This is a genomic window from Streptomonospora salina (assembly GCF_014204715.1).
GTDB classification, from domain to species: domain Bacteria; phylum Actinomycetota; class Actinomycetes; order Streptosporangiales; family Streptosporangiaceae; genus Streptomonospora; species Streptomonospora salina.
Map to the genome: position 1 here is coordinate 4584322 of NZ_JACHLY010000001.1, position 55912 is coordinate 4640233.

Annotated in this window: 55 protein-coding genes and 1 pseudogene (2 of these 56 running past the window's edge); 21 read left to right on the plus strand and 35 right to left on the minus strand. The window is 73.4% G+C overall.

The window, feature by feature from the left end:
- From HNR25_RS20725 to HNR25_RS20750, 6 genes are all read left to right on the plus strand, one after another.
- A protein-coding gene (locus HNR25_RS20725) for a bifunctional acetate--CoA ligase family protein/GNAT family N-acetyltransferase (RefSeq protein WP_184637862.1) crosses the window boundary here: on the plus strand, window positions 1-189 show its 3' portion. The gene continues 2535 nt to the left of window position 1, outside the view; 189 of the gene's 2724 nt are visible here — the last part of the coding sequence; its start codon lies beyond the left edge, outside the window; the stop codon is at window positions 187-189.
- 464 nt (window positions 190-653) lie between these two features.
- Window positions 654-1247, plus strand: a complete 594-nt coding sequence (locus HNR25_RS20730; RefSeq protein ID WP_184637864.1) for a DUF5998 family protein — start codon at window positions 654-656, stop codon at window positions 1245-1247.
- A 145-nt stretch (window positions 1248-1392) separates the two neighbouring features.
- Window positions 1393-2532 carry an alkaline phosphatase family protein gene (locus HNR25_RS20735; protein ID WP_184637866.1) on the plus strand — a complete coding sequence of 380 codons (1140 nt, stop codon included), beginning with the start codon at window positions 1393-1395 and terminating at the stop codon, window positions 2530-2532.
- A gap of 9 nt (window positions 2533-2541) precedes the next feature.
- Window positions 2542-3036, plus strand: a complete 495-nt coding sequence (locus tag HNR25_RS20740; protein ID WP_184637868.1) for a peroxiredoxin — start codon at window positions 2542-2544, stop codon at window positions 3034-3036.
- Window positions 3037-3139: 103 nt separating this feature from the next.
- Window positions 3140-3964 carry an enoyl-CoA hydratase-related protein gene (locus HNR25_RS20745; RefSeq protein WP_184637870.1) on the plus strand — a complete coding sequence of 275 codons (825 nt, stop codon included), beginning with the start codon at window positions 3140-3142 and terminating at the stop codon, window positions 3962-3964.
- Between the two features lie 8 nt (window positions 3965-3972).
- Window positions 3973-4626: an MBL fold metallo-hydrolase gene (locus HNR25_RS20750; protein ID WP_184637872.1), complete on the plus strand. Its 654-nt coding sequence runs from the start codon at window positions 3973-3975 to the stop codon at window positions 4624-4626.
- Between the two features lie 13 nt (window positions 4627-4639).
- Here the strand turns inward: HNR25_RS20750 and HNR25_RS20755 are convergent, their stop codons facing one another.
- The 5 genes from HNR25_RS20755 to HNR25_RS20775 form a co-directional block, all read right to left on the minus strand.
- Window positions 4640-5116: a DUF5709 domain-containing protein gene (locus HNR25_RS20755; protein ID WP_184637874.1), complete on the minus strand. Its 477-nt coding sequence runs from the start codon at window positions 5114-5116 to the stop codon at window positions 4640-4642.
- 127 nt (window positions 5117-5243) lie between these two features.
- The gene (locus HNR25_RS20760; RefSeq protein ID WP_184637876.1) at window positions 5244-5678 is read right to left on the minus strand and encodes a DUF2203 domain-containing protein; all 435 of its coding nucleotides are present in this window, start codon (window positions 5676-5678) and stop codon (window positions 5244-5246) included.
- Between the two features lie 68 nt (window positions 5679-5746).
- Window positions 5747-8359, minus strand: a complete 2613-nt coding sequence (locus HNR25_RS20765; RefSeq protein ID WP_184637878.1) for a CHAT domain-containing protein — start codon at window positions 8357-8359, stop codon at window positions 5747-5749.
- Window positions 8360-8803: 444 nt separating this feature from the next.
- Window positions 8804-9328, minus strand: a complete 525-nt coding sequence (locus HNR25_RS20770) for a hypothetical protein (RefSeq protein ID WP_184637880.1) — start codon at window positions 9326-9328, stop codon at window positions 8804-8806.
- A 17-nt stretch (window positions 9329-9345) separates the two neighbouring features.
- Entirely contained in the window at window positions 9346-10017 is a 672-nt protein-coding gene (locus tag HNR25_RS20775) for an RNA polymerase sigma factor (protein ID WP_184637882.1), read from the minus strand.
- 219 nt (window positions 10018-10236) lie between these two features.
- Between HNR25_RS20775 and HNR25_RS20780 the strand changes: the two genes are divergently transcribed.
- Window positions 10237-10734, plus strand: coding sequence for a DUF3145 domain-containing protein (locus HNR25_RS20780; protein ID WP_312862659.1), 498 nt, complete (start codon window positions 10237-10239; stop codon window positions 10732-10734).
- Between the two features lie 98 nt (window positions 10735-10832).
- Here the strand turns inward: HNR25_RS20780 and HNR25_RS20785 are convergent, their stop codons facing one another.
- From HNR25_RS20785 to HNR25_RS20830, 10 genes and pseudogenes are all read right to left on the minus strand, one after another.
- A complete protein-coding gene (locus tag HNR25_RS20785) occupies window positions 10833-11285 on the minus strand; it encodes a DUF1707 SHOCT-like domain-containing protein (protein WP_184637886.1) in 453 nt (150 codons plus the stop codon).
- A gap of 33 nt (window positions 11286-11318) precedes the next feature.
- Window positions 11319-11747, minus strand: a complete 429-nt coding sequence (locus tag HNR25_RS20790; RefSeq protein ID WP_184639623.1) for a DUF1707 SHOCT-like domain-containing protein — start codon at window positions 11745-11747, stop codon at window positions 11319-11321.
- 155 nt (window positions 11748-11902) lie between these two features.
- Window positions 11903-12346 (minus strand): DUF1707 SHOCT-like domain-containing protein, encoded by a 444-nt coding sequence (locus HNR25_RS20795; RefSeq protein WP_184637889.1) that lies wholly within the window; start codon window positions 12344-12346, stop codon window positions 11903-11905.
- Window positions 12347-12448: 102 nt separating this feature from the next.
- Window positions 12449-13300: an inositol monophosphatase family protein gene (locus tag HNR25_RS20800; RefSeq protein WP_184637891.1), complete on the minus strand. Its 852-nt coding sequence runs from the start codon at window positions 13298-13300 to the stop codon at window positions 12449-12451.
- On the minus strand, window positions 13297-14331 hold the full coding sequence (locus tag HNR25_RS20805; protein ID WP_312862660.1) for an ATP-grasp domain-containing protein: 1035 nt from the start codon (window positions 14329-14331) through the stop codon (window positions 13297-13299). Before HNR25_RS20805 ends, HNR25_RS20800 begins: the two co-directional genes overlap by 4 nt.
- Window positions 14332-14624: 293 nt before the next feature.
- A complete protein-coding gene (locus HNR25_RS20810; RefSeq protein ID WP_184637896.1) occupies window positions 14625-15269 on the minus strand; it encodes an HAD family hydrolase in 645 nt (214 codons plus the stop codon).
- Between the two features lie 137 nt (window positions 15270-15406).
- Entirely contained in the window at window positions 15407-15943 is a 537-nt protein-coding gene (locus tag HNR25_RS20815; RefSeq protein ID WP_184637898.1) for a YbhB/YbcL family Raf kinase inhibitor-like protein, read from the minus strand.
- A gap of 101 nt (window positions 15944-16044) precedes the next feature.
- Entirely contained in the window at window positions 16045-16794 is a 750-nt protein-coding gene (locus HNR25_RS20820; protein WP_184637900.1) for a PIG-L deacetylase family protein, read from the minus strand.
- A gap of 148 nt (window positions 16795-16942) precedes the next feature.
- A pseudogene (locus HNR25_RS20825) lies at window positions 16943-17781 on the minus strand (SAM-dependent methyltransferase).
- 59 nt (window positions 17782-17840) lie between these two features.
- Window positions 17841-18875 carry an NAD(P)-dependent alcohol dehydrogenase gene (locus HNR25_RS20830; protein ID WP_184637902.1) on the minus strand — a complete coding sequence of 345 codons (1035 nt, stop codon included), beginning with the start codon at window positions 18873-18875 and terminating at the stop codon, window positions 17841-17843.
- A 281-nt stretch (window positions 18876-19156) separates the two neighbouring features.
- Between HNR25_RS20830 and HNR25_RS20835 the strand changes: the two genes are divergently transcribed.
- The 3 genes from HNR25_RS20835 (at window position 19157) to HNR25_RS20845 (ending at window position 22904) form a co-directional block, all read left to right on the plus strand.
- The gene (locus HNR25_RS20835; RefSeq protein WP_184637904.1) at window positions 19157-20398 is read left to right on the plus strand and encodes a phospholipase D-like domain-containing protein; all 1242 of its coding nucleotides are present in this window, start codon (window positions 19157-19159) and stop codon (window positions 20396-20398) included.
- 105 nt (window positions 20399-20503) lie between these two features.
- Window positions 20504-22156: a sensor histidine kinase gene (locus HNR25_RS20840; protein ID WP_184637906.1), complete on the plus strand. Its 1653-nt coding sequence runs from the start codon at window positions 20504-20506 to the stop codon at window positions 22154-22156.
- A gap of 82 nt (window positions 22157-22238) precedes the next feature.
- On the plus strand, window positions 22239-22904 hold the full coding sequence (locus HNR25_RS20845) for a response regulator transcription factor (protein ID WP_184637908.1): 666 nt from the start codon (window positions 22239-22241) through the stop codon (window positions 22902-22904).
- A 73-nt stretch (window positions 22905-22977) separates the two neighbouring features.
- Here the strand turns inward: HNR25_RS20845 and HNR25_RS20850 are convergent, their stop codons facing one another.
- Entirely contained in the window at window positions 22978-23769 is a 792-nt protein-coding gene (locus tag HNR25_RS20850) for an ABC transporter permease subunit (protein ID WP_184637910.1), read from the minus strand.
- Window positions 23770-23771: 2 nt separating this feature from the next.
- Window positions 23772-24725 carry an ABC transporter ATP-binding protein gene (locus HNR25_RS20855; RefSeq protein WP_184639625.1) on the minus strand — a complete coding sequence of 318 codons (954 nt, stop codon included), beginning with the start codon at window positions 24723-24725 and terminating at the stop codon, window positions 23772-23774.
- Window positions 24726-24945: 220 nt separating this feature from the next.
- On the opposite strand from HNR25_RS20855, the gene HNR25_RS20860 reads away from it, so the two are divergent.
- Window positions 24946-25209, plus strand: a complete 264-nt coding sequence (locus HNR25_RS20860; RefSeq protein ID WP_184637912.1) for a hypothetical protein — start codon at window positions 24946-24948, stop codon at window positions 25207-25209.
- A gap of 2 nt (window positions 25210-25211) precedes the next feature.
- Here the strand turns inward: HNR25_RS20860 and HNR25_RS20865 are convergent, their stop codons facing one another.
- The 8 genes from HNR25_RS20865 to HNR25_RS20900 form a co-directional block, all read right to left on the minus strand.
- On the minus strand, window positions 25212-25493 hold the full coding sequence (locus tag HNR25_RS20865) for a hypothetical protein (RefSeq protein WP_184637914.1): 282 nt from the start codon (window positions 25491-25493) through the stop codon (window positions 25212-25214).
- 78 nt (window positions 25494-25571) lie between these two features.
- Window positions 25572-26417: a type IV toxin-antitoxin system AbiEi family antitoxin domain-containing protein gene (locus HNR25_RS20870; protein WP_184637916.1), complete on the minus strand. Its 846-nt coding sequence runs from the start codon at window positions 26415-26417 to the stop codon at window positions 25572-25574.
- Between the two features lie 784 nt (window positions 26418-27201).
- Window positions 27202-27795: a dihydrofolate reductase family protein gene (locus tag HNR25_RS20875; RefSeq protein ID WP_184637918.1), complete on the minus strand. Its 594-nt coding sequence runs from the start codon at window positions 27793-27795 to the stop codon at window positions 27202-27204.
- A 116-nt stretch (window positions 27796-27911) separates the two neighbouring features.
- Entirely contained in the window at window positions 27912-28946 is a 1035-nt protein-coding gene (gene nrfD / locus HNR25_RS20880) for an NrfD/PsrC family molybdoenzyme membrane anchor subunit (RefSeq protein WP_184637920.1), read from the minus strand.
- Window positions 28943-29803 (minus strand): 4Fe-4S dicluster domain-containing protein, encoded by an 861-nt coding sequence (locus HNR25_RS20885; RefSeq protein WP_246464662.1) that lies wholly within the window; start codon window positions 29801-29803, stop codon window positions 28943-28945. The genes nrfD and HNR25_RS20885 overlap by 4 nt, the downstream gene beginning before the upstream one ends.
- A gap of 75 nt (window positions 29804-29878) precedes the next feature.
- Entirely contained in the window at window positions 29879-33148 is a 3270-nt protein-coding gene (fdh, locus tag HNR25_RS20890; RefSeq protein ID WP_184637924.1) for a formate dehydrogenase, read from the minus strand.
- Window positions 33149-33310: 162 nt separating this feature from the next.
- A complete protein-coding gene (locus HNR25_RS20895; protein ID WP_184637926.1) occupies window positions 33311-34024 on the minus strand; it encodes a response regulator in 714 nt (237 codons plus the stop codon).
- Window positions 34021-35280, minus strand: coding sequence for a sensor histidine kinase (locus HNR25_RS20900; protein WP_246463794.1), 1260 nt, complete (start codon window positions 35278-35280; stop codon window positions 34021-34023). The genes HNR25_RS20895 and HNR25_RS20900 overlap by 4 nt, the downstream gene beginning before the upstream one ends.
- A gap of 295 nt (window positions 35281-35575) precedes the next feature.
- Here HNR25_RS20900 and HNR25_RS20905 point away from each other — a divergent pair, with 295 nt between their 5' ends.
- From HNR25_RS20905 to HNR25_RS20925, 5 genes are read left to right on the plus strand one after another with little or no spacing between them, the layout of a single operon-like run.
- Window positions 35576-35971 carry a metalloregulator ArsR/SmtB family transcription factor gene (locus HNR25_RS20905; RefSeq protein ID WP_184637928.1) on the plus strand — a complete coding sequence of 132 codons (396 nt, stop codon included), beginning with the start codon at window positions 35576-35578 and terminating at the stop codon, window positions 35969-35971.
- Window positions 35968-36666: a hypothetical protein gene (locus tag HNR25_RS20910; protein ID WP_184637930.1), complete on the plus strand. Its 699-nt coding sequence runs from the start codon at window positions 35968-35970 to the stop codon at window positions 36664-36666. Before HNR25_RS20905 ends, HNR25_RS20910 begins: the two co-directional genes overlap by 4 nt.
- A gap of 28 nt (window positions 36667-36694) precedes the next feature.
- Window positions 36695-36892 carry a PLDc N-terminal domain-containing protein gene (locus HNR25_RS20915; RefSeq protein WP_184637932.1) on the plus strand — a complete coding sequence of 66 codons (198 nt, stop codon included), beginning with the start codon at window positions 36695-36697 and terminating at the stop codon, window positions 36890-36892.
- Window positions 36889-37806, plus strand: coding sequence for an ABC transporter ATP-binding protein (locus HNR25_RS20920; protein ID WP_184637934.1), 918 nt, complete (start codon window positions 36889-36891; stop codon window positions 37804-37806). The genes HNR25_RS20915 and HNR25_RS20920 overlap by 4 nt, the downstream gene beginning before the upstream one ends.
- On the plus strand, window positions 37803-38702 hold the full coding sequence (locus HNR25_RS20925; RefSeq protein ID WP_184637935.1) for a hypothetical protein: 900 nt from the start codon (window positions 37803-37805) through the stop codon (window positions 38700-38702). The genes HNR25_RS20920 and HNR25_RS20925 overlap by 4 nt, the downstream gene beginning before the upstream one ends.
- Before the next feature lie 262 nt (window positions 38703-38964).
- Here HNR25_RS20925 and HNR25_RS20930 read toward each other — a convergent pair whose 3' ends face one another.
- Both HNR25_RS20930 and HNR25_RS20935 read right to left on the minus strand, forming a co-directional pair.
- A complete protein-coding gene (locus tag HNR25_RS20930) occupies window positions 38965-39249 on the minus strand; it encodes a hypothetical protein (RefSeq protein ID WP_184637937.1) in 285 nt (94 codons plus the stop codon).
- Between the two features lie 51 nt (window positions 39250-39300).
- Entirely contained in the window at window positions 39301-40983 is a 1683-nt protein-coding gene (locus tag HNR25_RS20935) for a sodium:solute symporter family protein (protein WP_184637940.1), read from the minus strand.
- Between the two features lie 605 nt (window positions 40984-41588).
- On the opposite strand from HNR25_RS20935, the gene HNR25_RS20940 reads away from it, so the two are divergent.
- A complete protein-coding gene (locus tag HNR25_RS20940; RefSeq protein WP_184637942.1) occupies window positions 41589-42425 on the plus strand; it encodes a DeoR/GlpR family DNA-binding transcription regulator in 837 nt (278 codons plus the stop codon).
- Between the two features lie 32 nt (window positions 42426-42457).
- Here the strand turns inward: HNR25_RS20940 and HNR25_RS20945 are convergent, their stop codons facing one another.
- From HNR25_RS20945 to HNR25_RS20955, 3 genes are all read right to left on the minus strand, one after another.
- Window positions 42458-42835: a RidA family protein gene (locus tag HNR25_RS20945; RefSeq protein ID WP_184637944.1), complete on the minus strand. Its 378-nt coding sequence runs from the start codon at window positions 42833-42835 to the stop codon at window positions 42458-42460.
- Between the two features lie 70 nt (window positions 42836-42905).
- On the minus strand, window positions 42906-44243 hold the full coding sequence (locus tag HNR25_RS20950) for an alanine racemase (RefSeq protein ID WP_184637946.1): 1338 nt from the start codon (window positions 44241-44243) through the stop codon (window positions 42906-42908).
- A 178-nt stretch (window positions 44244-44421) separates the two neighbouring features.
- Window positions 44422-45708, minus strand: a complete 1287-nt coding sequence (locus HNR25_RS20955; RefSeq protein ID WP_184637948.1) for an amidohydrolase/deacetylase family metallohydrolase — start codon at window positions 45706-45708, stop codon at window positions 44422-44424.
- 131 nt (window positions 45709-45839) lie between these two features.
- On the opposite strand from HNR25_RS20955, the gene HNR25_RS20960 reads away from it, so the two are divergent.
- Both HNR25_RS20960 and HNR25_RS20965 read left to right on the plus strand, forming a co-directional pair.
- A complete protein-coding gene (locus tag HNR25_RS20960; protein WP_312862661.1) occupies window positions 45840-46895 on the plus strand; it encodes a sugar kinase in 1056 nt (351 codons plus the stop codon).
- A gap of 11 nt (window positions 46896-46906) precedes the next feature.
- Window positions 46907-47680, plus strand: a complete 774-nt coding sequence (locus tag HNR25_RS20965; RefSeq protein ID WP_184637950.1) for an IclR family transcriptional regulator — start codon at window positions 46907-46909, stop codon at window positions 47678-47680.
- A gap of 100 nt (window positions 47681-47780) precedes the next feature.
- On the opposite strand, the gene HNR25_RS20970 is transcribed toward HNR25_RS20965, so the two are convergent.
- Genes HNR25_RS20970 through HNR25_RS20980 form a run of 3 tightly spaced genes read right to left on the minus strand, consistent with a single transcriptional unit; the run spans window position 47781 to window position 52613 of the window.
- Window positions 47781-48935 carry an aromatic ring-hydroxylating oxygenase subunit alpha gene (locus HNR25_RS20970; RefSeq protein ID WP_184637953.1) on the minus strand — a complete coding sequence of 385 codons (1155 nt, stop codon included), beginning with the start codon at window positions 48933-48935 and terminating at the stop codon, window positions 47781-47783.
- Entirely contained in the window at window positions 48932-50107 is a 1176-nt protein-coding gene (solA, locus tag HNR25_RS20975) for an N-methyl-L-tryptophan oxidase (protein WP_184637955.1), read from the minus strand. The genes HNR25_RS20970 and solA overlap by 4 nt, the downstream gene beginning before the upstream one ends.
- A 25-nt stretch (window positions 50108-50132) precedes the next feature.
- A complete protein-coding gene (locus tag HNR25_RS20980) occupies window positions 50133-52613 on the minus strand; it encodes a GcvT family protein (RefSeq protein WP_221459093.1) in 2481 nt (826 codons plus the stop codon).
- 384 nt (window positions 52614-52997) lie between these two features.
- Here HNR25_RS20980 and HNR25_RS20985 point away from each other — a divergent pair, with 384 nt between their 5' ends.
- Window positions 52998-53330, plus strand: coding sequence for a bifunctional 3-phenylpropionate/cinnamic acid dioxygenase ferredoxin subunit (locus tag HNR25_RS20985; protein ID WP_184637959.1), 333 nt, complete (start codon window positions 52998-53000; stop codon window positions 53328-53330).
- Window positions 53327-54499 carry an NAD(P)/FAD-dependent oxidoreductase gene (locus tag HNR25_RS20990; protein ID WP_184637962.1) on the plus strand — a complete coding sequence of 391 codons (1173 nt, stop codon included), beginning with the start codon at window positions 53327-53329 and terminating at the stop codon, window positions 54497-54499. The genes HNR25_RS20985 and HNR25_RS20990 overlap by 4 nt, the downstream gene beginning before the upstream one ends.
- A gap of 114 nt (window positions 54500-54613) precedes the next feature.
- Here HNR25_RS20990 and xylA read toward each other — a convergent pair whose 3' ends face one another.
- Both xylA and xylB read right to left on the minus strand, forming a co-directional pair.
- On the minus strand, window positions 54614-55771 hold the full coding sequence (gene xylA / locus HNR25_RS20995) for a xylose isomerase (protein WP_184637964.1): 1158 nt from the start codon (window positions 55769-55771) through the stop codon (window positions 54614-54616).
- Window positions 55772-55841: 70 nt separating this feature from the next.
- Window positions 55842-55912, minus strand: the 3' portion of a protein-coding gene (gene xylB, locus HNR25_RS21000) for a xylulokinase (RefSeq protein ID WP_184637966.1). 1321 nt of this gene lie beyond the right edge of the window; 71 of the gene's 1392 nt are visible here — the last part of the coding sequence; the start codon falls outside the window, past its right edge — the gene reads right to left on this strand; it ends in the stop codon at window positions 55842-55844.

Sequence of the window (55912 nt, forward strand, 5' to 3'; positions counted from 1 at the left end):
CTGGAGGAGACCCTGGTGCGGGTGTCGCGGCTCGTGGACGCCTTCCCCGAGGTCGCCCATATCGAGCTCGACCCGGTGATCGTCAACTCCTCGGGCGCCCACGTGCTCGGATCGCGGGTGTGGCTGCGGGAATCGCCCGACCGCCGCATGGACTCCGGGCCGCGGCGCCTGCGCAACGTGACCTTCTAGCCCGCCGGGGCCGGCCCGACCCGCCTGTTCGGCCCGGTCGGGTCCGGCTCGGCGGCTATCGGGTATCGGGCGGCGCGGTCCGCCGCTCCGCGGCGCGCGTCCGCCGCCCCGCCGGGGCGGCCGACACGCGCGTCCCGATCCGCCCACCGTGTGCGGCCGCGATAGCGGCGGCCACGCGGGGCGGACGCTCAGGCCGGGTCGGGCTGAGGCTCGGGATCCGGCGGCAGCGGTCCGGGGCCCGGCTCGGGGCCGGGGTCGGGCGGTAGCGGCCCCGGGTCCGGGTCCGGCAACGGTGGACCGCCGGGATCCGGGGGCGCCGGTACTGGAGGCACGGTTGCGTACATGCCCCGGGTGCTACCCGCCGGCGCCGCGTGTTCCACGTCCGCGCGGGATCGTTCGGATCCGGCGTCGGGATCGGGCGCCGGCATGTGCGATCGGTCGCCAGAAGAAGGCAGGATGGAAGCATGAGGAAAACGCGTGCCGTGTCCACCGACTGGCGCTTGGAGATCGAGCGCAGCGGCTACTATCCGGCCCTGGTGATCGACGCCGTCGCCACAGCCCTCGGCGAGGAGGAGGCCGAGGCTTTCGTCGTCCACCACGAGGCCACCTTCGACCCTGCTCTGGAGATGCGGCGGCACATCACCGTCCTGCTTCTGACTCCCACGCGGCTGCTCGTGTGCCACACCGACGAGCACCCGCCCGCCGAATCGGGGGGCCGCCCGCACGCATCCACCACCACCGACGCCATCCGGCTCGGCAACATCCAGTCGGTGGCGCTGACCCGCGTCGTCTCCGACCCCGCCAACTACGTGCCCGGGACCGCGCCCAGCGAGGCCGTCCTCAGCATCGCCGTGGGGGTGAGCCCCGGCGCGATCGCCAACATCGACCTTGAGCCCGCCTCGTGCAACGACGACTCCTGCGAACTCGACCACGGCTACACCGGCGCCGTCACCGCGGAGCCGCTGACCGTGCGGGTCAGCCAGACCGCTGACGGCACCGACTCCGTGTCCAACCTGATCCACTTCACCGACGTGCTGTGCGAGGCCACCGGAACCTGAGCCGCCGGGCAGGAGCGGCGGCGGACGCCGGGGCGGCCGACGGCGCCCCACGCGGCGCGGGCGCGCCGGGGAACCGGGGGAGGGCGGCGGTCCGGCCCTCGGCAGACGCTCGACGCCAACGCAGACACACGGAAGGAACCCGCTCGTGCCCGCCGACACCGACGACCTCACCGCCCCCCGCTACGGCGCCTCGCTGGCTTCGCTGACCACCTCGGTCCTGGCGTCCCTGGGCGTCGCCGGAGAGGCCGACGCGCTGGGACTGCCGCCGGTGCGGCGCGCCTGCGTGCTGCTCGTCGACGGCATGGGTTGGGAAGCGCTGCGTGCCAACCGCAGGCATGCGCCGTTCCTGGCCGGGCTGCTGGAGACCGGATCGCCCATCTCCGCCGGCTGCCCCACCACCACCGCGACCAGTCTGACGACCGTGGGCACCGGCCGTCCGCCCGGCCGGCACGGCGTCGTGGGCTACCAGGTCGCCGTACCCGGTACCGAGCGCGTGCTGAACCAGCTGCGGTGGGGCGCCCCCGACATCGTGCCGGAGAACTGGCAGCCGCACACCACCGCCTACGAGCGTGCCGAGCGCGCCGGTGTCCGCACCGCCTACATCGCCGCCGGCGCCTACCGCGGCAGCGGACTGAGCCGCGCCAGCGCGCGCGGCGGCCGCTACGTCGGAGCCGACAGCATCACCGACCTCGCCGTACGCGCCGGCGAGGCGCTGGAAGGCGACGACCGCGTGTACGCCTTCGTCTACCACTCCGACCTCGACTCCCTCGGCCACGTCCACGGCGTCGACTCGCCCCACTGGCGGACGCATCTGGGCTACGTCGACCGCCTCGCCGAGCGGATCGCCGACTCCCTGCCGCCCGACGCCGCCCTGTACATCACCGCCGATCACGGCATGGTCGACACCGCGCCCGGCACCCGTATCGACATCGAGTCCGAGCCCGCCTTCAACGCGGGCGTGCGCCTGCGTGCGGGCGAGCCGCGCGCCCGCCACATCTACACCCGCGACGGCGCCGCCGCCGACGTCGCCGCTGCCTGGCGCGAGCTCCTGGACGACCGCGCGCTGGTCCTCACTCGCGCCGAAGCGTCGGACCGGGGTCTGTTCGGCGACGTCGAGGACGCCGTGCGGCCCCGCATCGGCGACGTCCTCGTCCTGGCACGCGCCAACACCGTCCTGGTCGCCCCCGAGGCCGAACGCACCGTCAGCGGACTGATCGGCCACCACGGCTCGCTCACCGCCGACGAGCTGCGGGTGCCTCTGTTGCGGGTCGGCACCGTGGCCTAAGGTGTCCCCGTGAACTCCCCGGACCCCGCTCCCGACTTCGAACTGCTCGACCAGGACGGCACCGCCCGCACCCTCGCCGGGCTACTGGCCGAGGGCGGCCCCGTCGTCCTGTTCTTCTACCCGGCCGCCATGACACCGGGCTGCACCGCCGAGAGCTGCCGCTTCCGCGACCTCGCCGCCGAGTTCGCCGACGTGGGCGCCCAGCGTGTGGGGATCAGCGCCGACGCGGTCGACACCCAGCGCGCCTTCGCCGACAAGAACGGATTCGACTACCCGCTCCTGGCCGACCCCGACGGCGCCGTCGCCCGCAGCTACGGCGTCCGCCGCGGCGGTCCGCTGGGTTCGCTGGCGCCGACTCGCCGCGCCACGTTCGTGATCGACACCGACCGGCGGATCCGGCACACGGTCGCCAGTGAGCTGCGCATGCAGGCCCACGCCGACGGTGCCCTGCGCGCCCTGCGGGAACTGCGCGCAGCCGGAGAGCGGGACGGGCGCGGCGAGTGAGCCGCGCGGCGCACCTGCCGGTGCGGGCCCGCCGGGCCCGCTCGGGCCCGACCCCGGCGCGCGTCGGGCGACCACACGGCACAACGGAAGGGGCCGCCGGGACATGGCCGAGCACGACGAGTCGGTGACGGGCGCGGCGCGGGCGACCGGCCCGCTGGTGCGCAGCGCCACCGAGCGCGGCGTAACCGAGATCACGCTGGACTCACCGGCCAACCGCAACGCGCTGTCGGCGCGGCTGCGCGCCGAGCTGGCCGCCGAGCTCGCCGCCGCGATGGACGACGGCGCCGTACGGGCGGTGGTGCTCACCGGCGCGGGACCGGCCTTCTGCGCCGGCGCCGACCTCGCGGAGGTCGCGGCCGAGCGCGCCGGACAGCCGCCGCCGGTCCCCGCTCCCGGCATGCCCGAACTGTTCTCCGCGATCATGGATGCGCCCAAACCCGTGGTCGCCAAGCTCAACGGCCCGGCCCGCGCCGGCGGTATCGGCCTGGTGGCGGCCGCCGACATCGCCGTGGCTCCCGACGACGCCACGTTCGCCTTCACCGAGGTGCGCATCGGCGTCGTCCCGGCGATCATCTCGGTGCCGGTCGCCGCCCGGATGCACGACCGACAGCTCGCGCGCTACTTCCTGACCGGGGAGCAGTTCAGTGCCGCGGCGGCGGCCGAGGCCGGACTGGTGACGACCGCCGTGGCGCGCGACGAGCTGGATCCGCAGACCGAAGCGGTCCTGGACGGCTTCCGCGCAGCCGCCCCCCGGGCGCTGAGCGCGACCAAGGACCTGCTCGGGCGCGCCGCGGCGGTGCCGCCGCAGGAGCGCGCCGCGGAGATCGCCCGCATGGGCGAGCTGTCCGCAAAGCATTTCGCAAGCGAGGACGCTGCCGAAGGCCGTGCCGCGTTCCGGGAGAAGAGATCCCCGAGTTGGGTGCTGTAATGGACGACGTGACTTACTCAGGAGATACGCGGGTCGGCGGACCCGCCGACGTACGTGAACTGTCCGAGCTCACCATCAGCAAGCTGGCCGTCGGGCCGATGGACAACAACGTCTACCTGCTGCGGTGCCGCCGCACCGGCGAGGCCGTGCTGATCGACGCGGCCGCCGAGGCCGACCGGATCCTGGAGCTCATCGGGCAGGACGGTCTGGCCCGTACCGTCACCACCCACCGCCACCCCGACCACTGGGGTGCGCTGGCCGAAGTGGTCGGGACCACGGGAGCGCGCACCGTCGCGCATCCGGACGACGCCGACGAGCTTCCGGTGTCGGTCGACGAGCCCGTCGAGGACGGTTCCCGCGTGCCCGTGGGGGAGTGCGAACTCCAGGTGATCCACCTGCGCGGCCACACACCCGGGTCGATCGCGCTGCGCTACGACGAGCCCGGCGGCCGCACGCACCTGTTCACCGGCGACAGCCTCTTCCCCGGCGGCGTCGGAAAGACGGGCTCGGCGGCGGAGTTCCGGTCCCTGATCACCGATGTGGAGGAGCGCGTGTTCGGCGTCCTCGGCGACGACACCTGGGTCTACCCCGGCCACGGGAAGGACACCGCGCTCGGCACGGAGCGCCCCAACCTCGGGGAGTGGCACGCCCGCGGCTGGTGAGCGCCCGGCGGCGTCAAGGAAGGTCCGACTCCTCGGCGTCCGCGGGTTCGTCCTCCCGGCGGACGGCGCTCTCCTCGGCGCTGTAAGCCTCGTGGTCGGCCCCCGGGTCGCGGGCGATCAAGGTGTCCTCGTGGTGCTCGCGGACACCCTCGTCCGTCGCGACGACGCGGACCCCGCCGGGCTCCTGCTCGGGGGCCGGCGGCGGGAACTCGTCGGCGGTGCGGGCGGTGCTGCCCACGGCGCCGGGGACGTCGGGCCGGTCACGCGCGAGCGCCTCGTCCAAGGGCTCTCCGGACTCCTCGAACGGTCTACCCGACTCCTTCTCGGTGCCGGCCGCCCCGGACTCACCCGTGCCCTCGGGCACGCGGCCCGGCAGCGACTGGTCCTCGGTGCTGTCCTCCTGCGCCGGCAGCCCCGCTTCCTCCCAGTCGGCGGCGGTGTCGTTGACCGGGTCCTCCGGGTTCCGGCCCTCCGGGCGGTTCTCACTCATGTCCGCCCGCTATCCCGGTCCCGGGGCGCGTAACCGCCCGCCGACCCGGGCCCCGGCAGTGGCCGACGGCCGGCTCGGCGGAGCACGCGCGCCCGCGCCGCTTTCAGAGCGGTTTTCAGAACCGGTTTCAGAACGGCGAGGTGCGGTCGGGCAGGGGGCGCCGGCCGACGAAACCGAGGTCGGTGCGGTGGTACCAGCCGAGTTCGGATTCGCCCTCAAGCCAGCACAACCGCACCGATACCCCGTCGAGCAGAGCGGGGAAGTCGATGAGCAGCGGCGCGATGCCCTTGACCTCGATTCCGGTGTCGGCGAACCAGCTCTGCAGCTCCATCAGCCGGGCCTCGGCGGCCTTCAGTTCGGCACGCCCGCCCAGCGCCGAATCACCGCCGCGCAGATCGGCGGCGAGTTCGGCGAGGTCGGCGCGCAGGGTGACCAGTTCGTCCGCCGTGCGGTGGACGTCGGGCATGAGTTCGCGGGCCTCGGCGAGGGTGAAAACGTGCGGTTCGCTGCTGCGGCCCTCGGCGAACGGGTCGGCGGGAGGCGGTGCGGCGTCGTCGTCCATACCCGAACGCTAGACCATTCCCGGGTTCCGGCGCCGGGGCGGGCGCGGCCGCGCCCGCCCCGGCCGCTTCATCCGGTGCCGTAGCAGACGAAGCCGGCCCCGGCGAGGTGGTCGGCGACGGCGCGGGCGGGCGCGGTCCCTGCGCGCAGCGCCCGGTGGAACCCCAGCATGGCGGATCCGACGGTCCGGTCGCTGACCGGAAGCACGCCGGCGACCACGACCCGGCCGCCCATCGCGAGCAGCGACGCGGCCATTCCCAGGGGAGCCCCCGACGACGCCGGCATCGCGCCGCCCACCCAGCACGACGACAGCACGGTCACCCGCGGTGCGCGGGAGAGGCGTTCGATGTCGTAGGCGAACAGCGGCCCGTCCTCCATCCGCACCGCCGCGAGCATCGGAGTCTGCGCCGACGCCGAACCGTGCGCGGCCAGGTGGGCGACGCCTGCGCCCGCCGCCGCCCGCAGCACCTGCTCGACGCGGGCCTCTGCGCCGCGCAGTACCGCGGCGCCCGGGTACACCGACGCGAGCGCCCCCACCTCGCCGGCGGCGCCCTGGGGAGCGCCACCGGCGGCCAGCACCACCCGCCCGGGCCCGGTCGGCGGGTCCGCGTCGGCGCCGCCGCCTGCCAGCCAGGCCCGGCCCGAGGGCGCCACGCTGACCTCGCGGCCGCGCAGACTCGGCAGCAGGCCCCACGGCAGCGCCTGTACCGGGGGAGACGGGGCGATCACCAGGGGCCGGTCGCCGACCGTTTCGGAGACCGGACCGATCAGCAGGCGATCGACGCGGCGGGCCGCCGCCGCGACGCCGTCGGGAGCAGACGTCTCTTCGTCTCCCGACAGCACCCGCGTGCGGGCGGCGTAGGACAGTTTCGCCACGGCGTCCTCGACGGCGGGCGCGGACGGAAGCGGGTGCAGGCGCGTGCGGCCGTCGACGACGGTGATCGCGGTGTCCGTGCCGTGCACGCGGACATAGCGGACGAAGGCGCGGCCGGCCAGGTTCCGGGACAGCGCCGCGGCCGCCGGCGGTTCGTGCCGGGACGGTGCGCCGCCGCTCTCGGCGGTCATGCAGTCGGCGTGCCACTGGGCCGTGCTCAGGGTTTCGGCGAGCGCGGGGAGTTCGCGCCGGGCGGCGGCGTCTCCGCGGTGCGCGCGGGCGTGCAGGGCGCGGCACCGGTCCAGCAGGTCCAGCCACGGGCCGTTGCGGCACGGACCCGCGGGCAGCGCCGGTGCTGAGGCGAACTCGGTCCAGTCCAGCGCCGCCGGCGCATCGCCCGCGCGCAGTGCGGCGCGTGCGCCCGCCGCGGCGACCTCGCGCCGGTGGGCGCGGGCGTGGACGATCAGTTCCAGGTGGCGGGCCGGCCGGTGCCCGCCGGGCGGGTCCACCAGCCGGCCGCGGGGGGACCGGTGGTCGCCGGCGGCGATGACGCGCAGCGCCGCGGCTTCGGGGCCCGACGGAAGCATCGCCGACACCGGCCCCAGCGGAGCGCTGTGGACGCAGTGCGCCAGGGCCGTGGCGGCTTCGGCGGTGTCGGCGCAGCCGGAGCCGGCGCCTGCGGGCGGCGGGCAGCGGTGCGTGTCGTCGCGGCGCGGGTTCGGCGGCGCCGCGCCCGGCCCGGGGCCGGCGCCCCCGTTCGCCGGTCCCCGGCGGGTCGAAGGCCGGGTGAACCGCGGCGGGGCCGAGCGCTGCGCGGGCACGGCGCTGTGGCGGGCGGACCATTCGATCAGGCGGGCGAGTTCGGCCCAGAGGGAGTCGTCGCTGAAGCCGCGTCGCAGCCGGCGGGCGAGGCCGCGTGCGGCGCGGGTGTCCCCGCGCGCCAGCAGGACTTTGGCCTGCAGCAGTCCCGCCGTCGCCGCCTCCGTGGTCGCCCGGCCGCCGCCGTACCGCCCCGAGGCGGCGCCCAGTTCGCCCAGTCCGCCCAGCATCCGCGCGGCCTCGCGGTGCATACCCGCCGCCAGGAGCGCGTCGGCGTGGTCCATGCGCACCAGCGGCAGCCGCTGCGCCGGGACGAGGCGCTCGGCCTCGCCGAAGCAGGCGACCGCGCGGGCCGGGTCGCCGGTGCGCACCGCGAGGCAGCCGAGGTTCTGCAGCGCGACTCCGCGCAGCGCGGTCTGCCCGCTGTCGGAGGCGCGGCTGAGCGCGCCTTCGAGGTCGGCGGCGGATTCGGCGAGGCTGCCCGCGTACATCAGCGCCAGGCCGCGGTTGCTCAGCACTCCCGGCAGCAGGCTGCGGTCCGTGTCGCCGTCGAGGGCGTCCAGTGCCGCGTCGAACCCGGCGACGGCCGTGTCGAAGCGGCCGTGCTGGGCCGCCGCCAGGCCGTGGTGGGTCAGCAGCATCGCGCGCGCCGAGGCGGTGTCGGCGCTCAGGCGGGCGAGGGTGCGCGCCGCGTATCCGCCGCTTCCGCGCAGGGCGAGCAGGCCCAGCCGGGAGGCGCGGGCCTGGGCCGCGTGCTCGGGGTCGCCCGCCCGCGCCGCGACGGCCGCCGATTGGCGCAGCAGGCGTTCGGCGCCGGCGGGGTCGCCCAGTTCGCGGCGGGCCGCGCCCAGGGTCCGCAGGGCGATCGACCGGGTGGTGGGGGTGCAGTCGTCGCCGAGGACCTGTTCGGCCCGGCGCCGGGCCAGATCGGGGTCGCGCGCGACCAGAGTGATGGGATCGAGGGTGCCGTCGGTCCGCCCAGGGGTCATGGGGCAGTGCCTTTCGCCGCCGGTGCGAGGGGGTCAGTGGAGCGGGGCTGAGCGCACGGCCGGCGCCCGCCGTTTCCGCATACGCAACGTGACCGACGGTACCGACCCGGTTGCGTATCCGTGTAGGGCGAAGGCCCGCCCTGTCCGGATCCCCCCGGTACGTGCCCCGGCAGTGTCCGCATCAACCGGGCATACCGCCCCCTGGCGGCCTGCCCGCAACAGCGGCCGGGGACCGCCCCAATCCCGCGTGCCCGGACCGCGGCCCCGGTGCCGGACACGTTCGGGAATCCGGCCGGGCACGGTGGGCGGACGGGGTGCCGGCGCGTCGGTCGCCTCCCCGGATGCCGGGGACGCGGACGGAGCTGCGGGCCTCGCCGGAGACCGCGGGGCGGGCGTCGCTGGGACGCGGGGCCCGTGACGGACGGGCCGGGCACCGGAAGCCGTTCAGAGGGTGAGCCAGGGGGTGGCGACCGGGCGCTCGGCGGCGGAGCCGTGGAGGACGAGGCTGATCGGGCCGGTGGGTATGGCGGCGGCGACGAATGAGCCGCCGTCGTCGACGGCGGACCAGGCGCTGCCCCGGGCCGTGCGTATCTCGACCTGCGTCGGGCCCGCCGGGTCGATGCGCCCGACCAGGGTGCGCAGGTCGTCGTCGGCGGTGACTTCCACGCCCACGGAGGTGTCGGCGGTATCGAAACGCAGGTAGCGCGGCGCGTCGGCGAGGGCGCCGGAGTCGCGGACGCCGGCGGCCGGAGTGTCGGCGGAGTCGGTGCGCAGCTCGGTCATCACCGCGTCGTCGCGGCGTGCGGCGTAGGCGGCTCGGGCCGCCGCGCGGACCGCGCCGCTGACGGGACCGCCGGGGCCGTGCTCGGCGTGCAGTTCGGCGACGAGGCGGTCGAGGTCGGGCTCGCCGGCGTCCTCGCCCTGCGAAAGCGGGGGCGCCCCCTCGGGCGCCGGGTCGCTGCCGGTCATGAGGGTGCCTTCCTGGGTCATCGCCTGCCCGGGCCCGCCGGTCGGGCCCGGTCCCGTTCCCGGCCGTCGCCCGGGTCAGTGCGGGCGCTCCCCTCCTCCGCGCCGCCGTCGCCGCGGGGAGCGCCGGCCCCGTAGCCCTGCTCGGTGAGCAGGCGCTGCAGCCGGCGGCGGACGCGGCGGCGCACGGCCGGGACCTCGGCCTGCCGCAGTCCCGCGAACTCGGCGACGTCGGGGGCGGGCGAGCGCGGGGCGTGCAGCTCCAGGACGGCCACCGTCCGATCGGGTTCCGCCAGCGCGGCGATCGCGCGGCGCACCAGCGAGTCGCGTTCGGCCGCCACGGTGATCTCCTCGGGGCTGCGGCGGTCGACCGCGTGGAGCCACTCGGGTTCGGCGGGCGGGGCGCGCCGGGCCAGTCGGCGGATTCTGCCGCACTCGCGCTGGGTGGCGGTCGCCAGCCACGGGCCGACGCGGTCCGGCGTCCGGAGCCGGGAGAGGTGCTCGGCCAGATTGGACCATACGGTCTGCTCGGCGTCCTGCGCGTCGTGCGGCGACAGGCCGTAGCTGCGTACGACGGCGTGCACCCGCACGGCGAACCTGTCGATCAGCGCCTCCCACGCCGTCTCGTCGTCGCTCAGGGCCCGTTTCACCAGCTCGCCCGTCGAGGCCTCGGCGTAGGACTGGTCAGCCACTCGCACCCCCCAGTAGACTCGCACCTCCCGCCTCGCGCGCAGGGCAACAATAGCCGCTCGTCTGAGGGGAAGCGGGGGGAACGCCGGATCCGGCCGTGGCGGACCTGGTGCCGATGGGGCCGATGGGGCACAATGGGCGCAGGAAAATCCAGGGACGGACAGCTCCTCTTCGGGTACGAGGGCGTCGGGGAAGCGCACTCGTTCGTATCAGGAGGTTCGGTGTCCGCACGTGGCGTCTTGTACGTCCACTCCGCGCCTGCGGCGCTGTGCCCACACGTCGAGTGGGCGGTCGCGGGTGTGGTTGGCGTGCCTGTGAAACTCGAATGGAGCTCCCAGCCGGCGGCTCCCGGAACTCATCGCGCCGAACTGAACTGGCAGGGGGCCCCGGGCACCTCCGGTGCCCTCGCTTCGGCACTCAACGGTTGGCAGAAGCTGCGCTACGAAGTCACCGAGGAAGCCACTCCCGGTTGCGACGGCGTCCGCTACAGCTACACCCCCACTCTGGGGATCTTCACCGCCGTCACCAGCGCCGCGGGCGAGGTGACGGTGTCGGAGTCGCGGCTGCGCAACGCCGTCGAACGCGCCCAAGCCCATGAGGGCGTCGACCTCGGGGCCGAACTCGACCGGCTCACCGGGCGGATCTGGGACGAGGAGCTCGAACCCTTCCGCTATGCGGGCGACGGCGCACCGGTGCGCTGGCTGCACGCCGCGGGCTGACGGGAGCCGGGAGCGCCCTCCCGGCGGAGGAGGCCCGGGAACCGCCGGGAGTGCGCACGGCGGGAGCCGCGAAGCACGGTGCCCGGTGGAGGCCGTCGTCAGTCTCCGTCGTGATTGCGGTCGCTCGGCGGCCCGGCGATGGCCCCGGCCAGGGTGAACAGGAACATGAACCCGATGGGGATCATCGGCCAGAACAGCACCGGCTCGGCGGCGATGATGCTGGTCACGCCCCAGATTCCGATCAGTACCACGGACACGGAGGCCAGACCGCGCCAGGGCTCCAGGCGCTCCCGCCATTCCGGGCTGACACGCTTGCCGCGGCCGCCGGCCTCCTCCGCCGGCTCGGGGACCGCCGGCGGCTCCGGCAAGTCGCGGGTCAGCGGCGACAGCTCACCGACGGTCGTGGCCCCGATGGCCCTGTTCAAGCGGTCCTGGTACTCGTCGAATCCGAGCCGGCCTTCCCGCAGGGCGACGGCCAGACGCTCGGCGCACGCGTCGCGGTCGGCGTCTCCGGCCCGCATCTGCTCCGGAGGCAACTCCCGGTCATCCATACTCGTCGATCCCTCCAGCCGGAGCGGTGACGCTCATGTGCGCGACCCGGAACTCTCGTCGGGCCAGATGGCTGCGGCGACCAGGATCGCGGCCCAGATCCCCAGCGGCACCAGCGGCCAGTACGGCAGCAGATCACCGTGCATGGCGCTGGTGACGCCCCAGACACCGGTCATGATGACGGCGCCGCCGAGCCACCATCGCCATTCGTCTACCCAGTCCTTCCACGGAGATACCAGGGCGGAGCGGGCGGAGCCGGAGGCCGCGGGTTCGGAGTCCTCGTGTTCGGCCGGAGGCGGAGGCTCCGGCAAGTCCGCGTACAGCGCCCGCAGCTGCCCCACGACCACGGCGCCCATCGCCTCGTCCAGGCGGCGTTCGTATTCGGCGAGGTCGAGACGGCCTTCCGAGAGCGCGGTGGCGAGGCGCTCGGCGCAGGCGTCGCGGTCGGCATCCGAAGCGCGCATCCGGCGTTCCGAGACGCGTTCGTCGTCCAACGCCCACCCCCTGCCGCACGAATGATGGGAATTTCACGATACGCGGCGCGCGGTCAGGAGGAAAGCGGTCGAATGCGGCGCCGCCGACAGCCGCCGGGCGCCTGCCGCCGGCGGGGCGCCGGTCGTCAGCGCCGGCAGCCGCCGCTCGTGGCGATCACCATCGCCCAGATGCCGAGCGGAATCACCGGCCAGAATCCCTGCACGGCGCCCGACGCGATGCTGGAGACCAACCACACGGCCGTCATCACGGCTGCGCCGCCCATCCAGGCGTGCCACGTGCCGGTACGCTCCCGCAGCGACGGCGGCGCGTTCTCCTCGCCGGTACGGGCGAGATCGACGGGGTCGGCACCGGACGGTACGGGATCGGGGGACGCGGGATCGGGGATGTCGGTGGTCAGCGGCGCGAGCTCGCCCAGCGTGCGGGCGCCCATCGCCGAGTCCAGCCGGGACTGGTGCTCGGCCAGGTCCAGGCGCCCGTCCGAGAGGGCGTCGGAAAGCCGGCGCGCGACGGCGTCGCGGTCGGCGTCCGAGGCGCGGAGCTCATCGCGCGGTGTGAGATCGGGGCTCAACTGTCACGCCTCCTCGTGCCGGTTCTCTTGACAGGTTAGACGCGCGGACCGGCGTGTGGGATCCCCCGCCGGTGCGGATTCTCGCTACGACCGAAGTAGTACTCACGCGGCGGCGCCGCCGCCTGGAACCGCGGGCGCACCGCCCCGCCCGCGGTTCCAGGCGGCGACGGCGCCGCAGGCCGCCGCGTCGGCGGCGCCGATCACGCCGATCCCCTCGAAGGGGCCGGTGAAGCCGAACCGGCTGCCGTCCAGACGCAGCAGCCCGCCCCCCGCTTCCTCCAGCACGAGTCCCGGCGCCGCCACATCCCAGTCGCGTACCGCGACGTCCTTGACGAACAGGTGCGCGGAGCCGTCGGCGATGCGGCACAGCTTCAGCGCGATACTGCCCGATTCCAGGTAGCCGCTGCAGCCGAAGTGCGTGTAGGCGGCCCGGGCGATGCCGCGCGGCTCGGGGGTGTTGTCGGTGAGGACCCCCGCGCCGGCCCCCGGTCCCGGATCGCGATCGGCGATCCGCAGGCCGGCGCCGTCGGCCGCCGCCCCTTGGCCGCGCACGGCCGTGTAGCAGCGGTCGGACTCGGGGGCGTAGACCGCCGCGACCACGGGCCGGCGGTGCTCGATCAGCGCCGCCTGGGTGACGTAGCCGGGGAAGCCGTGCACGTAGCTGGCCGTGCCGTCGAGCGGGTCGATCAGCCAGTAGCGGCCGGGCCGCCCGCCGCCGAGCCCCGCGGGATCCTCCTCGCTGAGCACGGGTGCTCCCGGATCGACCCGGGCCAGCCGCGCACACAGCTCCTCGTGGGCCATGGCGTCGGCGCGCGCTTTGAACTGGTCGCCTTCCCACGCGCCGGAGACGGCCGCGGAGCCGGCGCGCCAGCCGCGCAGCAGCGCCCCGACGTCGCGGACCGCCCGCTCGGCCCCGGCCGCCAGCGCGTCGGCCCCGCTCGGACCGGCGCTCACGGCCCCACCCCCAGGGCCGGCTCCGCCGGCGAGGCCGCGGCCGGGTCGAGGCCCGCCCCGGCGAAGTCCGCTTCGTCGACGAACTCGTCGGCCCACCGGCGTACCAGGACCACTCCCTCGCGCCAGTCGTCGGCCAGCTGCGGCCCGCCGGCGGTGGCCTGGCGCAGCAGGCCGCCGACTTCGTCGACCCCGGCGGCCCGGGTCAGCGCGGCCGTGGAGGAGAAGCGCGGGTTGATCTCGAAGATGCGCGGTTCGCCCGCGGCGTCCAGGGCCAGCTGTACGTTGAACGGCCCGTCCGCGCGCAGCTCCCGCTGCACGGCGCGGCACACGTCGGCGATGCGCTCGTGGCGGCGCGTCACCGCGTACTTGGTGACACCGCGCTTGAGCACGACCTGCTTGGGCACGACCGCCTGTACCCCGCCGTCGCGCCAGGCCACCACCGAAACGGTGAACTCGGTACCGGTGACCGCCTCCTGGGCGATGAGGGCGTCGGCGGGCCCCTCGGTCCCGGCCAGCAGCGCCCCCAGCCGGTCGGCCGAGCCCAGCCGCACCACGCCGCGGCTCCCGCGCCCCGAGCGGGGCTTGACGACGAGGGGGTCCGCCGGCGGGCCGGTCCATTCGGCCGCCTTCCGGGTACGCGGAACCGGCAGCCCCGCGTCGGCCAGGCGCCGCATCAGCGCGTACTTGTCCAGGCAGGTCGCCACGAACTCCGGGTGGGGCAGCAGGACCGCGATGCCGTCCTCGGCCAGCCGCGCGACCGTGCCCAGCTCCTCGTCGACCAGCGGAACCAGGGCGGCTGCGCCCTCGCGCAGGCAGATGCCGCGGATCGCGGGAAGGTAGGCCCCGCTCGTTCCCGGCGGGACGAGGTGGCACCGGTCGGCCAGGTACAGGCCGGGTGCGGCGGGATCGACGTCGGTGGCCACCACGCGGTAGCCCTGTCGCTGGAGATTCCGGATGGTGTCGGGGGTCTGGGGTGCGCCTGCGGTGGTGACGACGACGGTGGTCGGGCCGGAACCTTCTACAGCGGACACCGATGGACCTTTCGGTAGGAGCCGGGCTGGGCGGACGGTCGGCTCGGGGCCGCGAGGGCGCGGTGCAGCGGGGCCGCCGCGCACCGTCCCCGGCGGGGCGGCGCCCCCGGTCCGGATCATCCGTCCATCGAGCTTAGACCGCCCGAGCCCGTCCGGCCCGCTGATGACCGCTTCCGGTTCCCGCGACAACCGGAAGCGGGGGGTGAAGCGTAGGGGAGGCGTGTCCGGCCGGGGCGCACACCCCGGGCCTGCACGGGCTTCGCGCGTGCGGCGGCCGCCCGGCGGGTGCCGCGTCAGCCGGCCGCCGCGGTCCGGCCCGGCGTGTCGATCAGGCCGTGCTCGGCCAGGAAGGACACCAGCCCGTCGTCCCCGGTGTAGTGGTGGGTCGTGAGTCCCAGGCGCTTGGCCGCGAGCACGTTCTCCTCGCGGTCGTCGACGAAGGCGGTGCGCCCGGCGGCGGTGCCCATCTCGCCCAGCACGTGCTCGTAGATCGCCGGGTCGGGTTTGCACACGCCCAGCTCGGCGCTGAAGTACAGCGCGTCGAATCCCGCCATCACCGGCGCTGTGCGCAGTGCGCCGGCGATGTCCGTCGGCGCGTTGGACAGCAGCGCCGTGCGCACTCCGCGCCGCCCCAGCGTCCCCAGTACGCGCGCGGTGCCCTCGCGGACGTGCAGCCACGAGCCGACGTCCAGCGCCCACAGCCCGTGGAGCGTGGCGGTGTCCCACTCGGCGCCCGCGCGTGCGGCGACCCGGGTCCAGTACTCCGCCGCGGTGATCCCGCCGTCGTAGGCGCGGCGCTCCTGCCAGTAGGCCGACCACAGGTCGTCGGCCGGCACTCCGGCCAGCCGCTCCATCCTCCTCCGGTCCTCCTGCGGCGGGTTCAGGGAGAGGACGTCGCCGTAGTCGAAGACGACCACGTCGATGCCGTCGGGGTCCATGCCCGTGTACACCTCGCTTATGTCGGGGATCGTGCCGTCGCACCGCCGTCGGATCCGCCCGGGCCCTGCGGGCGGTGCCCCGGGGGCGGCCCCAGCGACTCGCGGGGCGCCCCCGCGAGCCTGCGGGGCCGCGGCGGTCAGGCGATCTCGTAGACGGGTGCGACGATCGCGCGCCCGATCGAGTGGAAGAACAGGTTGAAGCCCAGGAACGCCGGCGACGCGGTCTCGTCGATGCCCAGCGACTCCACGTCCACCGCGTGCACGGCGAACATGTAGCGGTGCGGGCCGTGCCCCGCGGGAGGCGCCGCACCGATGTAGCGCCGCGCGCCGGCGTCGGTACGCAGTGTCAGGGCGCCTGCGGGCAGGCCCGATCCGGATTCGTCGCCGGCCCCGGAGGCCAGCTCGGTGGTGCCCGCGGGGATGTCGCACACCGCCCAGTGCCAGAAACCGCTGGCCGTGGGCGCGTCGGGATCGAAGCAGGTGACCGCGAAGCTGCGGGTGCCCTCGGGGAAACCGCTCCAGGACAGGTGCGGCGAAACGTCCCCGCCTCCGGCTCCCATGATGCCGCTGACCTGGGGCGTGGGCAGGGTCGCGCCGTCGGCGACGTCGTCGCTGGCCACGCTGAACGACGGAACGGAAGGCAGGAATTCGTAGGGAGAAGGCGGCTGTGCCACGTCGGACCTCCTGAGTGGTCGGGTGTCTCGGTCGGGGCGGGTCCGCCCCGTGCCCCTGCTACCAGCGGCCCCCAACACCTATCGCGTGTGCCGCGTCTGCGCTAACGCGTGTCGACGTGTTGGAACGCTTCGGCCAGTCGGCCTCCGTCCAGGCCGGCGCCGGTCGCCTGCTCGGCGAGCCCGCCCCGCAGGGCCTCGGCCAGCTGCTCGATGTCGCCGATCTGGCTGGCGTGGCAGGACAGCGCGGCCAGCTTGCGGTCGAAGACGTCGGTGACGTCGCTGAAGCGGTCCGGCGCGGGCCCGCGGACCAGCCACACCTCGGGAGCCTTCCACGGCTCCAGGCCTTCCTCGGCCAGCAGTTCGGGGTGGGCGTGGGGGTTGCGGGCGTCGGGGTAGACCGCGTTGATCCCGGCCTCGCCCGTGGCCAGGTGATCGGGGTGGCTGGGCGCGATCCGCTTCCAGTCGCGCTCGGGGCTGGGGACGACGACGCGCTGGGGGCGGACCCGGCGGACGACCCGGGCGATGTCGCGGCGCAGATCCAGGGTGGGCAGCACCCGGCCGTCGGAGTAGCCCAGGAAGCGGACGTCGTGCACGCCTACGGCCGCGGCGGCGCTGCGCTGCTCGTCGCGGCGCAGCGCGGCCGTCTCGGCGGCGCCGAGCGCCCGGTCGTCGCCGCCCGCCTCGCCGTCGGTCACCATCAGGTAGGTCACCTCGACCCCCGCGTCGGTCCACAGCGCGACGGTTCCGGCGCAGCCGAAGTCGACGTCGTCGGGGTGGGCCATCACGACGAGCGCGCGGTCGATCCCCTCGGTGTGCGCGGTGCGGCCGCCGGCCCGGTTCCCGTTCGGCATGGGCGCCTTCCTCCTTCGCCTATCGCGGGACCGCTCCCGTCGGCGGTCCCGCACTCGACAGCGTCGCACCCGCCCCGCGGATTCCGCCGCGGCGGCCGGTCCCGAGCGTCGAGCGTCGCCCGGTCCGAGCGCCGCACACGGCCCGGGGTCACGGTTTGCGCGCGATCCCGCACAACTGGGAGACGTCGCGGTCGGCGTAGAGTGTCCCCTCGGCAGGGCGCCACCGGGACGCCGGCACCACGCCCGGTTCGAGCAGCTCCAAGCCCTCGAGCAGCGCGGTCACCTCCGCGCGGCTGCGCGCCCGCATCTCCGCCGGATTCGCCGAATTCCAGATCCGCAGCAGTTCGGCCATGCCCTCGGGGTCGTAGTCGCTCGTGGGGTGGCCGATCACCAGGTAGCTGCCCGAGGGCAGCGCACCCATCAGCCGGTCCACGATCGCGCGGGCCTCGTCGTCGCCGCCGACGTAGTTGAGGATGCCCAGCATCATCAGCGCGACGGGCCGGTCGAAGTCCAGCGTCCGCGCGGCCCCGTCCAGGACGGTGCCGGGGTCGTGGACGTCGGCGCTGATGTAGTCGGTAGCGCCTTCGGGCGAGCCCACCAGCAGCGCCTCGGCGTGCACCAGTACCAGCGGGTCGTTGTCGGCGTAGACGACCCTGCTCTCGGGGCCAGGCGCTGGGCGACCTCGTGGGTGTTGTCGGCGGTGGGCAGGCCGGTGCCCAGGTCCAGGAACTGCCGGACGCCGGCGTCGGAGACCAGGTGGGTCACGACCCGGTGCAGGAACTCCCGGTCGGCGCGGGCGCTGACGATCACGCCGGGCATCATCGTGTGCAGCTGTTCGCCCATCTCGCGGTCGGCGGCGTAGTTGTCCTTGCCGCCCAGCCAGTAGTTCCACACGCGCGCCGAATGCGGAACAGACGTGTCGAGCCGGGGCCGGTCGGCAGAAGACGCGCTGCCGCCGACGGTCGGGGGGTCGGGGGTGTGGCTCATGGATGCGCTTCCTAACGGGATGTGCCGGGCATCCTGGACCTTCCGCCCCCGATGTCGGATCAGGGGACGATCACGGCACGCCCCTTGACGAGTCCGGCTTCCATCCGCTCGTAGACCTCGGGGCCGCTCTCGATGCCGTAGCGTTCCACGTGGACGTCGAGCGCGCCTTCGCGAGCCAGGTCGATCAGCTCGATCAGCTCGGACCTGCTGCCCCAGTAGGTGATGCCGGTCCGCGAACCGAACGGCACCGACTCGAACCCCACCTCGACGGTGCCGCCGCCGATACCGACGAGCGTGAGGTCGCCGTCCCGGCCGACCATGCTCCGGGCCAGTGAGGTGGTGGCCGCTGCGCCGACGAAGTCGAACACGGCCTCGGCGCCGAGGCCGCGGGTGAGGTCCTCCACCGCCTCCAGTGCGGATCCGTCGGAGGGCAGCGCGTGCTGGGCGCCGCTTCGGCGCGCCAGTTCCCGGCTCTCCTCGCGCACGTCCAGCGCCACCACCGTCGCCGCGCTGAGCCGGCGCAGCAGCTGCACCGCGATGTGGCCGAGCCCGCCGACGCCGATCACCACGGCGACACTGCCGGCGACGAGCCGGTCCAGCGACCGCTTGATCGCGTGGTACGGCGTCAGTCCGGCGTCGGTCAGCGGCACCGTCCGCACCGGGTCGAGGTCGCCGATGGGCACGACGTGGCGCTCGGAGTCGACCAGCACGTACTCGGCCAGCGCCCCCGGTGCGCCCAGACCCGGCGGGAAGACGCCCAACCCGGCCGCGTGCGGGCAGTAGTTCTCCCGGCCCCGGGCGCACATCCGGCACACGCCGCAGCCCCACGGCCCGTAGACCACGACCGGCTCGCCCACCGGGATCCGCGAGACGCCCGCGCCCACGGCCTCGACACGGCCGGCGGCTTCGTGGCCCAGCGTCATCGGCAGTTCGTAGGGGAACCCCTCGGCCGGCCAGCCCATCACGGCGAGGTCGGAGTGGCACACCCCCGCCGCGGTCACCTTCAGCAGCAGCTGACCGGGACCGGGCTCGGGGACGTCGACGTCGACCACACGGGGCTTGTCACCCACGCTCATGTACTGGACCGCGCGCACAGCCGGCTCCCTTCATCGGTATTCGTCGGCGTCGCCGCAGGCGGGCGGGCCTGCGGTCATCATCGGGCGGCAGGTGCGCAACGGTCACGCCGCAACGCCGACGCCCGGCCCGGCCCGCCCCCGGTCGGGCCGGGACCGGACCGGGCGCCGAAGGCCGCGCCTCCGCGGCGTCGGGGCAGGTGCACGGTACGGTTGGATGCCTGGAACGCCCCGCCCCGCGCCCCGGTCGCCGTCCGGAGTCGGGAAGTGCCGGGGAGACTCTCCGGACTGGAGACAGCACGATGCCGCGTAAGCGCTCCATGGTGGCCACCGTGCTCCTGCGCACGCTGCTGGGCTTCCTGGGTGCCCAGCTCCTCGTGGTCCTCGGCCTCACCGCCGTCAACCAGTGGCGCAAGCGGGTCCGGCCGCTGCGCGCGGACTTTCCGCGCACCCCTCCCGAGACGCTGCCGGTGGGCGCCAGCGACGTCACCGTCTACACCTACGGCGAGGACCTCTACCAGGCCATGCTCGACGCCGTCCGGGGCGCTCGCCGCCGGATCATGTTCGAGTCCTTCATCATCAAGAACGACGCGACCGGGCGCCGGTTCAAGCGGGAGCTGATCGCCGCGGCCGAGCGCGGCGTCGACGTCTACGTCGTCTACGACTCCTTCGCCAACCTCGTCGTGCCGAGCATGTTCTTCCGGTTCCCGCCCGGGGTGCACGTCCTGGCCTATCCGCTGCTGCGGCCGGGCCTGCTGCTGCTGGACATCAGCAAGGGCGGGCGCGACCACCGCAAGATCCTCACCGTCGACGGCGAGGTCGGCTTCGTCGGCGGCTACAACGTCGGTTCGGTCTATGCCACCCAGTGGCGCGACACGCACCTGCGGGTGTCCGGGCCGTCGGTGTGGGAGCTGGACAACGCGTTCCGCGACTTCTGGAACATGCTCCGCGGCGAGGACCAGCCGGTCATCCCCGACACCGGGACCCCGGAGTGGTCGCCGGCCCTGCGTGCCCACCGCAACGTCCCCGAGCAGCTGATCTACCCGATCCGCGGGATGTACCTGGAGGCCATCGACCGGGCGCGCGAGCACCTCTACATCACCCAGGCCTACTTCATCCCCGACAACGAGATCCTCAGGGCCCTGATCGACGCGGCCCGGCGCGGTGTGGACGTGCGCCTGCTGGTGCCGGAGAACTCCAACCACGTCGTCGCCGACTGGCTCTCCCGCGGCTTCTACGGCGAGCTGCTGCGCGGCGGCGTGAAGCTGTACCTGTACCAGCACGCGATGGTGCACGCCAAGACCGCCACCATCGACCGCCGCTGGACGACGATCGGCACCGCCAACGTCGACCGGCTCAGTCTCACCGGCAACTACGAGATCAACATCGAGGTCTTCGACCCCGACCTGGCCGCCCACCTGGAGCGGATCTTCGCCAACGACTCCACCAACGCCCGGCTGCTCACCCTGGAGGAGTGGTCCGGCCGGCCGCTGGTCGCCAAGCTGTGCGAGGCGCTGCTGCGGCCGCTGCGCCCGCTGCTGTGATCCCGCCCCAGCCTGCGCTCCCGGTCCGGGACCGCCGTTCGGCAGGTCGCGGACACGACTTTCGGCAGTGCCGCAGGCGCCGGCCGCCGGGGTAGCGTCGCTGCAATGGGACTGCGGGGGGTGGCCGCTACGCGTGCGGCACGGGAGCTGCTGCGGCCGCTGAGCGGCCGGCCCACACTGCGCACCGCCGGGGCGGACCTGCTGATCTGGGCCGCGCTGTGCCTGCCGCTGCTACTGGAGTTGGCCGCCGTCGCCGGGGGGTCCTCGGCCGCCGCCCTGGAATCGCCGGCCGCGGCTGCGGCGGCGAGCACGGCGCTGGCCGCAGTGGTGGCTCTCAGCCGTCCCTACCCCCTGGCCGCAGCGGTGCTGGCGATCACGCTTTCGGAAACGTGGACGACGAGCTTCACCTTCGCCGTAGCGGGGCTGTGCTACCTGCTGGGGCGGCGCGACCCCCGCGCATGGCCGGCCGGGGCGGCCGTCCTCGTCGGTATCGCCGCGCTCGCCACGTGGCTGGCCATGGCCCCGCACCTGCTGATCGGGGTTCCGGGGATGGTGATCACCTACGTGTTCACCATCGTGCTGCCGTGGATGGTCGGCAGTTACCGGCGCCTACGCGAGAACCTCGACGAGGCGGGATGGGAGCGGGCCCGCCGGCTCGAACGCGAACAGCGCATCGCCCAGGACGAGGCACGGCTGCGCGAGCGCTCGCGCATCGCCCAGGACATGCACGACTCGCTGGGACACGAGCTGAGCCTGATCGCGCTGCGCGCCGGCGCGCTGGAATTGGCTTCCGACATACCCGAGCGCCACCGCACCTCGGCGGCGGAGCTGCGCGAAAGCGCCACGACGGCCACCGAACGGCTGCGCGAGATCGTCGGCGTCCTGCGCGAGTCCGGGGGCGACGCGCCCACGGAGCCCGCCGGAGAGGGGATCGCCGAACTCGTCGAGCGCGCACGCGGCTCCGGCGTCGACGTGGCCCTGGAGCGCTCCGGAATCTGGGAGGGCGTCGCCCCGATGGTCGACCGGGCCGCCCACCGGGTCGTCCAGGAAGGGCTGACCAACGCCACCAAGCACGCACCGGGCGCGCCGGTGCGGGTCCGGCTGGAGCGTTCCGCCGAGGAGGTCGTGGCCACGGTCGCCAACCGGACGCCGAGGGAACCCGCGGTGCCGCGTTCGGCGGATTCCCCCGGCGGCGGGCGCGGACTCGTCGGCTTGGCCGAACGCGTCCGGCTGGCCGGCGGAACGCTGGAGACCGACGAACGCGACGGCGGGTTCGAGGTCGTCGCGCGCTTCCCCGCCGAGGGCAGGCCCGCCGCCGCGTCCGACGAAACGCCCCCGGACGAGCCCGGGCCCGCCGCGGCCGACGACCATCGCCGCGCGGCCCGGCGCAGCCTGCGCCGGCGCACGGCCGCGATGGTCGCGGCCGGCGCGGTCCTGGTGGCGGTGGGCGTCGCCTTCGCCGTGGGCAGCACGTACCTGCGCATGGCGTCGGCGACGCTCGAACCCGCCGACTATGAGGCGCTGCCCGTGGGCGCGCCTACCGGGCAGGTCGAACAGCGGCTGCCCGTTCAGCAGTACGCTCCGGCCGCCGGCGCCGACTCCAGCGCGGCGGCCGAGCGCTACGACTGCCGCTACTACCGCTCCGACGAGGACTTCCCCAACGGGGAGTACACCGCCTACCGGCTGTGCTTCGGCGGGGGCGAGCTGGTGTCCAAGGACGTGCTGGACGCCCCGGGCGGCACCGGAACCGGCGAGTGAGCGTGCAGGGCGTGCTGCGGCCGGCTGCGGCGCGGCTGGCCGCAGCACCAGACATCCGTGGTGAGAAAGGACGTGGGCACCGATGATCCGGGTGCTGCTGGCCGACGACGAAGCGATGATCCGGGCGGGCGTGCGGGCCATCCTGGACACCGACGGCGGGATCGAGGTCGTCGCCGAAGCCGCCGACGGCCGCGAAGCGATCGAGCTGACCGCCGCGCACCGCCCCGACGTGGCGCTCGTCGACATCCGCATGCCCCGCCTCGACGGCCTCAGCGCAGCTGCGGAGATCCGGCGGGAGGTCCCCTCCGCCGCCGTCCTCATCCTGACCACCTTCGACGAGGACGCCTACATCTCCCGCGCGCTGAGCGAGGGCGCGGCCGGATTCCTGCTCAAGGCGAGCGATCCGCGCGAGCTGGTGCAGGGGGTGCGCGCGGTCGCCGACGGCGCCGCCTACCTGTCGCCGCGGGTGGCCCGCCACGTCATCGACGAACTCGGCGGCGGCGGGCGGATGGGCCGCGGCGCCGAGGCCCGCGCCCGTACCGCCGAGCTGACCGAGCGCGAACGCGACGTGCTCGCGCTGGTGGGATCCGGGCTGTCCAACGCCGAGATCGCCGGCCGGCTGTACCTGGTGGAGGGCACGGTCAAGAGCTACGTCAGCGCGATCCTGAACCGGCTGGGCATGCGCAACCGCGTCCAGGCGGCGATCCTCGCCTACGAGGCGGGCCTGGTCGAGTCCGACGTCCCGTGACCGCCGCCGGCCGGGCACGCGAAAGCGGCGGCCCGCCCCGCCGGGGAGGTCCGCCGCATCGCCGGCGCGACGGTCAGGTGTCGCGCCGGGCCAGCGCCGCGAAGCCGAGCACCAGCGACACGGCCGCCCAGCCGGCCAGCAGCAGCGCGGCCACGCCCCCGCTGTAGGGATCGCCGGTGCCGGCCATCAGCGTCGTGCCGGCCCTCGCGGGCATGTGCTCCACGATCGCGTCGAGCGTGTCGTTGCTGATCATCTGGCTGATCATCGGCAGCGCCAGCACCACCCCGACGACGGTGGTGATCGCGCCCGCCGTGCTGCGCAGCAGCAGTCCCAGGCCCAGCGTGAACAGCGCCAGGCCCGCCATGTAGCCGCCAACGCCCACGACGCCGTGCAGCACCGGCGCCGTCTCGTAGATCACCGCGTCGCCGAACATCGCCGCGGTCGTCGCGATCACCACCGCGCCCGCCGCGCACCCGGCCGCGAACGTCGCGACGGCCAGGACCGCGACCTTGGCGAGCACCATGCGGCCGCGCCGCGGTACCGTCGACAGCGTCGTGCGCATCGCGCCGGTGGCGTACTCGCCGGTCACCGACAGCGCGGCCACCGCCACCACCGCGAACTGGCTCAGCAGTGTGGCCGCGACCACCAGCGAGTTGGCGGCCGGAGTGTCGGTGTTGTCGCTGTACCGCAGCTCCACCGCCGCGAGCACCGCCGTTCCCGCCGTGGCCAGCACCGCCACCGCCAGGCACAGCCAGGTGGAGCGCAGGCCCCACAGCTTGGTCCACTCCGCCGCGACGGCGCCGGGAAGCCCGCCGCCCGAGGCCTGGTGCGGCGCGGTGCCGCGCGTCTGTGCTGTCGCTGCCATGGTCACACCCGCTCCTTCTCGTCCATGCCATCCGCCGGGGGGCCGTCCGCCTGCGAAGGCGTCCCGAACTCCACGCTGGAGGCCGTCAGCTCCATGTAGGCCTGCTCCAGCGACGCCTCGCGCTGGCTGAGCTCGTTGATCCGCACACCCGCCTGATGGGCCACGCCGCCGACCCGGTCCAGAGCCCCGCCGCTCACGATCAGCTCGTCGCCGCCGCGGTCCTCCACGCACATCCCCGCGACCAGCAGCTGCTGCTCCAGCTCGGCGGCCTGGGGCGTGCGCACCCGCACCGCCGTCAGCGAGCTGCCCTCGATGACGTCGGCCACGGGTGCGTCGGCGATGAGCCGCCCCTTGCCGATGACCACGAGCTGGTCGGCGGTGTCCTGCATCTCGCTCATCAGGTGGCTGGACACGAACACCGTGCGGCCTTCCGCGGCCAGCGAGCGCATCAGCCCGCGGATCCACCGCACGCCGTCGGGGTCGAGCCCGTTGACCGGTTCGTCGAACATCAGGATCTCCGGATCCCCCAGCAGGGCACCGGCGATCCCCAGGCGCTGGCCCATCCCCAGGGAGAACTTCCCGGCGCGGTGGCCGGCGACCTCGGTCAGCCCGACGGTCTCCAGCACCTCGTCGACGCGCCGCAGCGGCACCCCGTTGCTGCGCGCCATCGCCGTGAGGTGGGTGCGGGCCGTATGGCCGGGGTGCACCGCCTTGGCGTCCAGCAGCGCGCCGACCCGCCGCATGGGGTGGCTCAACTCGGCGTAGGGTTTGCCGTCGACCAGGGCGCGGCCGGCGGTGGGGCGGTCCAGCCCCAGCACCATTCGCATGGTCGTCGACTTACCGGCGCCGTTGGGGCCCAGGAACCCGGTGACCTTCCCGGGTGCCAGCTCGACGGAGAGCCGGTCGACGACGACCTTGTCCCCGTACCGCTTCGTCAGGTCGCGCAGGCTGATCACGCCGCTCACTCCTCGTCCTCGCTGGTCCGCGCTGTCCGCACTGTGTCTGTCCGCACTGTGTCGATACCGACGACACTAGGGCGGCGCCGCCGGCCGCCGCAGTGCGCGATCGGCAGTCGCATCCCCCTACTTTCGGGGGGTGATGCCGGCACCGGTGCCCCGACGGAGGGCCCGCCCCGCGCCGCCGCGGGACGGTGCGGCGCGCTCTAGGCTGGCGGGCATGGGAAAGCGGTGGACGCTGCGGCGACCGGCGCCGGGCGCCTGGCGGGGGATCGGGACCGATGCGGCGCTATGGGGCGGATGCGTCGCACTGATCGCCCAGGAGACCCACGGTGTGCGGGCCGCGCCGGTCGCCGAGACCGCGGCCGTGGCGGTGCTGCTGGCCGCGGCCTTCGTTCTGCGGCGCCGGCGGCCCTTCGCGGCGCTCCGACCGCCAACCGCCGTCGATCTTGTAGCTACGGTGCGTGAAACCGGTTTCCCGTGACGTTAGCTACAAGATCGACGGCTTCGGGCGGGTTTGAGCGGTCCTGGCGACCCCGGGCGGCAAGTACCGCGCCGACCGCCGCAGCGAGGCGAAGCGGTCTGGATGTCCATCAGAGGCCGATCGCCGAGACGCGCGGAGTGGGTGATCCGCGCCGCGGTGCCGGTGCCCATGATGCCGTCGTCGGTCTCCACCGGAGTGAAGCGCAGGTGGTCGCCGAAATCCTGGTCGAGGGCGGAGTTGTAGCGCTCGATCATGGTCGCGACCGGGGCGGGGCGCGTGGTCACCACATCGACGCCGCTCGTCGTGCGCGCTTCGGGCCAGCGCGCCAGCAGGGTCTGGCCGCGCCGTCGGCGGCGTGCAGATCAGGCACCGGTTCCGCTCCTCCCGACGATCTCGGCCGCGATCCCCCGGAGCAGTCGGGGGTCGGTGCTGACGGCGGCGATGTCGGCGCCGTCGCCGCCGCCCTCGCCGAGCCGCCGCAGCGAGGCGGTCAGCCGGGTGACGCGCGCCGGAGCCTGCAGCTCCGCGAGCGCGCGGACGTTGCGGGAAGACAGCTCCGAGCGGGCGGCGAGGCGGTCAAGCTGGAAGTGCTCGGCGAACCGGGCGCCCTCGGCCGGGAAGCCGCAGGTGTCGGCGAAGGGGACGAGCTCGATATGCAGCCCGGCGAGGTCGACGAGGTCGCGGCGGAGGGCGTCGCCGAGCACCGCTGCGACCTCGTCGTGGCCGGTCCCGCTGCGCAGGAGATCGACGACGGTGCGCTGCGGCGCAGTGGCGGGCACGCCGGCGCGGACGGCGGTCTCGTGCTCGGCGAGGGCGGCGTGGTGGACGCGCACCGCGCGCGGTGCCTCGACGGGTTCGGGTGCGGTGATGTCGAAGCCCGCGACCGAGACCGGCCCCAGGCCGAACAACCGCGCCGCGGACTCGTGGGAGAGGACGGCGCCCTTGTGCGCCTCGGCAGGGCGCTCCGAGGCGAACCGGTCGGGCTCGACGGCGAGCCAGGCTGCGTAGGAGTAGGCCGGGGTCGGATCGGTCGGGCTGCTCGCCAGCTGGTACACGGACCAGTCGAGCTCCCAGAGCATTCCGGTCTCCTCGAAGCGGTCGAGGGCGGCCGCCTCCACTCCGGCGCGCTCCGCCTGCGCCCGCGTGACGAGGCCCAGCTGCCGAGCTGCGGCGACCGACAGGTCGTAGAACGATGATTCCCAATCCATTTCTTTATTGTATTCAACTACTCCCGTCGGGGGAAGTCTCGAATCGGTTTCCAGGAAATTCGGTGGAGTGTGGAATGACCGTGTCCGGAATCGGTCGCGAACGCGCTTCTCGCGACCGCAGGTTTCGCCGCCAGCATGAGCCGGTACATAACTGCGCTGCGATCTTCTCGCGAATTCGAGGCAGAGGATGTCCGGCCGTGCCGTCCGAACTCGACGAACATCATCAGCGGCTCTACTCGGCTGCTGCCCGCATGATGTGGGAACAGGGGCCGCCCGCCTGGCGCGGCGGCGACTGGCCCCCGGATCGCCGCGACGCCTGGCGCGATCTGGAGAAAGAGCTCCGGGCTTCGCCGCCCGCACCCCTCGCCGGCGTGTCGGCGGATCCGGCCCGGTACGTCGTATCGGAGCGCGCCGCCCGGCGCGCGCCCGATCCCGCTGGCGGCCGCAGTCGGGCGATGGGCGGCACAGCTCGACGCCGATCCCGCACCGGCCGAGCCCGGCACCGGCGTTCCCGCGGGACGCGCTGTCGCGATCACGGCCCTCTGGCAGACGCTGATCTGCGACCTGCTCGACGAACTCGCCCACCGGCTCGCGCCCGGGCCCCCGTGCACCGTCGCCGGCGACTTCACCGTGCGGATCGCCGCCTGCACCGCCGCCGAGGATCTCGTGCGCCCGCCGCGCCCAACCCCGTCGATCTTGTAGCTACGGTGCGTGAAACCGATTTCCCGTAACGTTAGCTACAAGATCGACGCGGATCCGGGCGGGATTGAGCGGTGCGGAGGGGCTACGCCGCGGTCTCGGGGCGGTAGACGCACAGCAGCACCCCGGCGGCGGTGGTGGAGGAGGACACCAGGCGCAGCGGGTGCGAGCGGCCGTCGTCGGGGAACAGCCGCTTGCCGCCGCCGAGCAGGACGGGTTCGATCATCAGCCGGTACTCGTCGACGAGGCCGCGGGCCACCAGCTGGCGGGCGAAGTCGGAGCTGCCCATGACCTGGAGGTCGCCCTCGCCCTCCGCGCGCAGCCGCTGGACGGCGCCGAACACGTCGCCGACCGGCAGCAGGGTGGAGTTCCACTCCATGTCCGCGGCGGTCAGTGTCCTGGAGGCGACGTGCTTGGGCAGCGCGTTCATGCGGTCGGCGAAGGGGTCCGCACCCGCGCGCGCCGGCCAGGCGTCGGCCATCACCCGCCACGTGCGGCGCCCGAACAGCAACCCCCGGGTCGTCTCCATGGCTTCGTCGACGAAACCGCCCATCGCCTCGTCGAAGAAGCGCATCGTCCACCCGCCGTGGGTGAATCCGCCGTCGGTGTCCTCGTCGGGGCCGCCGGGGGCCTGCACGACGCCGTCGAGGCTCATGAAGTCGCTCAGTACGATCCGCATGGCGGCCGCTCCTCACCTGTCGTCTCTTGATCGCAGTGTCAGGAGAGGAGACCCGGGCGCCGGCGGAAACTCATCGGTCCGCGGCGGTTCCCGTGGAAAAACCCCGGTCCTCGCCCCTACTCCTCCTGCTGCGCCGCCTGCTCGCGGTCGCGGAGGCGCCGGCGCTGCGGAACCACGGTGTAGCGGGGGTCGGCCACCGAGGCCTGCCCGGCCGCGAACACCCCGAACCGGGTGCACGCCGATCCCGCGATCAGCGCCGCACCCGCGATCGCCGACACCGCGCGGCTCCGGCGGCCCGCCAGCGCTCCGACGGCGCCGCCGATCGTCAGCGCCTTGGCCGCGCGCATCAGGGTCCCGCTGCGCCCGGTGCGGTAGGGCTCGGCGACCATGCCCATGCGCCGCTCCATGACCGCCAGCGCGGCGTTCTCCACCGCCGCTCCGGCCGCTCCCGCGCGCCGCGCGGGGCCGGCCTGGCCCACCGGCGCCGTGATCATGCCCATGCCGCCGGCCGCGGCGGCGCCCGACCCCACGAACACGAACGGCATCTCCCGGTAGCCCTCGTGCCAGGCGGGCACGGCGGTGTTGCAGATCAGGGGGGCGGTGTAGGCGGATACGGCCGGCCCGACCGCTCCGGCGCCCAGTCCCGCCAGGCGGCCCGCGCCCGGCAGGACACCGGTGGCCTGGGAGGCGGCAGCCGCGCCGGCGAGCGGGCCGTAGCACACCAGGATCCACGTGCCCACGCTCATCGGGGAGGTCCACTTCATCACCCGCAGCATGTGCAGGAACCGGTCCGGCCGCCCCAGGTCGTTGACGAGTGCGGCCAGCGAGCCCGTGACGGCCGCCAGCGCGGTGTAGCGCAGCGGCCGCGCGAGGCCCGGACGCCCGGTCAGGTCGGCGCCGGCCGCCAGCGCCGAGGACGCGCCCGCGAGCCCGCCCAAGAACAGGTAGCCCGCGATGTCGCGGGGCCGCCAGGTGATCCGGTTGAGCACCGGCCGGTCGTAGTAGGTCCCGAACTCGGATCCGCGGCCGCCGCCGTCGTCGGCGGGCCGCTCGCGCCGCTGTCCGCCCAGGGCCGAGTCCGCACCGGTCACGGCTTCGCGGCCGGGACGGGCACCGCGGATCCCCTCCTTGGTCACGTCCGAGGTGTTCAACGCCGCCTCCCGAGGAACGTCGCGGTGATTCCGGCCAGCAGTGCGCCCGCCGCGACGGCGGCGTGGCGCCACATCGACGGCAGGTCGCGGGTGGTCACCACCGGGTCCGGCGGCAGACCGTACACCTCGGGTTCGTCCAGCAGCAGGAAGAACGCCCCGTCGCCGCCGACGCCGTCGCCGGGGTCGCGCCCGTACAGCTGGGCGGAGCCGACTCCGGCCTCGTGCAAGCCGCGCAGCCGCTCGTCGGCGCGCTCGCGCAGCTCGTCCAGGTCGCCGAACTGGATGGAGTCGGTCGGGCACGCTTTGGCGCAGGCCGGTTCCATCCCCGCGCCCAGCCGGTCGTAGCACAGCGTGCACTTGAACACCCGGCCGTCGTCCTCGCGCTGGCCGATCACCCCGTAGGGGCAGGCCGGCACGCAGTAGCCGCAGCCGTTGCAGATGTCCTCCTGCACCACGACCGTGCCGTACTCGGTGCGGAACAGCGACCCCGTCGGGCACACGTCCAGGCAGGCGGCGTGGGTGCAGTGCTTGCACACGTCGGAGGACATCAGCCAGCGGAACTCGCCGGTCGCGTCCCCGTCGGCGGAAGCTCCGGGCGGCTCGAAGGAGGGCATGCCGAGATCGACGGGGTCGGGCGCGCCCTCGGGCCGGCCCACGCCGGTCTCCTGCACCCCGATGGGCGCGCGCTGCTCGATGAAGGCGACGTGGCGCCACGTGTCGGCGCCCAGCCCGCCGCTGTTGTCGAAGGACATGGCCGTGAAATCCAGCCCGTCCTCCGGAACCAGGTTCCATTCCTTGCAGGCGACCTCGCAGGCTTTGCACCCGATGCACACGCTCGTGTCGGTGAAGAAGCCCATGCGCGGCCGGTCGTCCGCACCGGCCTGATCTGCTGCGCCGCCGTGGGCGCCGGACCGCTCGTCCAGAGCCATGGCTCACACCTCCGTTCCGGTCCGCTCGTCCACTCCGGCGCGGCGGCGGTAGTCCAGCACCAGCGCGCGCCGGCCGGGCCCGCGCGGGCGCCGCCCCGGCCGGATGTCCACGGTCAGCGCCTTGACCTCCTGGATGTGCACGTTGGGGTCCAGCGCGATCGACGACAGTTCGTTGAACGCGTCGCCCGTGGTGTAGCCGTTGGGGCCCCAGTGGTAGGGCATGCCGATCTGGTGGAGGGTGGTGCCGTGCACCCGCAGCGGCACCATCCGGTCGGTGACCAGCACCCGCGCTTCGATCGCGTTGCGCGCCGAGACGACCGTCGCCCAGCCGCCGTGGACCAGGCCGCGTTCGAGCGCCAGTTCCGGCGAGACCTCGCAGAAGAACTCGGGCTGCAGCTCGGCGAGGTAGGGCGTCCACCGGCTCATCCCGCCGGCGGTGAAATGCTCGGTGAGCCGGTAGGTGGTCACCACGTACGGGTAGACCTCCGCCTGCGCCGAACCCGGGCCGGGGTGGTAGCGGTTCTGCGGGTGCGGATAGACCAGGCGCACCGGGTTGCGGTCCTGGCCGTAGAGCAGGTTCTCGAACGGGGACTCCTGCGGCTCGTAATGCGTGGGCAGCGGCCCGTCGGCGAGTCCGGCCGGCGCGTACAGCCACCCCCGCCCGTCGCCCTGCATGATGAAGGCGTCGGTGCCGCTGAGCGCCTCGACGCCCGTGGCGCCGTCGGGCGGGGTGTAGTCGGGGCGCTTGTCGGCTTCGAAGTCGGGGTTGTCGTGGCCGACCCACTGCCGGCGGTCCTCGTCCCACCAGACCAGCGCCTTGCGCTCGCTCCAGGGGGTGCCGTCGGCGTCGGCCGAGGCCCGGTTGTACAGCACCCGGCGGTTGCGGGGCCACGACCACGCCCATTCCGCGGCGATCCAGTCCTGTTCGGTGTGCGGCGTGCGACGGGCGGCCTGGTTGACGCCGTCGGCGAAGACGCCGGAGTAGATCCAGCATCCGCAGCTGGTCGACCCGTCGGGGCGCAGTTGGGTGTAGTCGTCCAGGTGCTCGCCTTCGGGGCCGTAGCCGTTCATCTCGGCCAGTACCGCGGCCGCGTCGGGCTCGCCCCCCTCTTCCACGGGGTAGTCCCAGGTCAGCTGTTGGACGGGCCGGTCGCGCGGATCGGTGGAGTCGGCCAGCTTCTCCTTCACGATGCGGCCCAAGTGGTACATGAACCACAGGTCGCTGCGGGCGTCGCCGCCGGGCGGGACCGCGCGGTCGTGCCACTGCAGCGTGCGGTTGGTGTTGGTGAAGGTGCCCGACTTCTCGGTGTGGGCGGCGGCGGGGAAGAAGAACACCTCGGTACCGATGTCCTCGGTGCGCAGTTCGCCCGACTCGATCTCCGGTCCGTCCCGCCACCAGGTCGCGCTTTCGATCAGCGAGAAGTCGCGCACCACCAGCCACTCCAGCTCAGCCATGCCCAGCCGCTGCGCGCGGGCGTTGGCCGAGCCCACCGCGGGGTTCTCGCCCATCAGGAAGTAGCCCTTGCACACGCCGCGCAGCTGCTCCATGACGGTGTCGTAGGTGCTGTGCGAGCCGCTGATGCGCGGCAGGTAGCCGAACGCGTAGTCGTTGTCCTGCGTGGCGTGCTCACCCCACCAGGCTTTGAGCAGGCTGACGATGTAGGCGTCCATGTTGGCCCAGAAGCCCTTCACCGCGGCGTCGCCGACGGTGAAGTCCCGCAGGGTCTGCTCCTGGTGGGCGTGGGGCATCGGAATGTAGCCCGGGAGCAGGTTGAACAGGGTCGGCACGTCGCTGGACCCCTGGATGCTGGCGTGCCCGCGCAGCGCCTGGATGCCGCCGCCGGGCCGGCCGATGTTGCCCAGCAGCAGCTGCAGGATCGACGCCGTGCGGATGTACTGGGCACCCACGGTGTGCTGGGTCCAGCCCACCGCGTAGCAGAACGCCGAGGTGCGGTCGCGTCCGGAGTTGTCCGTCAGGTGGTCGCACACCCGGTTGAACACGTTCCGGGGGATGCCGCAGATCCGCTCGACGGCTTCCGGGGTGTAGCGCGAGTAGTGGCGTTTGAGGATCTGGAGCACGCATCGCGGATGCTGCAGCGTGGGGTCGGTCTCGGGGGTGCCGCCCACCGCCGCGCCGCCCGCGCCCTGCTGTTCGGGGCGTCCGCCGCCCCAGGTGTCGCGTTCGGAATCCGCGGCCCGCTTCTCGGCGATCCGTTCCTCGTAGAGCTGGTCGCGCTTGCCGGAGGCCGGAGCGATGTCGGCGCCCTCGTAGCGCCAGGTTCCGGCGTCGTAGTCGGGACCGTCGGCGTGGAACCCGGAGAACAGCCCGTCGAGGTCCTCGGTGTCGCGGAAGTCCTCGTTGACGATCGTGGCCGCGTTGGTGAAGGCGTGCAGGTACTCCGCGAAGTACGTCCCCTCGCTGAGGACCCGGTTGATGATCCCGCCGAGGAAGGCGATGTCGGTTCCGGCGCGGATGGGCACGTGCAGGTCGGCGAGCGCGCTGGTGCGGCTGTAGTGCGGGTCGACGTGGATGACCGCGGCACCGCGGGCTTTGGCCTCCATGACCCACTGGAACCCGACCGGGTGGGCTTCGGCGTAGTTGGAGCCCTCGATGACGATGCAGTCGGAGTTCTGCAGATCCTGCATGAACGTGGTGGCGCCGCCGCGGCCGAACGAGGTGCCCAGTCCCGCGACCGTGGAGCTGTGGCACACGCGCGCCTGGTTCTCGATCTGCACCACGCCCAGCGACGTCAGCAGCTTCTTGATGAGGTAGTTCTCCTCGTTGTCCAGGGTGGCGCCGCCGAGGCTGGCCAATCCCAGGGTGCGCGAGGTCGCCACCCCGTCCTGCTCGTCCTGCCATCCGTCGGCGCGGGCCTGCAGCATCCGGTCGGCGACCATGTGCATGGCTTCCCACAGGCCGATCTCCCGGAAGTCGGCGGCGTTGGGGGGCCGGTACAGCACGGTGTGCCGGCGCGCGGAGCCGGTGGTGAGCTGGAGACTGGCCGAGCCCTTCGGGCACAGCCGCCCCCGGCTGATGGGGGAGTCGGGGTCGCCTTCGATCTGGACGACCTTCTCGTCGCGGACGTAGACGTTCTGCCCGCAGCCCACCGCGCAGTAGGGGCAGACCGATTTGACCACCCGGTCGGCGTCGGCCGTGCGCGCCCGCAGGCCGCGGCTGCCCGCGGACTCGGCCGCGGGTCCGCGGCCGGAGCGGTCCTCGCCGGTGAGTTGCCGGTAGACCGGCCACGACTCGATCAGTGTGCGGACGCCCATCGCCTCTCCTCTGCCTCCTGCACCGGTCGGGCCGGCGGGCACGCCGACAGGGCCGTCGTGCTCGCAGGGTGATCGGCCGCTACCCCTCCGGAGTGACGCGAAACACAGGTCGCGGGCTCCGCCGGAGCGCGGCGGCGGATGCCAGAAGAGGCGGCCCCGCGGTCAGTGCTGAGGGCGGTTCACCCACACCGCCAGCTGGGTGCGGTCGCGCAGGTCCAGCTTGCGCAGAATGCTGGTGACGTGGTTTTTGGCGGTGCCCTCGGTGATGAACAGCGTGCGGGCGATCTCCCGGTTGGAAGCGCCGGTGCCCACCAGGCGTGCGACCTCCGCCTCGCGTTCGGACAGTCCCGTGTCCGCGGCGGACTCAGCGGACGTTCGATCGCCTTCGCCGGAGTCGGCGCCGTAGTCGCGGCGCGCGGCGGCTCCGCTCGCGGAATCGTCGAACAGCGCGCCGACGATGCGCTGGGCGGCCGCGCCGCCCAGCACCGTCTCCCCGCGGGCCGCGCGGCGGATCGCTGAGACCAGTTCGTCCGGAGGGGTGTCCTTGAGCAGGTACCCCCTGGCGCCGGCGTGCATTCCGCCGAAGATGTAGTCGTCGTCGAAGGTGGTCAGGACGACCGCGGAGACGCGCGGGTACTGCTCCGTCAGTCGCTCGATCAGCGCGACACCGTCCATACGCGGCATGCGTGCGTCGACCAGCGCCACATCGGGCCGCTCGCCGTCGTCGGCCGTCCACAGGAACTCCAGCGCTTCGACGCCGTCGGCGGCGTCGCCGACGATCTCGACGTCCTCCTCGACCTCCAGCAGCTTGCGTAGCCCGTGGCGCAGCAGGACCTGGTCGTCGACGATGAACACGCGCACGGCCTCTCGAGTCACGCCGGCTCCCGTTCCGCACCCCTGTTCTCCACAGGGACGCTCGCCACCAGTTCGAAGCCGCCTTCGGCCGGGCTGCGGGCCAGGAGGCGCCCCCCGGCTTCCTCGACGCGCTCGCGCAGCCCGCTCAGTCCGAACCCTTCTGCGGCGCCGGCTGCGCCGCCGCCGTTGTCGATCACGCTGAGATCGACTTCTTCACCGGTGCAGTCCACCACCGCTTCGATCCGATCGGCGTCGGAGTGGCGCAGCGCGTTGGTGATGCCTTCTTGCAGCGTGCGGTAGCAGATCAGCTCGGTCGCCTCGTCGGTGTCGGGCCACCGGCCGAGGGAGTTGAACCGCACTGCCGCCCCCGCACCCGAGAACGACTGCGCCAGCGCGCGCATCGCCTCGATGCCCGCCCGGCCGTCCAGTTGCAGCGGCTTGAGCGCTCGCACCCACCGGCGCGCGTCAGCCAGGGCCTCCTGGGTCAGAGCCTGGGCATCGGAGACCTCCTGCCAGGCGTCATCGGGCCGTGCCGAGCGGAATCGCTGCGCGTTCGCCAAGCCCATGTTGACGATCGTCAGGTAATGGCCGATGGAATCGTGCATCTCCCGCGCCATGCGGGCGCGCTCCTCGGCCACCGTCAGTTCGCGGGTCCGCTCGGCGTAGCGGCGCAGCTCGCCATGGGCGCGCTCCAGTTCGGCGAGTAGTCGGCGCGTCTCCTCCGCCCGGCGCCATGCCTGCATCAGCGCACCGAACACCACGAGCATCGCCAGGCACAGGAAGAGCATCACCGAACTGCTCGCCAGCGCGTTCACCAGGGAAAGAGCCGGATTGGCCAGGCTGACGGCCAAGGCGAACAGCGTGGCGGAGGCCGCGTAGCCGATACCGCCCGCCATACCGAACACGGCCGCGGCGTTGCCGATGGACAGGCTGACGAGGATCACCGCGGCGATCCCCCCGATGGGCAGGGGCAGCAGGGCCGAGAAGAGGAAGACGCAGGAGGCGGCCTTTCGCGGGGCCGAGGCGGAGCGGTGCCAGGCGAGCAGCGGCCACAGCACGCAGATCGGCACCATCGACAGCAGGCCGGAGGCGAGCAGGCCGTCGGCCAGCACCCAATCGGGCGCGATGGTGGTTCCCTCGCCCAGAATCGCGTTGACGTGGACCGCCAGCACCAGCATCGCGGTGCCCCAGAAGAAGACGTTCAGGACCCGCGGCGGCCCGGAGCCGCTGAACTCGATCCAACGACTCAGATCTCGGGGGGTTCCGCCGTCGCTCATGGTTCGAGACTAGCCCGCAGCCCGCCCGCAGGCAGCTGCTCGGAGGCACACCCGGCTCATGTATTGGCCCCATGACCACAGTCATGCCCGGTGCCCTGCGTCGGTCGACAGCGGGATGCCTTCTCCATGACCCGAGCGCGATGCCGGCGCGGCGCGGCCTTTCCTATGGTCCCCACGACAGCGGATTCCCCAGCGGGCGGCGGCCGACACCTGCGGCCCCGGCGGCGAAAGAGCTCTGACCGGCGCTCCGGCGGTGTTCGCGTTCGTGAAGACTCCACCCCGGGGGTGCAGTGGAATGTCCGTCAACCGAACGTTCGAGGCTTTGGCGCACCCGAGGCGCCGCGAGGTGCTCCGTCTGCTCGGCGATCGCGGATGCCTGTCGGCCGGAGAGATCGCCGATCGGCTGGATATGCGAAAACCGACGCTCTCCGGTCACCTGAACGTGCTCAAGGGCGCCAATCTGGTGGTGGGTGAACGCAGTGGAACCACCATCTGGTACCGCGTCAACCTGACGGTGATGGAGGACGTGCTGCACGGCATCCTCCACCTGCTCGGGCGCGGCGCGCCGGAGGAGCCCGGAGCCGAGTCCCCGATCGGCCACCGCATCGTCGACGGAACGCCCGTACACCGGATCTCAGGGATGGACCCCGAAGAAGCCCGCCGCCGAAACCGCGACAAGGAGACGGCATGACCGCTTTCGACCGGACCAGCTCCGAGACCGCTCCGGAACGGCCGCCCTGGCGCGGGATCGTGATCACCGCCCTGTGCCTCGCCGCGATGCTCGCCGTCGGCTGGGCGCTGTGGGACCGCATACCCGAGACCGTCACCACGCGCGAGGCCGGCGGCGGCCGGTCGGGAACACAGGTGCCGCGCCTGCTCGTTGCAGCCGCCTTCCCGGCCGCGCTCGCCTTCATCGCAGCGGTTATGGCGGTATCGGTCCGCGCCGGTACCGCTGCCCAGAGTCGGCTCGGAATCGGGTCGGCGCCGCCGGCGCGCACGCGCCGATGGGCGATGGACGCGCTCTTCTCCCTGCTGTCGCCGTTCTTGCTTCTCCTCCACGCGGCGACGCTGGCGAACTTCGCCGGCTACGACGTCGCCTTCGACCGCACCGTCGGCGTCGCCGTGGGGGGACTGCTGATGGGGCTGGGAAACATGCTGCCCAAGATCGGCCCGTCCCGAATGCCGTCCGACCGGGGTGCCGCGGCCTTGGCGTCCGCCTGGCAGCAGTCCCAACGCGCGGGCGGGGCGGTGATGATGGCGGTCGGCGCCGCGGCCGCCGTCGGAGCGCTGTTCCTTCCGCCCATGCCGGTGGCGATCGCGGCCGCACTGCTCGTCATCGCCGTCTACGGACTCATGTTCGTGCTGACTCTGCGCCGGATGACCTGAGCCTTCCCCCGACCGACGAAGGAAGCCGATGAACGACACCGAGATCGTGCTTGCGGCGCTGGCGCCCTACCTGCTGCTGACGCTGGGCTTCGCTGCGTTCTGCCTGTTCGACCTGTACCGGAGCACATCGGTGCGGCACCTGCCGAAGTGGACGTGGGCCCTCATCTGCCTTCTCGCCACACCGTGGGGCGGCATCCTCTACCTCGTGCTGGGGCGGGACCGATGAGCCCGGGAGTCGGCGGCTGCGCGGTGGCCACCCACGCACTGGAGCGGGACTACGGAGGCGGCGCAGGCGTCTTCGACGTCGACCTCCGGGTGCCCGAGGGAGGAGCGTTCGGACTCGTCGGATTGAACGGCGCGGGAAAAACAACCTTGTTGATGCTGCTTTCGGGGATGCGGACTCCGGGCAAGGGCCGGATCGAGCACTCCTACGCGCGATCGAGTATCGCCGTGTGCCCCGATGTCCCCGAGTTCGAGCCCTGGCTGACGGCCGCGGAGGTGGTGGCCTCTGCGGCCGGGCTTGCGGGAATCCGGCCCGCGCCTGAAGAGGTGTCCACGCTCGTGGAGCGGGTCGGGATGAGCGCAGCCGCCGACCGCCGCACCCGGGGTTTCTCCCGGGGCATGAAACAGCGGTTGGGCATGGCGGCCGCTCTGATCCAGCGCCCCCGACTGCTTATCCTGGACGAACCCGCCGCCGGACTGGACCCCCAGGGCCGTGCAGACGTGCTCGACCTGGTCTCCGCCCTGCGCGGCGAGACCACGATGGTCTTCTCCAGCCACCTCCTCACCGACGTGCAGCGCGTCTGCGACGACGTCGCCGTACTGCGCGCCGGCCGGCTGGTGTACCAGGGGGCGGTCGATGAGCTGCTCGCACAGCACGTGCGCCCCAGCTGGGAACTCCGGGTACGCGGCCGGGCTGCCGCGGAGGTGCGCGAGCTGCTCGCCGCCGAGCCGTGGGTCGTCTCGGCGGAGGAGGCCGGGGGAGACACCGTCGTCGTCGACGCCGATTCGGTGCCATCCGGCGAGACGGGCATACCGGCACTCCTGGTCCGCGAGGGGATCGCCCTGACGAGCATGGTGCCCTGCGACGCGCGATTGGAGGCGGCGTTCATGTCGCTCACGCAGGAGGAGGCGACGTGAGCGGGCGGTCGGCACCCGGGGCCGCGGCCCGGGCGGGAAGCGAACCCGCCGCGGCGCGCGCCTCGGCCGGCAATACCGGAGGGCCTGACGACAGCGGATCGGCAGGCGGGCACGCGACAGCGGAGGGGCACGCGGCTCGCCGTCGGCCGATCGGGCTGTGGCGCCTGGAGGTGCTGCGCCTGCTGCGCTCCTTCCGATTGCTCGCCGCGGCCGCGCTCTTCGCCGTCTTCGGCATGACCGGTCCGTTCATGGCCATGTACGCCAACGAGATCATCACGCAGACGAACCCGGAGCCGGCTGCCGAACTGCCGCCGCCCCAACCTTCGGAGAGCGTGGCGACGTTCGTGGACAACTCCATCGGATTGGGCGTGCTGGCCGTGGTCGTAGTGTCCGCGGCGACGCTGGCCCTCGACGCCCGGCCCTCCCTGGCCCTGTTCTACCGGACCCGGGTGGGCTCGGCCGCCGCGCTGGTGCTGCCCCGCTACACCGTGGTCACGATCGGCATGATCGCGGCCTATCTGCTGGGAGCGGGGCTCACCTGGTATCAGACGACGGTGATGATCGGCACGGTACCGGCAGGACCGATGGTGCTGGGCTCCATGTTCGTCGCCTGCTACCTCGCGTTCGCGGTCGCCCTGGTGGCCTTGGCCGCAGCACTGTTCCGCGGACTGGCGGCGGTCATCTCGCTGCCGGCCCTGCTGCTCCTGGGCCTGCCTGCCTTGGCCCTGTGGCCGTCCGCGGCGCCGTGGATCCCGTCGACCCTGATCGGGGCCCAAGCGGGCCTGCTGCACGACGCCTCCACCGCCGACTACTTCCCTGCTCTGGGGGTCACGGCCGCCGCGACGGCGGTGTGCCTGACCGCCGCCGTCGGGCTGCTGGGGCGCCGCGAGATCTGACCGCGAGCGAGGAACAGACACCCGGTGGCGGCGGGGAACGGGCCGCCACCGGGTCGGCCTCTTTTGCGGGATGGGGTAGAGAAATATGCCCTCTGCGCCCCCGCGGTGCGTGCGTTCAGCAGTCGATGGGGCGGGCAATTGCTGGGAAACGTCCAATTTCCGTGTATTCCGAATTAGTGAAAGCGCGAAATACGAAAACGGCCGCCGGGTGTTCGGACCCTGCACAGGGTCCGAACGCCCGGCGGCCGCGATGTGCCGGGGATCAGCTCTGCGAGCCGGAGCCCTCGTCGGCCGTGTCGGGGACCTTCAGGGGGGCTAGGAGTACCCAGACGCCCATCAGGACGCTGAACACGAACATTCCCAGACCCGCCCACAGATTCAGGTTCGCGCCGTCGCGGTGGGCCTCCTCCGGGGGAAGGATGAAGCCCATGGCGATCAGGACCACGCCGTAGATGGCGAACAGCAGCGCGATGACCGTCCGGATGTCGAAGGCCTTGGCGGCCTTGGGGACCTCGCGCGGTTCGCCTCCGGAGCCGTCAGCACTCATCGGATTGCCTCCTTGGCAGCGTTGCTCGGCATCGGTTCCGCCCTGCAGGGCTTAGCCGAAGATGATGTTCAGAGCGATGACCAGAACCACGACGATGGCCGCCAGCACACCCGGGCGGCGGTACCACCCGGAGTCCTCGCCCGAGTGCGACGCGCGGCGCGACTCCCGCGGAGTCAGCGAGTGCACCAGGCCGACCAGCTCGGAGTCGGGCTTGGGCCGGGTGAACATGCTGACCACGACGCTGACCAGGATATCGACGACGAACGCGGCGCCGGCGCCCACGAAGCTCGTGCCCTGCGCCGACAGGGGGAGCACCCCGGTCTCGCCGAGGACGAAGACCGCGATGGCCGCCGCGGTACCGGAGACCAGACCGCTCCAGCCGGCGTGCGGCGTCATCCGCTTCCAGTACATGCCCAGGAGGAACGTGGCGAACAGGGGCGCGTTGAAGAACGAGAACAGCTGCTGGAGGTAGTCCATCAGGTTGGAGTAACCCGACGCGATGTAGGCCGTTCCCACGGCGCCGACGGTGGCGACCACCGTCACCCACGGCCCCATCTTCAGGTAGTAGGAGTCGGGCCGGTTCCGGACGATGTAGGTCTGCCAGATGTCATAGGTGAAGACCGTGTTGAACGAGCTGAGGTTGGCGGCCATCCCCGCCATGAACGACGCGAGCAGGCCCGCGAGCGCGACGCCGAGCAGCCCGTTGGGCAGCAGGTCGCGCATGAGCAGCAGGATGGCGTCGTTGTATTCGACGTCGGCGTTCTCGCCGGCCTTGAGCGCCACCATCTCCGAGGCGGACACGCCCGCGATCATGCCGGGCACGACCACGATGAAGGGGATGAGCAGCTTCGGGAACGCGCCGATGATGGGCGTGCGCATGGCGGCCGACATGCTCTTGGAGGCCATGGCGCGCTGGACTTCGACGAAGTTGGTGGTCCAGTAGCCGAAGGCCAGGACGAAGCCCAGGCCCATGACGATGCCGAAGACGCTGAGGATGTCGCTGCTGAATCCGGTCATCTCGGTGCCGGGCCAGGCCGACAGCTGTTCGCTTCCGCCGGGGGAAGCGGTGACCTTGTCGACCAGGCCTTCCCAGCCGCCGACGCGGTTCAGCCCGGCGATGGTGAGCGGTGTCAGCGCGGCCACGATGACGAAGAACTGCAGGACCTCGTTGTAGATGGCCGCGGAGAGCCCGCCCAGCGCGGTGTAGCTGAGCACGATCAGGGCGGCGAGCAGCAGCGACACCCACAGTGGCCAACCCAGCAGCGCGTTGACGATGGTGGCCAGCAGGAACAGGTTGATGCCGGCGATCAGGATCTGGGCGAGCGCGAAGCTGAGGCCGTTGACCAGGTGCGCGGCCGTGCCGAAGCGCCGGTTCATGAACTCGGGGACGCTGCGGACCTTGGAGCCGTAGTAGAACGGCATCATCACCAGGCCGAGGAACAGCATCGCCGGTACGGCGCCGATCCAGAAGTAGTGCATGGTCGGCATGCCGTAGTTGGCGCCGTTGGCCGACATCCCGATGATCTCGATGGCGCCGAGGTTGGCCGCGATGAACGCCAACCCCGTCACCCATGCCGGCAGCGACCGTCCCGACAGGAAGAAGTCGAGGCTGGTGGACACCGAGCGGCGGGCCAGGAAGCCGATACCGAGTACGAACGCGAAGTAGACCGCGAGCAGGGTGTAGTCGACGGCGTTGGCGTCCAGCCGCAGTGGCTCTTGTGCTAGGGCGATCACTTCGGCCGGTCCTCTCTGAACACGTTGGTCCTCCCAGTGGAGCGGGGTACGGGCCGACCGGCCCGCGGTCGGTCGGCGTGCGGGCCGGGGCCCGGCGGAGCGGGCGGGGTCGTGCTCGGCTACCCGCGGTCGCGGGCGGGGAACGGCACCGTGTGCGATCGGCAGCGGTGCCCCGTAACCCGCCGGCGGACGCGGGCGGCGGACCCGGCACGGCGCGCGGCGTCCCGGAGTGGGCCGGCCCGCGCGTCCGTGCCGTGGACCCCTGTTCGGTTGTGGTGTAGCTGTGGAGTCAATTTCTCACGAAATCGAACATTAACCCACATTCGGAGTGACCCTCGTGCACGAGTGCAGGTGTGTCAAGCCTGGCACGAGGGGGTATCGGCGCCCGGTTCTGACACGCCTCGCTCGCCCGTCGCGGGGTCTGCCTGCGGCGGAGCGCCGGACAGGCCGACCGGACGGTACGTATCTCGGTGGGTCTTGACACGAATGTGCGATATGTCGCTATGATCCCAACACATTCCAACACGGCAGCGCGGTCCGCACGGCCGCGCGCGTAACCGGCGGTGCGCCCTCCGCGGCGCCGGCCCGCCACGACGGAGGACGCGATGCTGGCCGCGCAGCGACAGGCACTGATCCTCGACCAGGTACGCAGCGCCGGCGGGGTGCGGGTCACCGAACTCGTCGAGAGCCTCGACGTCTCCGACATGACGGTGCGCCGCGACCTGGACGCGCTGGAAGGGCGCGGTCTGCTGCGCAAGGTCCACGGCGGGGCCGTCGCGCCGCACCGGCACAGCACCGAAGAACCGGGCTTCGAAGCCAACGCGGCCCGCCAGGAGGCCGAGAAGCGGGCCATCGCCGCGGCCGCCGCCCGGCTGATCGAGCCCGACAGCGCCATCGGCCTGTCGGCCGGCACGACCACCTGCGCCGTCGCCCACCGGCTGCGCGACGTTCCCGGCCTGACCGTCGTCACCAACTGCCTGCGGGTGGCCGACGTCTTCTACAGCGCGCCCCGCCCCGACCAGACCGTCGTCCTGACCGGCGGCTTCCGCACCCCCTCCGACGCGCTCGTGGGCCCGCTCGCCGTCTCCGCCCTACGCAGCCTGCACCTGGACACCCTGGTTCTGGGCGTGCACGGGATGGACGCGCGGGCGGGCCTGACCACGCCCAACCTGATGGAGGGCGAGACCGACCGGGCGCTGGTCGAGGCCGCGCGCAAACTCGTGGTCGTGGCCGACCACACCAAGTGGGGCACGGTCGGACTGTGCACCATCGCGCCGCTGGAGCGCTGCGACGTTCTGGTCACCGACGCGGGGCTGGACGACGATGCGCGGCGCCGGGTGTCCGAACAGGCGGGCGGACTGGTCGTGGCCGACGCCGCGGAGGACGGAGGTGCCGACCGCGCCGGTGGCGGCCCGGTGCCGCCGAGCCCGCGCAGCGGCTGAGCGGTGCCGGCCGGCGCCCCCGGCGCGTGCGGTCAGGACGGCCGGTAGAGGACCGCGTCGACCTCGACGGCGAAACCGGGAAGGTCGGCCTGCAGCGTGGTGCGGGCCGGCGGTTCGCTGGGGAAGTACTCGGCGAACAGTTCGTTCATCGCCGCGAAGTCCTGCAGATCGCGCAGGTATACCCCGACCCGGACCGCGTCGGCCAGGCTCGCCCCGGCCGCCTCGGCGACCGCCGCGAGATTGTCGAACGTGGTGCGGGCCTGGTCGGCGAACGGGCCCTCGACCAGCGAGCGGTCCCGGCGGTGCGGGGTCGCTCCGGAGAGGTAGACGAAGTCGCCGGCGACGACGCCCTGGGAGTAGGGGCCGCCCGGAGGGGCGGCTCCGGATGTACTGATCACGCGTCTGGCCATGGCTGTATCGCCCCTTTCTCTCGTCTGTACGGGTACCGGTGCGCGGGCCGGCGGTCACCGGCCCCGCGGGTCAGAACAGGCAGCGGACGGCGTCGACCACCCGGTCGCGGTCGTCGAGTACCGGGATCAGCGGCCACTTGTCGAAGACCGTGCACGGGTGCGACAGGCCCAGCTCCACCACGTCGCCCACACGCGGCGCGGCATCGCCGGCCGCGGCGTCCACGTCGAGGAAGGCGTGGTGGTCGTTGAGCTCGACTACGCGCACCCCGCCGGTCACCGGGAGGCGTGCGCCGCCGCGCAGCACCGCCCGGGGCTGGGGCAGGTCGATGTCGAAGGAGGCGTCGCGCTTGCCCGCCCCTAGCAGCGCCCGCCCCGGTTCCGGGCAGGACAGCACCCGGGCGTAGCAGGTCAGCGCCGGACGCAGCGGGTCGGGGTCGGCGCCGCTGCGCAGTGGGGAAGCGCGCTCCATGAACATGTCGTCGTGGGTGAGGTAGCAGCCCGACCGCACCAGCGGCCGCAGCGGGCGCGACAGGTGCGGCAGCGCGGCGAGCGCGTCCGCGGCGAGGTCGGGGTAGGCGCTGCCGCCGGCGGTGACGACGATCTCGTCGGCGGCGGCGAACAGCCCTTCGGCGTCGGCGCGTTCGGCGACGTCGGCCAGCACACTCAGCCACGCGCGGGCGCGTTCGGGCGCGTCGCCGTCGCGGCGCTGCGGGAACACGCCCTCGTAGGCCTCGACGCCCACCAGGTCCAGCCGCGGGCAGGCCGCCACGCGGCGGGCGAGCGCCAGCGCGTCGTCCGGGGCGCGCACCCCGGTGCGGCGGCCGGACACGCCCAGCTCCAGCAGCACGGGCAGCGGGCGCGGCGCCGCATCCAGCGCGCGCTCCATCGCTTCGACGCCGGCGTCGGAGTCGACCAGGCACATCGGTGTGAACCCGGGATCGTCCAGGGCCCGGGCCAGCCAGTCGAGCTGGCCCGGATCGACGACCTCGTTGGCGATCAGCACCCGGTCGGCGCCGAAACGGCGCATGACGCGGGCCTGGTCGACCGTGGCGGCGGTCAGGCCCCAGGCGCCGCGGTCGAGCTGGGCCGACCACAGGTGCGGCGACATGGTGGTCTTGCCGTGCGGGGCCAGCGCGGCGCCGCGGTCGCCGCACCAGCGGGCGAACCGGTCGAGGTTGTGGCGCAGCGGTTCCTCGTGCAGGACGACGGCGGGCAGCCAGAGGTCGCCGCGGGTCAGCCCGGCCGCGCGGACCTGCGCGGCGCTGATCGGGCTCTGCGGCAGGGAGCGCGCCTCGACCGGTTCGGCGTCGAGCGCGGCCAGCGGGCCGGCGGGCAGCCCCGCGCCGGCCAGAGGCGAAGGCGGCGCCCCGGCCGCGGGCCCGGCGGATGCGGTAGCGGAATCGGTCATGGGGTGTGCGGCGTGCCGCCCCGCTATGCGGTGTGCGGGGCGCGCGCCGCCTCCCTCCCTTCACGGCGAGTGTCGGCGGTCGGCGGCTGCGGGCGCGGGTAGACGCCCCAGCGGCGGTGCGGAACGGGCGCCGGGTCCGGTGGGCCGGCGCCGGCGCGGGCGGATCCGGGCCCGGCGGTCACGTGCCGCCCCGGGGGAAGGGTTCGTCGAAGTCCTCGGGGCGTTCCAGGCGGCGCACCGCCGCGCGGGTGCGCTGCACGCGCTCGTCCTCGGCGCGGCGCTGGGCCCCGCTGAGGGGGATCCACGGCGGAGGGGGCTCCGCCGTGCACGGGGGCAGCAGGCGCCCGCCGACGTAGGTGGCCGCGTTGGTGAGCCGGATCGGCGACGCGCGTGCGGTGCCGTGCACGTCGACGACCGGGAAGCGGCCCTGTTCCAGGTCGAAGACGGCGATGTCGGCCGCGGCGCCCGGCGCCAGCGTGCCGGCGTCCAGGCCCAGCGCCCGCGCCGGGCGCACGGTGGCGGCGGCGACCGCGTCGGGCAGGTCCGCGCCGGCGGCGACCAGCTTGGCCATGACCGTGGGCAGGTCGAACGCCGGGCCGTATACCGAGCGGATGTGCAGGTCGGAAGAGGCGGTGGGGTGTATGCCCGCGGCGAGTTCGGTTTCCAGGACGTCGAAGGCCAGCGCGCCGGATCCGTGGCCGAGATCGAAGACGGCTCCGGCGTCCCTGGCCCGGAGCGCGGCGTCGGTCAGCCGGCCGTCGGCGACCAGGTCGTCGGGGCAGCCCGATGCGCAATGCGTCAGGATGTCGCCTTCGGCCAGCAGGGGAGCGATATCGGCGATCGTCGGCGGCCCGTAGCCGACGTGCACCATCAGCGGGCGCTCCAGGCGACGGGCGAGCGCGGCGGCGCGGCGCAGCGGTTCGAGGCCGTGGGCGCCGACGGTGCGGGCGTCGATGCGCGCCTTGACCCCGCGTACGAATTCGCCGTTGCGGGCGGCGACGGCGGCGGCGGTATCGACGTCGAGGTTGTCCAGCGCGTGGTGCTCGCCGGTCTCGGCCACCAGGCCCAGGGCCGAGACGTTGATCAGCGCGTGCACGCGCACCCGCGCCGGCTCGGCGGCGAAGCGGCGCAGGCCGTCCATGCTGTAGGCGCCCGCCGATCCCGCGTCGACCCACGTGGTGACGCCGGTGCGCCAGGCGACGGGGTCGGGGTCCAGGCCCCAGTAGGTGGCGCCGTGCCAGATGTGGGTGTGCATGTCGACCAGGCCCGGGGTGACCAGGAGGCCGGTCGCGTCGACGACGTCGGTCGCGGCGCCGCGGGTCGCCGGAGGGTCGGGAGCGGCGGCGTCCGGGTCGTGCTGCCGCACCTCGGCGACGCGCCCCTGCCGTACCGCGACGTCGGCGATCGCGTCCAGCCCCGAAGCGGGGTCGATGACGCGCCCCCCGCGCAGCAGCAGATCCCACATCCCGGAATCCCCCCGGTCAATGCTGCGTCATATGCAGCAATGTTGCGTATGTGTCATCAGATTGCTTAGCATTTCGCCGAGATCACGGTCAATACATCTCCGCTCCGGGCGGAGCGGACGGGAGGTCCCGCGTGAGCGGTGAGCACGGGTCCGGCGACGGGACGGCGGCCGCCGGCGGGGCCGAGGCGGTCTGTGTCGGCGAGACCATGGCGCTGCTGGTGCCCGACCCCGCCACCCCCGATCCGGGAACCGCCGGCGCCGTCGGGGACTCCGCGCCCGGATACCGGTTGGAGATCGGCGGTGCCGAGTCCAACGTCGCCGTCCACCTGGCGCGCTCCGGACACCGGGTCGCCTGGCACAGCGCCGTGGGCGACGACGCGTTCGGGCGCCACATCCGGGCGCGGCTGGACGCCGAAGGCGTGCACTGCCGGGTGCGCACGGACCCCGATCGCCGCACCGGCCTCTACGTCAAAGAGCCCGACGGCGCCGGCGGCACCCGCGTCCGCTATTACCGCGCCGGATCGGCCGCCTCCGCGCTGGGCGGCCCCGACGCCGGGCGCGTGCGCGCCGCGCGGCCGCGGGTGGTGCACACCACCGGGATCACCGCGGTGCTCTCGCCCAGTTGCCGCGAACTCGTCGACGGCCTGCTCGACGGCGCCGTTCCGGGCACCCTGCGCAGCTTCGACGTCAACTACCGGCCCGCCCTGCACGGTCCCGCCGAGGCCGAATCGGTGCTGCAGGCGGCCCGGCGCGCCGACGTCGTATTCTGCGGTCTGGACGAGGCCGCGGCTCTGTGGGGTGCCGAGTCCCCCGAGCAGGTGCGCGATGTGCTGGAGGGCCCCGGACTGGTCGTGGTGAAGCAGGGCGCCCGGGGCGCCACGGCGTTCCGCGCCGACGAGCGCGTGCACGAACCCGCGCCGGCGGTCGGCGTCGTCGAGCCCACGGGCGCGGGCGACGCGTTCGCGGCGGGCGTGCTGCACGGACTGCTCACCGAGCGACCGGTGCAGGAGTGCCTGGCCGAGGGGGCCCGGCTGGCCGGGGCGGCGCTGCAGGTGCCCGCCGACATCCCGCCCCGCTCCGAAACCGCGGGCGGAGCGGTCTGGGAGGGCGGGCTCGCCCCGGCGGGACCGCAGCCGGAGGGCACGCGTACCCCGCCGGACGGCGGCCCGCGGCCGCCGGCGGAGTAGGGAGGGCCGACATGCCCGGAAGCGTCCAACGCGCACTGCAGATCCTCATCGAGCTGGCCTCCGGCCCGGCGACCATCAGCGAGCTGGGGCGGCGGCTGGACGTGCACCGCACCACCTCGCTGCGGCTGCTGCGCACGCTGGAGGAGGAGCGGTTCGTGCGGCGCACGGACGACGGCCGGTACCGGATCGGTCCGCGCATGACCGGCCTGGCCCAGATCGCGCTGGAGGGCCTGGACGTGCGTGCCGCCGCCGCCGGCCACCTGCGCGAGCTCGGCGCCGCGTGCGGGCACACCGTGCACTTGGCGGCCCGCGAAGGCGGATCCATGGTCTACCTGGACAAGGTGGAGTCGCGCCACGCGGTCCGCATGTACTCGCGTATCGGCGCGGCCGCCCCGCTGCACGCGACGGCGGTGGGCAAGGCCCTGCTGGCGCACATGCCCGAATCCGAACGCGACGACCTGCTGGGCGAACCGCCCTACGAACGCTTCACCGCCGGCACCCGCACCACCCGCGAAAGCCTCGCCGCCGACCTCGCTCGGGTCGCCGAGCAGGGCTGGGCGCTGGACGACTTCGAACACGAGGAGTTCATCCACTGCGCGGCCGCCCCCGTCCGCGACGCCTCCGGCGCCGTCGCGGCGGCGGTCTCGGTGTCGGCCCCCGACATGGTCGTCGACCGCGCCCGGCTCCTCGCCCTCGTCCCCGCCCTCACGGAAACCGCCGCCGCTGTCAGCGAAGAACTCGGCTGGAGCCGGGAACCGCCCACTGCTGCGCCCCCGGACGACTGAACCGCCGGGAGGACCGGGATCCGCCGAAAACGATCTCGGGGTTTCACCGTTCTCCGGCGCTGCGCCGGCGAAATCCCCGAGATCGGCGGGGCCGCCGCTCTCAGGGCGCCGGCTCGCCCAGCAGGCCGGCGGTCCAGGAGTGGAATTCGGCGATGTGGTGTTCGACCGGCACCAGTACGCCGCCGTCGCGGTAGGCGCGCGAGGACATCGCGGGCTGGCAGCGCTCGCACGCCGCGAAGTCCTGGCGGTTGACCCGGTCGAACAGCTCCACCGAGTGCGACAGGTCGGCGCCGGATTCCACCACCCCCGGGCTGTAGAGCCAGTCGCACTCGATCAGCGTCCGGTCGGGCGCCAGCGGGAACATCCGGTGCACGATCACGTGGTCGGGTACCAGGTTGAGGAAGGTCTGCGGGGGCACCGTGACGGCGTAGTAGCGGCGGTCCTGCTCGTCGCCGAGGCCGTCGATGCGCCCGAATCCCTCCGTGCCGTCGACGGTGAACCCGGCGACGCCGTCGCCGAACCGCGCGCCGTGGCCCACGTAGTACTGGGCGGCGTGGCCGTCGGCGAACTCCGGCAGCACGTCGGTCAGCTCGGGGTGGATGGTGCCGCAGTGGTAGCACTCCATGAAGTTCTCGATGATCAGCTTCCAGTTGGCCGCCACGTCGTAGGAGACGCGCCGGCCCAGCGCCAGGCCCTCGGCGCCGTAGCGCTCCACCGCGTCCTCGTCGCCGAGCCGCCGCGCCACCGCCGCGCGCACGGTGTCGTCGAAGGACGGCGGCTCCTGGGCCAGGCACACCCACACGTAGCCCAGCCACTCGCGCACGTGCACCCCGATGAGCCCGCGCTCGCGGCGGTCGATGCCGGGCATGTCGGCCATGTTGGGCGCGGCGGTCAGGCGTCCGTCGAGGTCGTAGGTCCAGGCGTGGTACGGGCATTGCAGGGACCGCCGGACTTCGCCGGACTCGGCGGTGCACAGCCGTGCGCCGCGGTGCCGGCACACGTTCAGGAATGCGCGTACCCCTCCGGAGCGGTTGCGGCACACCAGGACGCTCTCGCGGCCCACGGCGGCGGTGCGGAAGGCGCCCGGCCGTTCGAGGTCGGCGCTGCGCACCGCGCAGAACCACTGGGACTCCAGGATGCGCTCCTGTTCCCGGGCGAACACCGCGGGGTCGGTGTAGTAGCGGCCGGGCAGTGTCGGCATCAGGTCCGACGGCGGGGCCGGGGATGCGGTGCGAGCGGGGTCGGTGGCCGTCATCGGGACACCTCCGTCCGGGGTTCTGCGGCGCTGCGGGGCCGCGGGGCGAACAGGTCGACGGAGTGCGCGGTCGTGCCGGAGATCGCCAGGTCGGCGGCGATCTCGCCCACGACCGGTGTGAACTTGAATCCGTGCCCGGAGAACCCGCAGGCCACAGTGGTCTGCGGGTACTCGGGGTGGGTGGCGATCACGAAGTGCTCGTCGGCGGTGGTGGTGTACATGCACGCGGCGCCGCGCAGGAACCGGCCGGGAAGGTCGGGTACCCGGGTGCTGAGGTGCTCGGCGATCACCGCGATCTCCCCGGGGTGGATCCTGCGGTCCAGCGTCTCGGGCTCGCAGGGGGTTCCGCGCCGGAAGAACGCGGTCTTCACGCCGCCCTGCGGGCCGTCGTAGGCGGGGAATCCGTAGATCTGCACACCTTCGGGGTCTTCCCACACGTAGACGGGGTGGTGCTGCGGCGCGAACGGTTCCGTCCCGCCGCGCGGCGCGAACCAGTACTGCACCTGGCGCTCGACGGTGAAGTCCACGGCCAGGTCCGCCAGCGTCCGCGGCGCCCAGGCGCCCGGGCACACGACCAGCCGGTCGGCGGTGTAGGTGCCCGCGGCGGTGGTGATGCGGACGCCGTCGCCGCCGGGCAGCGCGGTCCAGTCCGCGGCGGGCTCGAAGAAGCGCAGGTCGGCTCCCGCCCGTTCGGCCAGGCCGAGGTGGGCGGCGACCGCGGCCTCGGGACGGACGAAGCCCCCGCGCTCCTCGTAGAGCCCGACGTGGTCCTCGCCCGGGCGGAGGGTGGGGAAGCGGCGGCGGATCTCGGCCGCGTCCAGCATCTCGTGCGGCAGGCCCCACGCGTGGGCCGAGGCGCGGCTGCCCGCGACGGTGCGGCTGTCGGGCCGGCCCAGCATCAGCGCGCCGGTGAGCGTCATCAGCTCCGATCCCCAGTCGCGTTCCAGCGCGTGCCACAGCTCGTAGGCGCGCAGCAGCAGGGGGACGTAGTCGGGGTGCTCGAAGTAGGCCTGGCGGATGATGCGCGAACCGCCGTGGCTGGACCCCCGGTCGTGGGCGGGCCCGAAGCGCTCCAGGCCCAGCACGCGCAGCCCCCGTGCGGCCAGGTGGTAGGCGGCGGCGCTGCCCATCGCGCCGAGTCCGATGACGGCGGCGTCGTAGGAGCGGTCCATGGTCTCGTGCCTCCTCGGGCGGCGGTCAGCGGCGGATGCGGGCCATCTGCGGGTCGACCAGGGGTTCAGCGGCCACGGTGGCGGCGAAGGGTTCGCCGAAGTACTCCACCGCCACGTCGGTGCCGGGCTCGGCCGCCTCTGCGGGGAGCCAGGCGTAGGCGATCGTGCGGCCGAGCGTCGTGCTGTAGGCGGCGCTGGTGACGTAGCCGGCGGGCCGGCCCCCCACCAGCACGGGTTCGCGGCCCATGACCACGTGGGCGGGGTCGTCGAGGGTCAGGCAGCCGAGCCTGCGCCGGGGCTCGCGCTCGGCGGCGGTGGCTGCGGCGTCGCGGCCCACGAAGTCGCCCTTGTCCAGCCGCACCGCGAAGCCCAGCCCCGCCTCGTACGGGTCGTGCTCGGTGGTCATGTCGGTGCCGGCGAGCCGGTACCCTTTCTCCAGCCGCAGGCTGTTGAAGGCGCCGCGGCCCGCGGCGATCGCGCCCAGTCCGCGCCCGGCCTCCCACAGCGTGTCCCACAGGCGCAGGCCCAGGTCGGCGCTGGTGTACAGCTCCCAGCCGAGCTCGCCGACATAGGACACCCGCAGCGCGAGCACCGGCACGTGCCCGACGCGGATCCGGCGCGCCTTGAAGAAGCCGAAGCCTTCGTGGGAGAGGTCGTCGCCGCTGAGCGGCTGCACCAGGTCGCGGGCGAGCGGCCCCCACACGCCGATGCAGCAGGTGCCCGCGGTGGTCTCGCGCAGCACCACCGAGCCGTCGTCGGGCAGGTGGGTGTACAGCCAGTCGACGTCGAGGTTGCTGCTGACCGCGACCTGGAACATGTCGTCGTCCAGGCGGGCGACGGTCAGGTCGCTGCGCACCCCGCCGCCGGGGTCCAGCAGCAGGTTGTAGGCGACGGTTCCGGACCTGCGGTCGACCTGGTTGGTCGTCATGCGCTGCAGGAACGCCATCGCCCCCGGGCCGCTGACCTCCAGGCGCTTGAGCGGGGTCATGTCGTAGAGCGCGACGCCCTCGCGCGTGGCGCGGGCCTCGGCGCATACGACGGGGGAGTGGTAGCGGGACGCCCAGGCGTCGCGAACGGCGGCTTCGTCCTCGGGGCGGACCAGAGGCGCGTTGGCCTCGTACCAGTGCGGACGCTCCCAGCCGCCGCCCTCCAGCGAGAAGGCGCCCTGCTCCTGCTGGCGCTGGTGGAAGGGGCTGGTGCGCAGCGGTCGCGGGTGCTGCATCGGCTGCATCGGGTGCACGACGTCGTAGACCTCGATGAAGCTCTGCTTGCCGCGGTCGGTGACATAGGCGGGGGTGAGCTGGGCGTCCTCGAACCGGTGCATGTCGCACTCGTGCACGTCGGTGGACGTGCGGCCCTCGGTCATCCACTCGGCCACCGCCTTGGCCGCGCCGGCCGAATGCGTCACCCACACAGCTTCGGCCAGCCAGAATCCGCGCAACCGCTGGGACTCGCCCAGCAGCGGCATGCCGTCGGGTGTGAACGAGAAGATCCCGTTGAAGCCCTCCTCGACCTTGGAGTCGGCCAGTGCCGGCAGCAGTTCGACGCTGTCGCGCCAGCTCGGCTCGAAGTCGGCGGCGGTGAACTCCAGCTTCGAGGGCATCTCCGCCGATGCGTCGGTTCCGGGCTCGGCGACGTCCTCCAGGTGCACGGGAATGGGGCGGTGGGCGTAGGAGCCGATGCCGATGCGGTCGCCGTGCTCGCGGAAGTAGAGGTCGCGGTCCTGATGGCGCAGCAGGGGTCGGACGGTCTCCGGCTCGGGCGGGGGGTCCGCGCCCTCGATCGGAGCGGTGTAGGCGTACTGGTGGGCCATGGGCAGCAGCGGGACCTCGACGCCGGCCATGCGTCCGATCGCCGGCCCCCAGAACCCGGCGGCCGAGACCACGATGTCGGCGGGGAAGGTGCCGCGGTCGGTGGCCACGCCCCGTACGCGGCCGCCGCCGCGTTCGACGCCGACGACGGTGTGGTGGTCCAGGAACGCCGCGCCGCGCGCCATGGCAGCGCGGGCCTGGGCCTCGCCGGCGCGCACAGCATCGGCCAGCCCGTCGTCGGGGGTGTACAGGCCGCCGCGGATGCGGGTGGAATCCAGCATCGGCCACATCCGTGCGCATTCGTCGGGCCCCACGAGTTGGGCGCGTACGCCCCAGGAGCGGGCGAGCCCGCGTTTGCGTTCGAGGTCGTGCAGGCGCTGCCGGGTCGCGGCCACCTCCAGGCCGCCTACGGCGCTGAAGCACCGGCGGTCGTCGAGGTCGAGCCGCGCGAATTTGGCCACGGTGTAGTTCGCGAAGGCGGTCATCGTCGGGGACGGGTTGGTCGCGAACACGAGGCCCGGAGCGTGCGAGCTGGAGCCGCCGGTGGCGAAGAGCGGCCCTTGTTCCAGGACGGTGACGTCGTGCCAGCCGCGGCTCGTGAGCTCGTCGGCGAGGGCGCAGCCGACGATGCCCGCGCCGATGACCACGACGCGCGGGTGCGGGCTGCGGGGAGGCGGGACGGCGGCGGTGCTCATGGGCTCCCCCTCGGTACGGGCGGCCGGTGCGCCGTGATCTTGGTTGCACATGGTGCATCGTACTGCGTAATTATCAACAGATTGGATCCGACCGGTCCTCCGCGTCAAGAGCCCGCGCGGCACTCGATTTCCGGTAGAAGTTCCTGAACAGTCGCGGTTTCATCGTCCTTGACGGCGGCTAGTCGCGCCGTCGACACTGTTGCTCACTAAGAACTTAGTTGCATATTGTGGGACACAAGCTGCCGTTGTTCGGCAGCTGAGAGAACTCCCCTGCGGCGCCCGCGCCGCGGGCCCCGCCGCTCGCACCTTGCCGCTTGCGCGCCGTGCGCGGATCGGCCCGGAACAACCAGCGCAGCCGAACCGGACCGAGAGGAGGAGCTCGCCATGATCTACGCCTGCCACCTGGACGACCTGCCGCAGGGGGAGTCGCTGCGGGTGATGGCCGACGACCCCATCGCGCTGTTCAACGCCGATGGTGAGATCTACGCCGTCGACGACACCTGCACCCACCAGAACGCCTCGCTCTCGGAGGGCTGGCTGGAGGGGTGCCACATCGAGTGCCCGCTGCACGAGGCCGCCTTCGACCTGCGCACCGGACAACCCACCTGCCTGCCCGCCAAGCGCCCCGTGCGCACCTACGCGGTCACCGTCGACGACGACGGCGGCGTCTACGTGCACGCCGCCGCCCCCCAGCGCGTTCCGGAGGAGGTCGCATGAGGTCGGTCGCGGTGGTCGGTGCCTCGCTGGCCGGTGTGGAGACCGCACGCGCGCTGCGCGAGCGGGGGTTCGACGGCAGGCTCACCGTCGTCGGCGACGAGGTCCGCCCGCCCTACGACCGCCCGCCGCTGTCCAAGGACTACCTGCTGGGCAAGGCCGACGCCGCCGACCTCGCCCTGCTCGACCGCGACGACGAGGACCGCCTGTGCGCCGACTGGCGGCTGGGCGTGCGCGCCACCGGCCTGGACCTGCGCCGGCGTGCCGTCGCGCTCTCCGACGGAACCGAGACCGTCGCCGATGCGGTGGTCGTCGCCACCGGCGCCGCACCCAACCGGCTCCCGGGCACCGCCGGCGTCGAAGGCGTGCACGTGCTGCGCAACGTCGCCGACGCCGACGCGCTGCGCGCGGACCTCGCCTCCGGATCGCCGCGCGTGGCCGTCATCGGCGGTTCGTTCATCGGCGCCGAGATCGCCTCGGCCTGCTCGGCGCTGGGTCTGGAAACCACCGTCGTCGAGGCGCTGGAAACGCCGATGGCGCCGGTGCTGGGCCCGGTCGTCGCCCGCGCGGCGGCGGGACTGCACGCCGACAACGGGGTGCGGCTGCTGTGCGGCGTCCCCGTCAGCGGGCTCCGCGGGTACGGCCGGGTCACCGGCGTCGACCTCGCCGACGGCACCGTCGTTCCGGCCGACGTGGTCGTGATGGGCATCGGCGCCAAACCCGCCACCGCCTGGCTGGCGGGATCCGGACTGGAGCTGGACGACGGGGTGGTCTGCGGCACGGGGCTGCTGACCGCGGCCGGCGGTGTCGCGGCCGTGGGCGACGTGGCGCGGCTGCGCGGATCCGACGGTACCGACGCCCGTCCCGAGCACTGGACCGCCGCAGCCCAGCAGCCGGGCGTGGCAGCGGCCAACCTGCTCGCCGGAGCCGCCGTCACCGAGTACCGGCGCTCTCCCTACTTCTGGTCCGACCAGTACGGGGTGCGGCTGCAGTTCGCCGGCCGGACCGAGCCCGGCGACGACGTGCGCGTGGTGGAGGGATCGCTGGAGGAGCGCGCCTTCGCGGCGGTCTACGAACGCGGCGGCGCGGTCACCGCCGCGGCGGCCATGGACCGGCCGCGCAGCTTCACCCGCCTGCGCCGCGGCATAGGCCGGTCCGCGGCCCCGGTGTGAGCCGGGGGCGGCGGATCCCGTTGCCGCGGACGTCGCCGGTCCGGTGGTTTCCGAGGAGGGCCGTCGCCGGCCGGAGGGGGAGACCCGGCCGGCGGCGGCGAGGAGGCGCTGGGGTCAGCGAACGCCCATCAGGTGGTCCAGCGCGAGCTGGTCCAGCCGCTCGAAGTGGTAGCCGCGCTCGCCTACCGAGTCCAGGTCCAACTGCTCGCTGCGCAGGTCGGCCAGCGACTCGCCGTCGCCGAGCGTGGGCACCGACAGCTCGCCCACGCGCGAGGCCTCCAGGGCCGCCTGGACCTCGGGGTCGGCGCGGAAGGCCTTCGCCTTCTCCCGCATGATCAGGTAGTTGCGCATGCAGCCCTCGGCCGAGGCCCACACGCCGTCCATGTCCTCGGTCCGCGGCGGCTTGAAGTCGAACTGCCGCGACCCCGTGTAGCCGGCGTTCTCCAGCAGGTCGACCAGGAAGAACGCCTCCTTCACGTCGCCGGCTCCGAAGCGCAGGTCCTGGTCGTACTTGATGCTGCGCTGGCCGTTGAGGTCGATGTGGTACAGCTTGTCGTGCCACAGAGCCTGGGCCACGCCGTGGGCGAAGTTGAGCCCGGCCATCTGCTCATGGCCGACCTCGGGATTGACGCCCACCATCTCGGGGTGGTCCAGCTCGTTGATGAAGGCCAGCGCGTGGCCGACGGTGGGCAGCAGCACGTCGCCGCGCGGCTCGTTGGGCTTGGGCTCCAGCGCGAAGCGCATGTCGTAGCCCTGCTCGCGCACGTATTCGCTCAGGATGTTGAACGTCTCGCGCAGCCGGTCGAGCTGAGCGTGGTCGTTCTTGCCCGCCTCGGTCTCGGCGCCGTCCTGGCCGTTCCAGCACACGTAGGTCTGGGCGCCCAGTTCCGCGGCGAGGTCGATGTTGCGCAGCACCTTGCGGATGGCGTAGCGGCGCACGTCGCGGCTGTTGGAGGTGAACCCGCCGTCGCGGAACACCGGGTGGCTGAACAGGTTGGTGGTGGCCATCGGCACCGCCAGGCCGGTCTCCTCCAGCACGCCCTGGAAGCGCTTGACGAGCTGCCGGCGGGTATCGGCGTCGCTGCCGGGCGGGACGAGGTCGTCGTCGTGGAAGGTGACGCCGTAGGCACCCAGGTCGGAGAGGCGGCGCACGGCCTCGACGGTGTCCAGCACCGGGCGCACCGGCTCGCCGAAGGTGTTGACGCCCTGCCAGCCCACCGTCCACAGGCCGAAGGTGAACTTGTCGTCGCGGACGGGCTGGTAATCGTTCATGGCTGATCCTCGTTCGGTTTCGACTGGGGACCGGCTCCGGTCCCCCGTGGCAGACCCGCCGGGCAGCGGTTCACACCAGGGCGCCGCGCGCCCGGGCGTAGCGCTCCCGGACTCCGGGTGCAGGTGCGGCCTCGTACACGT

Excerpts from the sequence above, each read along its gene's own strand:
- HNR25_RS20730 (WP_184637864.1), top strand. The coding sequence starts at position 654 with ATGAGGAAAACGCGTGCCGTGTCCACCGACTGGCGCTTGGAGATCGAG.
- HNR25_RS20745 (WP_184637870.1), top strand. The coding sequence starts at position 3,140 with ATGGCCGAGCACGACGAGTCGGTGACGGGCGCGGCGCGGGCGACCGGC.
- HNR25_RS20755 (WP_184637874.1), bottom strand. The coding sequence starts at position 5,116 with ATGAGTGAGAACCGCCCGGAGGGCCGGAACCCGGAGGACCCGGTCAAC.
- HNR25_RS20760 (WP_184637876.1), bottom strand. The coding sequence starts at position 5,678 with ATGGACGACGACGCCGCACCGCCTCCCGCCGACCCGTTCGCCGAGGGC.
- HNR25_RS20765 (WP_184637878.1), bottom strand. The coding sequence starts at position 8,359 with ATGACCCCTGGGCGGACCGACGGCACCCTCGATCCCATCACTCTGGTC.
- HNR25_RS20770 (WP_184637880.1), bottom strand. The coding sequence starts at position 9,328 with ATGACCGGCAGCGACCCGGCGCCCGAGGGGGCGCCCCCGCTTTCGCAG.
- HNR25_RS20785 (WP_184637886.1), bottom strand. The coding sequence starts at position 11,285 with ATGGATGACCGGGAGTTGCCTCCGGAGCAGATGCGGGCCGGAGACGCC.
- HNR25_RS20790 (WP_184639623.1), bottom strand. The coding sequence starts at position 11,747 with ATGCGCGCTTCGGATGCCGACCGCGACGCCTGCGCCGAGCGCCTCGCC.
- HNR25_RS20810 (WP_184637896.1), bottom strand. The coding sequence starts at position 15,269 with ATGGACCCCGACGGCATCGACGTGGTCGTCTTCGACTACGGCGACGTC.
- HNR25_RS20820 (WP_184637900.1), bottom strand. The coding sequence starts at position 16,794 with ATGCCGAACGGGAACCGGGCCGGCGGCCGCACCGCGCACACCGAGGGG.
- HNR25_RS20835 (WP_184637904.1), top strand. The coding sequence starts at position 19,157 with ATGCCGCGTAAGCGCTCCATGGTGGCCACCGTGCTCCTGCGCACGCTG.
- HNR25_RS20840 (WP_184637906.1), top strand. The coding sequence starts at position 20,504 with ATGGGACTGCGGGGGGTGGCCGCTACGCGTGCGGCACGGGAGCTGCTG.
- HNR25_RS20845 (WP_184637908.1), top strand. The coding sequence starts at position 22,239 with ATGATCCGGGTGCTGCTGGCCGACGACGAAGCGATGATCCGGGCGGGC.
- HNR25_RS20850 (WP_184637910.1), bottom strand. The coding sequence starts at position 23,769 with ATGGCAGCGACAGCACAGACGCGCGGCACCGCGCCGCACCAGGCCTCG.
- HNR25_RS20860 (WP_184637912.1), top strand. The coding sequence starts at position 24,946 with ATGGGAAAGCGGTGGACGCTGCGGCGACCGGCGCCGGGCGCCTGGCGG.
- HNR25_RS20870 (WP_184637916.1), bottom strand. The coding sequence starts at position 26,417 with ATGGATTGGGAATCATCGTTCTACGACCTGTCGGTCGCCGCAGCTCGG.
- HNR25_RS20875 (WP_184637918.1), bottom strand. The coding sequence starts at position 27,795 with ATGCGGATCGTACTGAGCGACTTCATGAGCCTCGACGGCGTCGTGCAG.
- HNR25_RS20885 (WP_246464662.1), bottom strand. The coding sequence starts at position 29,803 with ATGGGCTTCTTCACCGACACGAGCGTGTGCATCGGGTGCAAAGCCTGC.
- fdh (WP_184637924.1), bottom strand. The coding sequence starts at position 33,148 with ATGGGCGTCCGCACACTGATCGAGTCGTGGCCGGTCTACCGGCAACTC.
- HNR25_RS20900 (WP_246463794.1), bottom strand. The coding sequence starts at position 35,280 with ATGAGCGACGGCGGAACCCCCCGAGATCTGAGTCGTTGGATCGAGTTC.
- HNR25_RS20905 (WP_184637928.1), top strand. The coding sequence starts at position 35,576 with ATGTCCGTCAACCGAACGTTCGAGGCTTTGGCGCACCCGAGGCGCCGC.
- HNR25_RS20910 (WP_184637930.1), top strand. The coding sequence starts at position 35,968 with ATGACCGCTTTCGACCGGACCAGCTCCGAGACCGCTCCGGAACGGCCG.
- HNR25_RS20915 (WP_184637932.1), top strand. The coding sequence starts at position 36,695 with ATGAACGACACCGAGATCGTGCTTGCGGCGCTGGCGCCCTACCTGCTG.
- HNR25_RS20920 (WP_184637934.1), top strand. The coding sequence starts at position 36,889 with ATGAGCCCGGGAGTCGGCGGCTGCGCGGTGGCCACCCACGCACTGGAG.
- HNR25_RS20930 (WP_184637937.1), bottom strand. The coding sequence starts at position 39,249 with ATGAGTGCTGACGGCTCCGGAGGCGAACCGCGCGAGGTCCCCAAGGCC.
- HNR25_RS20940 (WP_184637942.1), top strand. The coding sequence starts at position 41,589 with ATGCTGGCCGCGCAGCGACAGGCACTGATCCTCGACCAGGTACGCAGC.
- HNR25_RS20945 (WP_184637944.1), bottom strand. The coding sequence starts at position 42,835 with ATGGCCAGACGCGTGATCAGTACATCCGGAGCCGCCCCTCCGGGCGGC.
- HNR25_RS20950 (WP_184637946.1), bottom strand. The coding sequence starts at position 44,243 with ATGACCGATTCCGCTACCGCATCCGCCGGGCCCGCGGCCGGGGCGCCG.
- HNR25_RS20955 (WP_184637948.1), bottom strand. The coding sequence starts at position 45,708 with ATGTGGGATCTGCTGCTGCGCGGGGGGCGCGTCATCGACCCCGCTTCG.
- HNR25_RS20965 (WP_184637950.1), top strand. The coding sequence starts at position 46,907 with ATGCCCGGAAGCGTCCAACGCGCACTGCAGATCCTCATCGAGCTGGCC.
- HNR25_RS20970 (WP_184637953.1), bottom strand. The coding sequence starts at position 48,935 with ATGACGGCCACCGACCCCGCTCGCACCGCATCCCCGGCCCCGCCGTCG.
- solA (WP_184637955.1), bottom strand. The coding sequence starts at position 50,107 with ATGGACCGCTCCTACGACGCCGCCGTCATCGGACTCGGCGCGATGGGC.
- HNR25_RS20980 (WP_221459093.1), bottom strand. The coding sequence starts at position 52,613 with ATGAGCACCGCCGCCGTCCCGCCTCCCCGCAGCCCGCACCCGCGCGTC.
- HNR25_RS20985 (WP_184637959.1), top strand. The coding sequence starts at position 52,998 with ATGATCTACGCCTGCCACCTGGACGACCTGCCGCAGGGGGAGTCGCTG.
- HNR25_RS20990 (WP_184637962.1), top strand. The coding sequence starts at position 53,327 with ATGAGGTCGGTCGCGGTGGTCGGTGCCTCGCTGGCCGGTGTGGAGACC.
- xylA (WP_184637964.1), bottom strand. The coding sequence starts at position 55,771 with ATGAACGATTACCAGCCCGTCCGCGACGACAAGTTCACCTTCGGCCTG.